The following is a 56,380-nucleotide window of genomic DNA, read 5'->3' as shown; positions in this document are numbered from 1 at the left end:
AATGATGAGCGCAGGCTTGCATTCGAAGCGCGCCGTCTCACAATTGAAATAACAGTCAAAGTATATTTGGAGCAAGTTTCAGCCTCTAGAGACTTGGTGACCGCACACCTTCGCTTGATGTTCACATTGTCGCTGGGCACACTCGCAGGCGTGGTTACCCTCTACGGCGCAATGCTTCGCTTCAGCTCCAATGCCGGTATCAACATGATAACGACAACGGCCGCGGTGACCGCCATCTTTGCCTTGATCACACTTGTAATATCAGCGCTACTTTCTGCCCGCGCACTACAGCGGAGCGCATTTGATGCCGCTCCACGTTTGCATGATCCATTTCCCAATGCCGGCGCTGTCATCGATTCGATATTTGAACTCGACGATCTTGATGAAAAGAATATTCTTGACAAACTATACTTTGCACTTGGCAAGACCGTTGAGCACCAACCAGCTCTCAGGGTCAGCGCCCGCTTGACAACAGGCTTGCTGATAGCAGGGCTGCTCTTAACGGGGATATCATTGCTCTTGTAAACACCTCTCCCCCCTTTCGCTGTCGTCATGCGCGTCGCCCTCGATCGATCCTGATACGGATCAACCCTGGGACCGGGATTCGATTTACTTTTTCCGACACCCGAATTAGAGAAAACATGATCACGATCAAAGAGCTCAATGACTTCACCAGCGCTCCGGAACTGACCAACAGCGTCAACCAGGTCTGGAGCATGATCGGCACGTATTTCGAGCAGGCCCAGGCCAGCTTGCCAGCGGAGCTGGCCATGCAGCGTCGCGAGTTGTCATTCCACGACGATGTGCGCCTGCTCGGTTACCTGTCCCTGCTGATTGCCGATCTGCCTGGAGACGTGGTGGAAATCGGCGTGTGGAAAGGCAAGTCGCTGATGCTGATGAACGAGGTGTGCAACCACGAGCGTCGCGTCATTGGCATCGACCCGTTCGCCCTGGAAAAGCAGTTCGAGGAGTTCAGTCACTACCAGGAACAGTTGCTGCCCAACGCAGTGATCATCCGCGGTTTCTCGGAACTGATGGCCGAGCGTTTCTACAGCCTCGCGCCCAAGGTCGCGCTGCTGCACATCGACGGTGGTCACTTCAGCCGCAACGTGTTGCTGGACTTCCTGCTCTATTCGCCGAGCGTGGTGCCGGGCGGCTTCATCGTGTTCGACGACTACCGCGATTTCCTGCACTCGCCCGAAGTGGGGCCGGCGGTCGATCTGCTCAGGGCCGCGGGCTTCTTCAAGGGCTTCAACATCCTGGGTGGCGTGCATGGCTTCGAGAGCAGTTACGTTCTGCAGCGTCTGTAAACGATAAGCGCCGACTCGCTCAACCCGCGAGTCGCAGCACGTCATGAATCGCGCAAGCCACCTGCATCGTCGCCGCTTCGAGCGTCCCTTCGTTGCGGCAGAGCAGCCAGCCCTGCTCCGCCGCCGCCCGCTCGAACGCCAGGGTGCTCGCCACCTGTTCTTCCAGGCGGTGCATCACGGTACTGCTCAGCCCGCGCGAACGTGCCGCCGCCCTCGCCCATGAAATCTCCGGATCGGTCACCACGCCGACATGCAGGTCCGGCACCCGTACCTCGCGCTCCAGGTTCAGGCGCAGAATCTCGTTGAACGGCACCATCCGCCGAAACGCGGCATCCGAGGGGTACCAGCGATCGATCAGGATGATGCTGTCGGCGGGCTGCCTGGGCAGCACATGCCGGGAAATCCAGGTGCGGCTGTCGGCCAGGCGCTCGCAGACGCCCAGCTCCAGCTCGCGACTGGGATTTCTCACCAGATGGTTGACCAGGGCCATGGTTTGCGCCCGAGAGGGATCGCTCTTCTTCTCGCACAGGCGGATCACCTTTTTGCCGTCGGCGCGCAGCACCTGGGTGACGGCCTCCAGCAAGGTGGTCTTGCCGGTGCCCTTGGGCCCGTCCAGTGACACGAACAGCGGTCGATTCATGCTTCACATAACGCTTTGATTGAACACAAGGCGTGCACTCTACCCGGATTTCCGGCAACAGGCGCCCCGGGTTAGACGACTGGGCTGGCGATGTGCTATTCAGTACCCCGCTCCATTCCCCGTTCCGTTCCCACTCACTGAAGCGTCCAGCCATGTTGACGATCCGCCAGGCACAACTCGACGTCTTGTCGCAAGCGCGCATGGCGCGTTTCGAGGAACGCCTGCAAACACTCCTGAGCACGCTCGCGCCACGCTTGAGCGCGACCGAAGTCAGTGCCGTCAGCACCCGGATCCTGCGCGATGCCCCGGCGTTCGGGCTGCACAGCGAAGCCGACATCGCCCGTTTCGGCGAGATTTCCCTGGCCGCCTTCGATCCGTTCCCGGACGAGCGCTTGCCGGTCCCGGCGCTGGCCATTCTGATGAGCCACGGCCTGGCGCCGCAACGCAAGCTCGAACGCTACGCCGCCTGGGCCGCGTCGCTCCGCGAAACCTCCGGGAGGGCTGGCGGTGCCGTTCAGTGATCAGCCTCCCGGTGCGACTGTCCAGCCTTGCCCGCTGGCGTCGCCCGTGCCGGTGTACTGGGTCGAGATCGAGCTGATCGGCGAGGACGACTCGCCCATCCCCTGGGAAGCCTACGAACTGCGCCTGCCGGACGGTCAGTGCGTGCCGGGCTTTCTCGATGACCAGGGCTTCGCCCGCTTCGACAACCTGGCGTCCGCGCAGCCCTGCGAAGTGCGCTTCCCCAATCTCGACAAGGACGCCTGGGAAAAGCTGGAAACCCGCGCGGCCAAGGCATCGTCATGAACCCGATGGGAGCTGCCTGAATGGCCCTGCGCCACGAAATCGTCCAGGGCGACAGCGTCGCCAGGCTGGCGGCGGAACACGGATTCTTCCCGGAAACCCTCTGGGACCATCCGGAAAATGCCGAGCTCAAGGCCTTGCGCGCGTCGATGAACGTGCTCGCGCCAGGGGATGTGCTGTATATCCCCGACAAGCGTGAGTCCCACGCCAGTTGTGCGACCGGACAGCGTCACGTGTTTCGCCGGCGCGCCGTGCCGATGCTGTTCAGCATTCAGTTGCTCGACGGCCGCTCGCCACGGGCGAACCTGCCCTATCGACTCGAACTCGAGGAGCTCACCCTCGAAGGCCAGACCAGCGCCGACGGGTGTATCGAGCGCTACATCCCCAACGCCACCCGGCGTGGCCGGCTGCGGGTCGGTGACGGGCTGGTGGATGCGATCCTCGACTTCGGTCACATGGACCCGGCGGATCTCGCCGATGGCCTGCGCAAACGCCTGAGCAACCTGGGCTACCGGCCACGGGACGCCGCCGAGGATCCGGACGGCCTGTTCCTGCGTGCCGCGCTGCGCCTGTTCCAGGCCAACACTGGCCTGCCCGTGAGCGGCGAGGACGACGCCGATACCCGCGCGGCCCTGGCGCGCAGTCACGACGAAGCGGGGGTCTACCAGAAGGCCACCGCCCCTCACGCACCCACCCCGGACACGCCCTGATGCCGAGCATTTTCAACCTGCGCGCGGCGGATATCGACGCCACGGACTGCCCCGCGTTCGACCAGGCGCAGATGCAGCAGGCCTGTCAGGCCCGCACCAACACCTTGCAGTACCAGCGGGCCGAGCTGGGCAAGCGCTGGGCCAACGATCTGCAACAACTGGAGTGGGACGCGGATGGCTACAAACACCAATTGTTCGCGGACCCGCCCGCGCTGCTGGAGCCGCAGGACGTCACCAACCTGCGCGGCGCGTTGCCCGGCGAGTTTCTGCAGCCGATCAACGACAGCGGGCTGACCCTGACCGGACAGCGGCAGATGGCCCAGGCCCTGCTCGACGCGCTGCCGGCCTACCAGCAGTACCTCCAGCGCCTCGGCATACCCCAGGGGCAGCAGCGCCTGGCCGACGCCGAGCAACTGACGACGCAGCACGGCTACCCACCGAGCCGCCAGCCGGACAACAGCGGCCAGCCGGTATTCAGCGTGATTCCCAACGGCGCCAGCAACACCCTGAGCAGCCAGCCGCGCTACTTCCGCATGCTCGCCTGGAACCTCGAGAACTTCACCCGCGATCGCCGCCCGCGCGGCAGCGCACCGATCGACTCGCTGAGGAACCAGGCCCGCGTCGCCCTCGTCACCGAGGCCATGCGCGCCTTCGATGTCGACCTGTTGCTGGTCATGGAAACCGGCTACGACGTCGGTCCGGCGATGAGCGCCATCGCCAGACGCTACGAAGCCAACTGCGGCGCGCCCGCCTACGGCATGCACCCGCTGGTCAGTCCGCCCACCGGCGCCCTGCCCCGCGTGGCCAACGTCTATGCCAACCACAACCTGAACAAGCGCACCCCGGCCAAGGTGCTGGCGCTGCGCACGCTGTTCGAGGTCTATCGGGTCTCGGCGCGTGACAGCCAGCGGCCGTTGACCAGCGAACAGATGGTCAACGGCTGGAGCCTGCTGCGCCAGTGCAGCTCGGCCGCCGTCGCCACATTGCCCGAGTGGACGGCCGAAGAACTCGTCACCAGCACCACTTCGCAACGCGCCTGTCCCCATCCGCGGATGTTCGCCTGGATCAACGCCCAGATAGGCACCATCCCGTTCCTCATGGGCACCAGAAGCGATCTGCCAGACCTGCTCTATGGTCTCGGCTCGGACCTGAGCGCGCTGGCCGGACAGTGGTGCGCGGGGCAGATCGATCCGTCGTCGCAGGCCTTCCTCAACCTGTACGAAGACCTCTGCTTCGGCATCCAGGATCTGCGCGTGCTGATGGACACCGCCGACGAGCACCTGCCCAACGCCTTTCAGCGAACCCCGCTGCTGGCCTACGCGCAGGCCCTGGAACTGCTGATGCTGTTCTTCTCCCAGTCGCTGTGGAACGGCATACCGTCGGGGTCCACCGGGCTGGTGTTCCAGTCCGACCAGGCCGAAGGCGACCGCATCGTGCTGGCGGTCTACCTGGCGGCGGTGTCGTCTGCCCTCGATTTCGTCACCCCCGATCCCGATATCGGCCCCCTGGACGGCGAGGTCGACAACGATGTGGTGCTCGATGCCCTGCAACGCGTGGGGCTGATCAAGCGGCATATCGAGACCTACGGCATGGTCTATCGACCACCGTGCGCGGATGCGCTGCAACGCCTGTTCGACATCGGCGTGATGGAGCATGGCTATCGCGACCGCGGCGATAACCAGGCCGCCAACTACGACATCGTCCGCGGCTCGCTGGGCAGCAGCGAATTCTCCATCCAGGCCGAGGACGGGCTGCTCAACTGGCGCTCGGCGTTGCAGATCACCGTGCCGGTCAGCGAAACCCTGAACGTGCCCCTGGCGCTGTTCCATACCCGCTACAGCGGCACCGAGGCCATCGCCGATCATTACACCGGCCTGACCAGGAAGCAGCGCAGCAGCAAGGCGGGCAAAGGGGACAAGAAACGCCTGACGGTGGAGGAAGCCGAAGTCAACGCACGTACCGACACCCTCGCCCAGATGGCCCACGCCCTGTTGCCGGGCCATAGCCTGTACGGCATGCCGCTGATCATCGGCGACTTCAACATTCCCGAGGAGTACCTGGAGCCTTCGGCGGACGACGTGGACGCGACCCTGCGCAAGCAGCGCGTACGCCAGCAGTTGCTGGACAACATGCAGAGCGCCGGTTACCTGCGCCACACCCGCAACGGCGTGCTCGGCAGCGGTCATCCGTTGACCACCCTCAAGTCGTTCCACTCCCTGGCGTCCCTGGCGGCGCCGGGCAGTCAGCCTTACGACGGGGTGTACCAGCCGTTCGACTTCGCTCAGCGCCGGGCCGTGGTGCGCAGTGGCGTGATCAGCCTCCACGGGGTGGTCACGCCGCAGGCGCTGCAGGAGAAGATCCAGGGCCTGGTGGTCGCGCCCAGCGTCGAGGTCGACCTCGACGATGCGCAGAGCAACGTGATGAAGGACGAGGTCGACAGCGACGACGATGAGCCCGTCGTCGCGCAGCAGCAGGAAATGACCGTGTATGCCGCGGTCGGCCTTGAAGTGGCGCGCGTCTATATCGCCTGCGTGCGGCGGCTGAAGGGACGCATCGAGCAGATGAAACCGTGGAGGAAGCACCTGTACGACATAGCCCAATACGATTACGACCCGAACGGACGCTATGCCAACCGCACCCCCTCGGCCAACCTGCTGGTCGCGCTCGACGCGCTGGTCACGCTGGGCGAGACGGACCTGCCCCAGCACATCCAGGCGCGCGAAGCCTGGTTCGTCGAGCGCTTCGTCAACGATGAACTCGTCGAGTACCGCACGCACATGAACGCCGACCCGCTGGACCACTGGGTCACCCTGTTCGACAACGCACGCCACGAGGCGGCCGGCTGCAACCTGAGCCATTCCTCGTTGAGTGATTCGGACACCGCGCTGGCGGCCATACAGACCCTGCTGCGCAACTTCGAGCTGGAGCCCGATGTGCGCAAGGCAGTCGCCTACCGCGCGGTGGTCAGCGACCACCTGCCGCAGATCATCGAACTGGATCTGCAGCCGGGTCCGTAGCCTCGTCGGCGCAGACCTCCCGCAGCAAGTTGCGCAGCCAGCGATGGGCCGGGTCGGCGGCGAACCGCGGGTGCCACAGCAGCGACACGGTAAAGCCCGGCGTGGGCACCGGCAGGGCGAAACTGTGCATGCCCTGGCGCAGGTTCCGCGTATGCCGCTCGGGCACGCTGGCGATCAGGTCGGAGACCCGGGCCAGGCCCACCGCGGTCGAGAAGCCGGCAACGCTGGTGACCACCTCGCGCGTCAGCCCCAGCGGCAGTAGCGCGTCGTCGATGGTTCCGCGCTGTTCCCCCGTGCGCGAGACCAGGATATGCCGGCCCCCGGCATAGCGCGCCGCTGTCATCCTGCCCTTGGCCAGGGGATGTCCCGCGCGCACCACACCGACGTAGTGGTCGCGGAACAGCGCCTGGGTATACAGCTCGGGGGCTGTCGACGCTTCCACCACACCGGTTTCCAGATCGACCGCGCCTTCGCGCAGGGCCTTGCTGTCCTTGTCCGGTTTCTGCAGGAAGCACAGACGCACGCCGGCGGCCTGCTCGCCGATTCGCGCGAGCAGCGCGGGGCCGAAACACTCGACGAAACCCTCGCTGGTCCTCAGCGTGAAGGTCCTGGCCAGGCGTTGCAGGTCGAGCCCCTGCGCGGGGCGCAGGACGGCCTGGGCTTCGCTCAGCAGATGGCCGACCCGCTCGCGCAGTTCGATCGCCCGCGGCGTGGGCACCAGAGCGCGACCGGCGCGGACCAGCAGCGGATCGCCGGTGGTCTCGCGCAGCCGGGCGAGCGCGCGGCTCATGGCCGAAGGGCTGAGGTGCAGGCGCTTGGCGGCGCGGGCCACGCTGCCCTCGGCGAGGACCGCATCGAGGGTGACGAGGAGGTTCAGATCGGGCGTGGTCATGGTCGTGGCTCGGACGGGGTGGGGAGACATGGCGTCTGGTGCATCAGTAAAGTGCAAACCGTGCGTCTTCCGCCAGCCCTGGCGGCTCACTAGAGTCGACTCCATCGGTACATCGGTACCGCGATCGCTCGGGAGAACCGCTATGAACACGCTGGAAAAAATCATCGACGAGGTGCGCGACGCCTGGGGCCCATTGAGCTCGGAAGTGGTCGCCGACTGCCAGCGCCAGCTGGATGCGCTGGTCAATGCCCCGGTATCGGAACCCTGGCTGGAAACCCTGCATCTGGAGGCCGCGGCGCAGCGCGAGCTGTACCGGGACCCGGAACACGGCTTCGTCCTGCTCGCCCACAGCGAAGCCGAGGGCTTGTACCGGCCGCCCCATGACCACGGCAGGGGCTGGGTCATCTATGCCGTGCAGCAAGGGGCGATCGAAATGGGCACCTATGCGCGGATCGAGGACGAGGACGGCAACGCCAGGCTGGTGAAGCGCGGGGCCACGGTGGTCTGCGCCGGGCAGACCCAGCTGTACCTGCCCGGCGACATCCACGATACCCGCTGCGTGGCCGGTCCGGCGCTGCTGTTCCGCTTCACCGAGCGGGACCTGAAGAAAGAGGACAAGCAAGCACGGCACCTGACCCGCTACATCGAACAGGCCGGCACCTGGGTGCCAGAGACCCGCGCGTGAGCAGGCGCCCCGCGCTGGCGATCGGTGCCGTGCTGGCGGCCATGGTGCTGGTGGTCCTCAATACCGCCATGATCGCCGTCGCCCTGCCGACGCTGGCCACGGCGCTGCGAGTCGCGCCAGCCAGCGTCACCTGGATCCTGACCGCGCACCAGGCCGCGCTGCTGATGGCGCTGCTGCCCTGTGCCGCGCTCGGCGAAAGCCTGGGCTATCGCCGGGTGTTCACCTGGGGTGTCTGGCTGTTCGCCGGCGGCAGCCTGCTCTGCGTCGTCTCGCCCTCCCTCGCCTGGCTCGTCGCCGCCCGCGTCGTGCAGGGATTCGGCGCGGCGGCCGTCATGGCGCTGGGGGTCGCCCTGCTGCGCCAGGTGCTGGAGCCCCGGCGACTGGGTGCGGCGATCGCCTGGAATGCACTGGCCGTCGCCCTGTCATCCGCGGCCAGCCCGGTCATCGGCGCGGCACTCCTCTCGGTGGCTGCCTGGCCCGGGCTGTTCGCCCTGCACCTGCCCCTGGCCGCGGGGGTACTGCTGGCCGCCAGGGCACTGCCGGCGTCAGCCGCCAGCGCGCGGCGTCCGGCGCTGATCAGCATCCTGCTCAACGCCGGGGCGTTCGCCGCGCTGACCGGCGCCGCCGCGCTGGTCATCACCGTTCCGCCAGCCGCGGGCCTGCTGCTGGCCTGTGCTGCCCTGCAACTGTGGCTGCTGGTCCGCCGGGAACGGAGCAAACGCACGCCCCTCATCCCGCTGGACCTGCTGGCCAGCCGGTCCCTGCGTCTGTCGGTGATTGCTTCGGTGCTCTGCTTCGCCGGTCAGACGGCAGGCACGATCGCCTTGCCGTTCCTCCTGCAGCACAACCTCGGCCTGGGTACCTGGATGACCGGCCTGCTCCTGCTGCCCTGGCCGCTGAGTGTGGCCATCACCGCCCCCTTCGCCGGCCGCCTGGCCGAGCGGATCGCCACGGCCCGTCTGTGTTGCCTGGGCGGGACCTGCCTGGCCACGGGGCTGTGCCTCTGTTCGCTGCCGCGGGCCGCTGACCCGGTCCTGCAACTCATCCCGCCGACCCTGCTGTGCGGCTTCGGTTTCGCGCTGTTCAACGTGGCCAACAACCGCAACCTGTTCCTCGCCGCCCCCGTGCAGCGCAGCGGCGCCATCGGCGGCCTGCAGGGCACCGCCCGGCTGCTCGGGCAGACGGCTGGCGGCGTGCTCATGGCGCTGCTGTTCGAACGCTTCGGCGCCGCATCCGCACCGCGCCTCGGCCTTGGCGTGGCGGCGTGCCTGGTGGTGTTCTCGGCATGGGTGAGCCTGCTGCAGGGAGGAACGAGCACGGATCGATCAGTGGCATGAACGGCACTGGGCCGCTGGATGGCAATTTGATGCCTAGGTAGACTGGTTTGGCACCTGGCCTGGAAGGAAACTTCGACCGCCAGAAAAATAGATGGATGCACCCACTGGAAGCGTCATGCAGCAGAAAACCAGAAACCTCAACGAACAGAACATCCACTTGATCAAGGAAGACTTCGAACGCAGCCTCAGCGACCTTGGCGCCTCGGTTCAAGGCAAGAGCGGTGTCGCGCTGCTGACCTCGATGAAAAGGGACAAGGTTGGCGTCGGTCCCTACCCGGACGTCACGCTTTTCGAAGCCGCCAACAGGATCATGTCCGATCTGGTCATCCTCAACGGTATCGCTGGCCTGCTGCGGGAAAAGAGCTTTCCCTTCACTGAGTACACCGTCGAATTCGGCAATGAAGACAAGAACGGCTTTGACATCAGGGCCTCTTCGCCAACCCAGACCTTGATTGGTGAAGCCTTCAATGTCGCCCCTTCGTTTTTCCAGGGCAAAAAGAGCAGCGCGTTGAAAAAGCTGCGCGCCGGCGCGGCGGACAGCAGCTACAAGATCCTCATGTTCAACGCCGATGCACCCCCGAAAGGTTATTCGGCAAGGCATGAAGCGGATACCTATCACGTCTCGGTAGACATCTCCAACGGCGCGATAGCCATCCATCATCAGACGCCCATCCTGTAGAAGCGAGCTTGCTCGCTCCTATGGGCAGAGGTATCTACACATCTTTGACGGCTTGGCGGGGAACCGTATCAAGGCCGCCAGGTGCCCGTCTTGAGTCTTGCAGCGCCCTCCAGATCGAGCGCCGCCCGCGCGGCGCTTCGCGAGCAAGCTCGCTCCCACATCGATTGCAACGTGCCATGGCCTGTTGGATTTGAGTTGTCAGCCTTTGTTTTTTCGACGATGCATCGCGGGGAGGTTGTTGGGCTCGACTCGGTATCGAGTCGAGCCAACAAGGCGGTCAACCATGGCCTGTCAGGCATAGGCGCGTTGCAACAAACTGTGGGAGCGAGCTTGCTCGCGAAGCGCCGCGCGGGCGGCGCTCGATCTGGAGGGCGCTGCAAGACTCAAGACGGGCACCTGACGGCCTTGATACGGTTCCCCGCCAAGCCGTCAAAGATGTGTAGATACCCATGCCCATGAGTGAGCAGCCCCCACGAGAACACCGCCCCCTGCCCCGATGACGCGGCACACTCTCGGCCGTTTTGACGTTTTTTTGCCATCCGCTTGGCTACCGTGACGGCCCGACCCTGCAGGAAGCCGCCCATGAAGCCGTATTTCCCCTATCCGCTGTGCGACGAAATCCTTACCCAGGCGGCCGAGTGGTGCCTGCGCCTGCAGGAAGGCAACGCCAGCGTCGCCGAGCGCGAGGCGTTCGCCGAGTGGGTCCAGGCCGATCCGCAGCACGCCTTCGAATACGCCCGGGTCCTGGAAACCTGGGAGCTGAGCAACGCCCTGCCCAAGGCGCCGGTGTCGGCGAAACCGGGCTGAACCCGGCACCGGCGACGGCAAATCCCGCCCACGCCCTTCCGGTGTCTGCCAGCGGATGTCATCATTCCGCCATCTCGGGCTCCGCGCCCGTGCTTCCCGACACCTGAAAGCGGCTTCCATGTCCTCTCACGAAAGCTTTGACTCCAGCGTCCGTACCGTCCTCGTCGTCGATGACGAACTGCGCTCCCGCGAGGCGCTGTCGCGGGTGCTCGCCGACGAGTTCCAGGTGCTCCTGGCCGACTCCGCCGAGCAGGCCCGCGACCTGCTCGAGCGTCACCCGGTCACGGTGATCCTCTGCGACCAGCGCATGCCCGGCATGCAGGGCATCGAGTTTCTCAAGGAGGCGCGCGAGCGCTGGCCGGAGGTGGTGCGCATCGTGCTGTCCGGCTACACCGATTCCGAAGACATCATCGCCGGGGTCAACCAGGCCGGCATCTACCAGTACCTGCTCAAGCCCTGGCTGCCCGAGCACCTGCTCAACACCGTGCGCAATGCCGCCGAAAGCCACGCCCTGCACAGCCACATGCAGCGACTCGACGTCGAACTGCGCACCGCCACGCCGGTGCTGCGCCGGCGCAACCAGCAGGCGCTGGACAAGGTCCGCGAGGCCTTCGACTTCAGCCGCATCGTGCGTGCCCCGGGCAGCCCGCTGGACGCACTGTGCGAGCTGGCCGCGCGGGTCGCGCGCTTCGACCTGTCGGTGTTGCTGCTGGGTGAGTCCGGCACCGGCAAGGAACTGCTGGCGCGGGCCATCCACTACGCCAGCCCGCGCGCCGGCAGTGCCTTCGTCATGGAAAACTGCGCGGCGCTACCGGATACCCTGCTGGAATCCGAGCTGTTCGGACACAAACGCGGCGCCTTCACCGGCGCGCACCAGGACCATGTCGGGCTGATCCAGCGCGCCCATGGCGGCACGCTGTTCCTCGACGAGATCGGCGACACCTCGCCGGCGTTCCAGGTCAAGCTGCTGCGCGTCCTGCAGGAAGGCGAACTGCGCCCGGTGGGCGCGACCACACCGGTGCGGGTCGATGTGCGCATCGTCGCCGCCACCCACCGCGACCTGGAGACCGAAGTCCAGGCCGGACGTTTTCGCAGCGACCTGTATTACCGTCTGGCCGGGGTATCGCTGGCCCTGCCGCCGCTACGCGAACGCAGCGGCGATCTGCTCGCCATCGCCGACAAGCTGCTCGCCGACGCCCGCCAGGAACTCGACCTGCCCCACCTGAGCTTCGCCGCCGACGCCCTCGGCAGCCTGATCGGCTATCCGTGGCCGGGCAATATCCGCGAACTGCGCAACGAGATCTACCGCGCCGCCGCGCTGTGCGACGGGTCCCAGGTGAATGCACGGAGCTTTTCCCGCAAAGTCCTGCAGGGACAGGCCCAGACCGCCCAGGCCAGTCTGCCGGCCAACACCGGCCTGGCCGGCACCCTGCAGGAACAGCTCGACGCCATCGAGGCCAGCCTGCTCAAGGAAGCCCTGCTGCGCCACCGCTGGAACAAGACCCACACCGCCCGCGAACTGGGCCTGTCGCGGGTCGGCCTGCGGCACAAACTGCGCCGTTTCGGCCTGGAGGAAGCGCCATGACCACCCCGTTTCGCGTGCTCTGGCTGCAATCCGGCGGCTGTGGCGGCTGCAACATGTCGCTGCTGTGCGCCGACACCCAGGACTTCGCCGGACTCTGGCGCGGCGCCGGGATCGAGCTGCTGTGGCATCCGTCGCTGTCGCTGGAAAGCGGCGACGAAGTGCTGGCCATCCTCGACGACTGCCTGAGCGGTCGCACCCACCTGGATGCGCTGTGCATCGAAGGCTCGCTGTTGCGCGGCCCCAACGGCACCGGGCGGTTCCATATGCTCGCCGGCACCGGGGTGGCGATGATCGACTGGGTCCGGCGCCTGGCGGCGGTGGCCGACTACACCCTGGGCATCGGCACCTGCGCGGCCTACGGCGGCATCACCGCGGCGGGCAACAACCCCACCGATGCCTGTGGCCTGCAATACGACGGCGAACGCCGGGGCGGCCTGCTGGGCGGCGACTACCGCTCGCGCCAGGGCCTGCCGGTGATCAATGTCGCCGGCTGCCCGACCCACCCCGGCTGGGTCACCGACACCCTGATGGCCCTGGCCGCCGGGCTGTTCGCCGAACAGGACCTGGACAGCCTCGGCCGACCGCGCTTCTATGCCGACCAACTGGTCCACCATGGCTGTACGCGCAACGAGTTCTACGAATACAAGGCCAGCGCGGTGAAACCGTCGGATCTCGGCTGCATGATGGAAAACCTCGGCTGCAAGGGCACCCAGGCCCATGGCGACTGCAACAATCGCCTGTGGAATGGCGAAGGCTCCTGCACCCGTGGCGGCTATGCCTGCATCAACTGCACGGCGCCGGGCTTCGAGGAACCAGGTCACGGCTTCCACCTGACGCCGAAGCGCGCCGGGATTCCCATCGGCCTGCCCACGGACATGCCCAAGGCCTGGTTCGTCGCCCTCGCCGCGCTGTCGAAATCGGCGACGCCCGAGCGTGTCCGGCTGAACGCCACGGCCGACCATGCGCTGATCGCCCCCGCCATCCGCCCGACTCGCCGCTGAGGACTCCACCATGACCCGTCTGCTGGTCGGCCCGTTCAACCGGGTCGAAGGCGATCTCGAAGTGCAACTGGACATCGATGACGGCCGGGTGCGCAGCGCCCAGGTCAACGCCACCCTGTACCGCGGCTTCGAACAGATCCTGCGCGACCATCCGCCGCTCGACGCGCTGGTCTACGCGCCACGGGTCTGCGGCATCTGCTCGGTGTCGCAGTCGGTGGCGGCGTCTCGCGCCCTGGCCGCGCTGGCCGGGGTGCAGGCACCGCACAACGGCCTGGTGGCGACCAACCTGATGGCGGCGACGGAAAACCTCGCCGATCACCTCAGCCACTTCTACCTGTTCTTCATGCCCGACTTCGTCCGCCCGCTGTATGCCGAGCGGCCCTGGTACGCCGCCGCGGTGGCGCGCTACACACCGCACAGCGGCAGCCAGCAGCGCCTGGCCCTGGCGGCGCGCAAGCGCTGGCTGGACCTGATCGGCACCCTCGGCGGCAAGTGGCCGCATACCGGCTCGGTGCATCCGGGCGGTTCGACCCGGGCCATCGACCCGGCCGAACGCCTGCGCCTGCTGACCCGCGTCCGCGAGTTTCGCCAGTTCCTCGAAACCGAGCTGTTCGCCGCGCCGCTGCAGCGCATCGCCGACCTGGGCAGCGAGGACGAGCTCTGGGCCTGGTACGCCGAAGCGCCGGAACACGGCGACCTGCGCCATTTCCTGCGCATCGTCCTGGATGCCGGACTGGAGCACCTCGGCCAGGGGCCGGGGTTGTACCTGTCTTACGGCGCCTATCCGCAGGAAGACGGTGCGCTGACGTTCGCCCGCGGCCTCTGGGACAGCGTGCTGGACCAGGCGCTGCCACTCGAACTCGACAGCATCCGCGAAGACGCCTGTCACGCCTGGCTCGACGATCGCGGCGGGCCGCTGCATCCGGCCCAGGGCATCACCGAGCCGGACCCGGACAAACCCGCCGCCTACACCTGGAACAAGGCCCCGCGCCTGGGTGGCCGGGTTCTGGAAACCGGGGCCATCGCCCGACAACTGATCAGCGCCCAGCCGTTGCTGCGCCAGGCCGTGGCGCGCTGTGGCGGCAGCGTCTACACCCGCCTGCTGGCGCGCCTGCTGGAACTGGCGCGGGTCGTGCCGCTGATGGAAAGCTGGCTGCTCGCCCTGCGTCCCGCGGAACCCTACTACGTCGCCTGCGAACTGCCCGACGAAGGCAGCGCGGTCGGCCTGACCGAAGCCGCGCGCGGCGCACTCGGCCACTGGTTGCGCGTCGAACAGGGCCGCATCGCCAGTTACCAGATCATCGCGCCGACCACCTGGAACTTCTCGCCACGGGATGCCCAGGGCATTCCCGGCGCCCTGGAACAGGCCCTGGAAGGTGCGCCGGTGCGCCCCGGCGAGCGCACCCCGGTGGCCGTGCAGCATATCGTGCGTTCGTTCGACCCCTGCATGGTCTGCACCGTGCACTGACCCGGAGACAAGCATGCAACGCCTGACCATATCCCTCGATGACGCGCTCGCCGCCGACCTCGACCGGTTGATCCACGCCCAGGGCTACAGCAACCGCTCCGAGGCCCTGCGCGACATCCTTCGCGGGCATATCGAGGAAGCGCGCCTGCGCGAGCAGGCCGAGTCGCTGCACTGCGTGGCCAACCTGAGTTTCGTCTACGACCACCATGCCCGGACCCTGGCCGAGCGGGTCATGACCCTGCAGCACGACCACCATGACCTGACCATCGCCAGCCAGCATGTCCACCTGGATCACGACCACTGTCTGGAAAGCCTGATGCTCAAGGGTCCGGTGCAACGGGTGCGGGCCTTCGCCGAACGCCTGAGCGCGGAACGCGGCGTGCGCCATGGCCAGCTCAACCTGATCCCGGTGGACGCGGCCGACAGCGCCCACAGCCACCTGCACCCGACGAGCTGACCCGCCATGGCCCGCAAACCACCACCGCCGCATGTCGATGAAGATGCCTGGCTCGAAGTCATCGGCAAGATGGACGAGGTGTATTCGCAACTGGTCCAGGACGAGATCGAGCTGGAGCAGAAGAATGCCGAGCTGGAGCAGTCGCAGCAGTTCATCGCCGGGCTGCTCGGGTCGATGTCCGACATCCTGCTGGCCTGCGATCCACAGGGGTTGATCGAGGAGTCCAACCATTCGCTGCGCGAGATGGTCGGCCGCGACGAACAACGCCTGCCCGGCAGCCCGGTGTACGACCTGCTCGGCGACGAAACCAGCGTCGAGCAGTTGCGCAAGGTCCTCGGCGGGCTGCGCCAGGCCAACGCCAGCGCCAACCTGGAGGTGAACTTTCGCGGCGCCGATGGCGCCCTGCTGCCGGTGGACCTCAGTTGCACGGTGCGCAGCGGCGTGCATGGGCGCTGCCTAGGCCATGTCCTGGTCGGGCGGCCGCTGGGCGAACTGAAGCACGCCTACCGGCAGTTGCACGAAGCCCACGAAGCGCTCAAGCGCACCCAGCAGCAACTGCTGCACGCCGAGAAGATGGCGGCACTGGGGCGGCTGGTGGCGGGCGTGGCCCATGAGCTGAACAATCCGATCAGCTTCGTCCTGGCCAACGCCCATGTGCTTGGCGGCTATGGCCAGCGCCTGCAGGACTACCTGGCGGCGGTGCATCGCGAGGTGCCGGTGGCGGAGCGCGAGGCCCTGCGCCGGCAACTGCGCATCGACCCGCTGCTGGCCGACCTGCCCTCGCTGATCGACGGTACCCTGGAGGGCGCCCAGCGCACCGCCGATATCGTCAGCGCGCTGAAGCGCTTCTCGGCGATGGATCGCGGGCAGCCGGGCGAGGTGTCGCTGAACGAACTGGTCGAGCGGGCCATTCACTGGATCACCCGCGGTACCGCACCGGACCTGCAGGTGCACTGGCAGCCAGGCGCCGACATACGGGTGCATGGCAATAGCGGGCAACTGCTGCAGGTCCTCATGAACCTGATGCAGAACGCCTACGACGCGGCCAGTGCGCCGCCGCGGATCTGGATCGAGCTGGTCGCCGAGCCGGGCTGGGCCAGCCTGTCCCTGCGCGACAACGGGCCGGGGATCGCCGCGGAGCACCTGGGGCAGATCTTCGAGCCGTTCTTCAGTACCAAGCCGGTCGGCAAAGGGACCGGCCTGGGCCTGTCGATCAGCTACGGGATCGTCGAGCGGGCTGGCGGCACCCTGGAGGCCGGCAACCATGCCGAAGGCGGGGCGGTGTTCCGCTTGCGCCTGCCGGCGCTGGATTGAAGGTTTCCGCTTTGCGGGGCTGAGTGCAAACCAGGTTTCCAGGCCAATGGCCCGGGTCTCTACACACATGGCCGAGATCAATGTTGCGGGAGCGAGCCTGGCAGACCTGGGACTCAGGTTTTACGACGGCTGCGCCGCCGTTCGCGAGCAAGCTCGCTCCCACAAGGTTTACCTCGCAGCTCGTGACTGCCAGGCTGGCACAGGCCTTGTATGACGATTTTCATAATTCTCATACAACATGCCTGCCTCCGGAGTCCGCATGCCTCGCACGTCCCCCGTCACCACCCTGTTCATCGGCCTGATCACGGTCAACTGCCTGGCCTGGCTGTGGGCCCTGCTGGCCTTTCGCGACTACCCCCTGCTGCTCGGCACCGCGGTGCTGGCCTACAGCTTCGGGCTGCGCCACGCGATGGACGCCGACCATATCGCCGCCATCGACAACGCCACCCGCAAGCTGATCCAGGAAGGCCAGCCCACCGCCAGCGTCGGTCTGTTCTTCTCCCTCGGTCACAGCAGTGTGGTGATCATCGCCTCGGCACTGATCGCCCTCAGTGCCGCCAGCCTGCAGGACGAGCTGGAAGCCTTCCACGGCATCGGCGCGGTGATCGGCACCTCGGTCTCGGCGGGCTTCCTGCTGCTGGTCGCGCTGATCAACCTGGTGATCCTGCGCTCGGTCTACCGCGCCTTCCGCCGCGTGCGCCAGGGCGAGCGCCTCGGCGAAGCCGAACTGCACGGCATGCTTGCCGGCGGCGGCCTGCTCGCCCGCCTGGCGCGTCCGCTGTTTCGCCTGGTGCGACGCAGCTGGCACCTCTATCCGTTGGGTTTTCTGTTCGGCCTGGGCTTCGACACCGCCACCGAGATCGGCCTGCTCGGCATTGCCGCGAGCCAGGCGGTGCAGCACCTGCCGATGCTCTCGATCATGGTCTTCCCGGCCCTGTTCACCGCCGGCATGGCCCTGGTGGACAGCGCCGACAGCGTGCTGATGACCGGCGCCTACCGCTGGGCCGAAGTGCGCCCGGCACGCAAGCTCTACTACAACATGACCATCACCGCGGCCTCGATCCTCGTCGCCCTGCTGGTCGGCGGCATGGAGGCCCTCGACCTGCTCGCCGAACAGTTCGGCCTGGAAGGCGCCGCCTGGGCGTTCGTCGCCCGGGTCAACGAGAACTTCGGCCTGCTCGGCTACCTGATCGTCGGCCTGTTCGTCGCGACCTGGGCGCTGTCCTGGGCCTTCTACCGCTACAAGGGCTACGACCGCCTCGACCTGACGCCCGCCTGATCACGGCCTTTCCACCCGCGCCACCAAAGCGGTAACCCGCTTTCCACCCGTGCCCCGCCCCGCGCGCCAGTCTCCCGCCTGGCCCGGGGCGAAGTCCCGCAAATGCGGGGGCGGCGAGTCTAGACCAAGGTCGTGAATCCGCCTGCGACCGAATGGCACAGGTCTTGTAATGCCTTCCCGGCCACTGAAAAGCAAAAAAGACTGCCTGGCCGAGGAAAACCAATTGATCGAAACCTTTTATGACGTGATGCGCCGGCAAGGCATCTCGCGGCGCAGCTTCGTCAAGTTCTGTTCACTGACCGCCACGTCGCTGGGTCTGGGCCCGGCGTTCATGCCGCAAATCGCCTGGGCCATGGAGAACAAGCCGCGCACGCCGGTGCTGTGGCTGCATGGCCTGGAATGCACCTGCTGCTCGGAGTCCTTCATCCGTTCGGCGCACCCGCTGGCCAAGGACGTGGTGCTGTCGATGATCTCCCTGGACTACGACGACACCCTGATGGCCTCCGCCGGCCACCAGGCCGAAGCGATCCTCGAAGAGGTGATGACCCGCTACAAGGGCAACTACATCCTCGCCGTCGAGGGCAACCCGCCGCTGAACCAGGACGGCATGAGCTGCATCATCGGCGGCAAGCCGTTCATCGAGCAGCTCAAGCGCATCTCCCGCGATGCCAAGGCCATCATCTCCTGGGGCTCCTGCGCCAGTTGGGGCTGCGTCCAGGCGGCCAAGCCCAATCCGACCCAGGCGGTGCCGATCCACAAGGTGATCACCGACAAACCGATCATCAAAGTGCCCGGATGCCCGCCGATCGCCGAAGTCATGACCGGGGTGATCACCTACATGCTGACCTTCGACCGCATCCCCGAACTGGACCGCCAGGGTCGGCCGAAGATGTTCTACAGCCAGCGCATCCACGACAAATGCTATCGCCGCCCGCACTTCGACGCCGGGCAGTTCGTCGAGGCCTGGGACGACGACTCCGCGCGCAAGGGCTACTGCCTGTACAAGGTCGGCTGCAAGGGCCCGACCACCTACAACGCCTGCTCCACCGTGCGCTGGAACGGCGGCACCAGCTTCCCGATCCAGTCCGGCCACGGCTGCATCGGCTGTTCCGAGGAAGGCTTCTGGGACAAGGGCTCGTTCTACCAGCACCAGAGCGGAATCAACGCCTTCGGCGTAGAAGCCAACGCCGACCGCATCGGCCTGGCCGCCGCCGGCACGGTGGGCGCGGCCATCGCCGCGCATGCCGCGGTCACCGCCCTCAAGCGCGCCAGCAACGGCAAGGCGCACACCACCACGCACGACGCCTGAATGCAGTACAGGGAACCTGATCGATGAGCAATTACTCCACCCAGGGCTTCGACCTGGACAACAGCGGCCGGCGCATCGTCGTCGACCCGGTGACCCGCATCGAGGGCCACATGCGGGTCGAGGTCAACCTCGACGCCAACAACGTGATCCGCAATGCGGTCTCCACCGGGACCATGTGGCGCGGCCTCGAAGTCATTCTCAAGGGCCGCGACCCGCGCGATGCCTGGGCCTTCGTCGAACGCATCTGCGGCGTCTGCACCGGCTGCCACGCCCTGGCCTCGGTGCGCGCGGTGGAAGACGCGCTGGACATCCGCATTCCGCCCAACGCCCACCTGATCCGCGAGATGATGGCCAAGACCCTGCAGGTGCACGACCACGCCGTGCACTTCTACCACCTGCACGCGCTGGACTGGGTCGATGTGGTCTCGGCGCTCAAGGCCGACCCCAAGGCCACCTCGGCCCTGCAGCAGATGGTCTCGCCGGCCCATCCGAAGTCCTCGCCCGGCTACTTCCGCGACGTGCAGAACCGCCTGAAGAAGTTCGTCGAAAGCGGTCAGCTCGGCCCGTTCATGAACGGCTACTGGGGCAACCCGGCCTACCAGTTGCCGCCCGAAGCCAACCTGATGGCGGTGACCCACTACCTCGAAGCCCTCGACCTGCAGAAGGAGTGGGTGAAGATCCACACCATCTTCGGCGGCAAGAACCCGCACCCCAACTACCTGGTCGGTGGCGTGCCCTGCGCGATCAACATCGACGGCGACCTGGCCGCCGGCGCACCGTTGAACATGGAGCGCCTGAACTTCGTCCGGGCGCGCATCGACGAGGCCCTGGAGTTCTGCCGCAACGTCTACGTGCCCGACGTGCTGGCCATCGGCACCCTGTACAAGGACAAGGGCTGGCTGCACGGCGGCGGCCTGGCGGCGAGCAACGTCATGGACTACGGCACCTACGCCAAGGTCAATTACGACGACAGCACCAACCAGCTGCCCGGCGGCGCCATCCTCAACGGCAACTGGAACGAGATCCACCCGGTGGACGTGCGCGACCCGGAGCAGGTGCAGGAGTTCGTCACCCACTCCTGGTACCAGTACCCGGACAACGACAAGGGCCTGCACCCCTGGGACGGCATCACCGAGCCGCACTACGAACTGGGCGCGCGGACCAAGGGCACGCGCACCGCCATCGAGGAAGTGGACGAAAGCGCCAAGTATTCCTGGGTCAAGTCGCCGCGCTGGCGTGGCCACGCCATGGAGGTCGGCCCGCTGGCCCGCTACATCCTCGGTTATGCCCATGCGCTACAGGGCAACCCGCACTGCCAGCGAGTCAAGACGCAACTGGAAAGCTCGCTGCAGGCGGTCAACCACGATCTGCCCAAGGCCCTCGGCCTGAAGGTGACCGACTACGACGCCCGGCAGTTGCTGCCCAGCACCATCGGCCGCACCCTGACCCGCGCCCTGGAAGCCGAGTACTGCGCCGAGATGATGCTCGACGACTGGCACGAGTTGATGGGCAACATCCGCAACGGCGACCGCGCCACCGCCAACGTCGACAAGTGGGACCCGAAGACCTGGCCCGCCGAGGCCAAGGGCGTCGGCAGCGTCGCCGCGCCGCGGGGTGCCCTCGGTCACTGGATCCGCATCAAGGACGGCAGGATCGAGAACTACCAGTGCGTGGTCCCCAGTACCTGGAACGGCAGCCCGCGGGACAGCAAGGGCCAGATCGGCGCCTTCGAGGCGGCGCTGCTCAACACCCCGGTGGCGGTCGCCGACCAGCCGGTGGAAATCCTCCGCACCCTGCACTCCTTCGACCCCTGCATGGCCTGCGCCACCCACGTGATGAGCGAGGATGGCGCCGAGCTGAGCACGGTCACCGTGCGTTGAACGGGCCCGTGGCCAATCGCCGGGTGCCCGCGCGCCCGGCGCCTTCGAGGTGACGACATGTCAGAGCATCACGCCCCGCTCAGTGGGCACAGCGAGTATGTGTACGAGGCGCCCGTGCGCCTGTGGCACTGGATCAACGCCGCCTGCATCGTGGTGCTGGCGGTCACCGGCTACTTCATCGGCGAGCCGCCGCCGACCCAGCCTGGCGAAGCCAGCGCCAGCTTCCTGATGGGCTATATCCGCTTCGCCCATTTCGCCGCGGGCTATGTGTTCGCCATCGGCCTGGTCGGACGCGCCTACTGGGCCCTGGTGGGCAACCACCACGCCCGCGAACTGTTCTGGATACCGCTGGGCAACAGGGAATACTGGCGCGACTTCGCCGCCTGGCTGCGCTACTACCTGTTCATCGGCCCGATACCGGCGCCGGTGTTCGGGCACAACCCGCTGTCGCGCCTGGCCATGGTCCTGGTGTTCATGCTGACCTCGCTGTTCATGCTGGTCAGCGGCTTCGCCCTGTACGGCGAAGGGGCGCAGGTCGGCTCCTGGCAGGAACGCCTGTTCGGCTGGGCCCTGCCGCTGCTGGGCCAGTCGAACAATGTCCACGTCCTGCATCGCCTGGGCATGTGGCTGATGATCCTGTTCATCATGCTTCACGTGTACGCCGCCCTGCGCGAGGAAATCTGCGGTCGCCTGAACCTGATCGGCGGCATCCTGTCCGGCTACAAGAGCTTCAAGAAATGACCGACACCACTCCCCTGCCACGCATCACCGTGCTCGGCATCGGCAACCTGCTGTGGGCCGACGAAGGCTTCGGCGTGCGCTGCGTCGAAGCCCTGCAACAGCGTTACGAATTCGCCGCCAACGTCACCCTGATCGACGGCGGCACCCAGGGCCTGTACCTGATCCAGCATGTGCAGCAGGCCGACTACCTGCTGATCTTCGACGCGGTGGACTACAACATGGCCCCCGGCACCCTGAAGTTCGTCGCCGACGACGAAGTGCCGCGCTTTCTCGGGGTGAAGAAGCTCAGCCTGCACCAGACCGGTTTCCAGGAAGTGCTGATGCTCGCCCAGCTCACCGGCCACTATCCGCGCAAGGTCCTGCTGATGGGCTGCCAGCCCGAGCGCCTGGACGACTACGGCGGCAGCCTGCGGCCCTGCGTCAAGGACGCGCTGGAGCTGACCCTGGAGGCGGCCGTCGAGGTCCTCGCGGACTGGGGCGCGGCGCCGCGGCCACGGACCGCCGACCTGTCCGGCGACGACGCCGTGACCCTGCGGCACCTCGACCTGCAGCGCTACGAGCACGAACGGCCCAGCGCGCAGGACGCCTGCCGGGTCGGCGACGAACGCATCCTCGCGCGGCGCCACTGAGATGTGCATCGGCTTGCCCATGCGGGTACTCGACAGCCGTCCCGGCGCCGCGCTGGGCCTCGACCGCCACGGCCGGCAACGCTGGATCGACACCGCGCTGATCGGCGAGTGCCGCGTCGGCGACTGGCTGCTGGCGTTCCTCGATGCCGCACGGGAACGCCTGAGCGCCGAACGCGCCGCGGAAATCGACGCCACTCTGGCCCTGTTGGACGCCGCCCTGCTCGGCGACGCGAGCAGCCAGGACGCCGCCTTCACCCTGCCCTCGGCGATGAGCGCCGAGGACCTGGCCGGCCTGCTCGGCCAGCCCCTTGCCAAGGAACAACCATGAGCGAATCCCCTGTTCCACCGCCATTGGTGCAGCGCCTGGTCGACGAGTTCGCCGCCAGCTGGATCGACCTGGACAGCGTCGACGCCTGGCTCGCCCAGCCCGGCGAAGCCCTGTTGCTGCTCTGCGGCGATCCAGTGCGCTACCCGGAATGCCTGGATGTCGCGGTGGTCCTGCCGGAGCTGTGCCAGGTCCTGACCCTGCGCCATGGCTGCCACCTGCGCATCGGCGTCGGCCGCCGCGCCGATGAAGAGGCCCTGGCCGAACGCTTCGCCCTGCGTCGCTGGCCGAGCATCATCTGGCTGCGCGATGGCGGCTATGTGACCCAGATCGACGGCATGCGCGACTGGGACGTGTACCTGCGCCTGGCGGAAAACGCCTTGCAGCAGAGCAACGCGCTGATCCCGCTGCGCAGCGAAGCCAGCCACCCCGCCGCCGGAGGTTGCCAGTGAACGGTGCCCAGAGTTTCGACCCGCTGAACTACATCCCGTTGCTGGATATCGGTCCCGGCTCCCAGCCGGAGGACGATGCCAGCCTGGAATACATCGCCATGCCCCAGGGCATGGCCACCCATGTCGCGCCGCAACTGCCACGGGCGGAGGCGCTGCAGGCCGCGCCCGGCGCGCGCCAGGCACTGGACGAGATCCTCGAACGGTTGCGCGGCGCGGCCACCCCCGTGCTCGATCTGCGTGGCTACAGCGACCAGGACCGGCAACTGCTGGACCAGTTGCTCGGCGAGGGCGAGGTCAGCGCGCGGATCGGCGGACCGGCCGGCGTGCGCATCCAGGAGTCGATCTTCGCCGGCGTCTGGCGCGTGTTCGGGGCCGGTCGCGACCATGTCGAGGTGGCCCCGGCGCCGTCGCTGCTCAAGCATGCGGCGCGCATCGACACTTCGCTGCAGGCCTTCAGCGCCGTGCTGCCCCTGCCCGCCGGGGTGATGAACGCCCCGGCGATCCTCACCGAACTGCAGGACCGTACACAGCACTGGCAGCCGGACCAGCCCGCGCATGTGATCAACCTGACCCTGCTGCCGCTGTCCGAACAGGACGTACCCTTCCTCGACAGCCGCCTCGGCGAAGGCGAGGTACTGGCCCTGGCCCGTGGCTACGGCAACTGCCGGATCAGCAACACCCGGGTCGCCAACTGCTGGCGGGTGCGCTACTTCAACTCCCAGGACGCGCTGATCCTCGACACCATCGAAATCACCGACCTGCCGCAAGTGCTGCTCGCCGCCCCGGAAGACCTGGCCGACTCGCTGGAGCGCTTCGCCGACGTGATCCAGTGGTTCCGCGAGGAATGCCAGGAGTCCGGCCAATGAGTTTCGAAGGCAGCTACCTGGGCGACACCAGCCGCCTGGCCGACGACGCACGCCTGGAGTGCAAGATCTGCTGGTGGGTCTACGACCCCGCCGAAGGCGACACGGTCTGGCAGATTCCTCCCGGCACGCCGTTTTCCCGCTTGCCCACGCACTGGCGCTGCCCGATCTGCGACGGCGCCGCCGAACAGTTCATGGTGATCGATGACTGAGCCGAACCTGCAGATCGCCGGCCTGGCCGCGCGCTTTCGCCAGATCGCCGAGACCCGCATGCGCGGCTTGCCGTTGCTGCACCCGGGGCTGGCGGTGGAGACGCTTGGCTTCGCCTGGCAGAAGATCGGCCCGGATGCCCAGGCCGGATGGCTCGGCATCCTCATCACGCCCTGGTGCATGAACCTGGTCTGGCTGCCCGGCGACGACCAGCCACGCCCCGCCGAAGGCTGCGTGCGTGAATACCGGATCGGCGAGGAGCGCCTGGATTTCGCCAGCTTCGACGACGAAGTATGCGGCCACTACCAGAGCTGCTCGCTGTTCTCGCCGATGTTCGATTTCATCGATGCCCAGGCCGCGCGGGACACGGCCACGCAGGTGCTGTCGCTGCTGCGCCGGCCTCCCGCCGCGGCGCCGGCCGATCCGGGGCGCCGGCGCCTGCTGTTCGGGCTGCTGGAGAACCGCGCATGAACCTTGCGCACCTGGCCGGTTCGCTACGGGTCCGCCCGGGGCAACGACCGGCGCTGGTCGGCGGGCGGACGCCGCTGGCCGGTAGACTGCTGCGCGGCCAGCCACCCGAAGCCGCGGCGCAGCGCCTGCCGTTGCTCTACAGCCTGTGCGGGCGAGCCCACCGCATCGCCGCGGAACTGGCGGTGCGCGCCGCCCTGCACGGCGGCGCCGAGCCCGACGCGGCGGCCCGCCAGGCCCTGCGCGAGGAAAACCGTCGCGAGCATCTGCGCCTGTTCCTGCTCGACTGGCCACGCTTGCTGAGCGAGACACCCGCGTCGCCACCCGGCCTGGACATGCCACTGGACGCCTGGTTCGAGGGCTCGGCGCGGGACTGGCTGCGCCACTGGCAGGCCGACCCGCGCCAGGCCCTGGTGGACTGGAGCGGTCGCGGGCGGCACGCGCTCGCCCGCCTGCTGCATGAATGTCGCGAGCAGGCCGAGGCCCTGCCGATGCCCGTTCAGGCACTGCCGGTCGATCGCCGGACCCTGCTCGACATCGGCCTGCGGCTCGGCGCCGAGGAGCATTTCGTCCTGGCGCCGCACGTGCATGGCGAACCCCGCGAGACCGGTGCCTGGAGCCGCCTGCGCGACGCCGCGCCGGTGCGCTACGACAGCGCCTGGCTGCGCCTGGGCGCGCGCCTGGCGGATTTCGTCGCGCTGAGCCAGCCCGAGGCCGCCGCGCTGGCCTGCGGCGCCTTGTCCCTCGGCGCGGGCCAGGCCATCGCCTGGTGCGAGACCGCCCGGGGCCTGCTGCTGCACCGTGTACGCCTGGAAGGTGAAACGATCCACGACTATCAGGTACTGGCGCCCACCGAATGGAATCTGCATCCTCGCGGCACCCTGGCCCGCGCGCTGGAAGCCCTGCCTCTCGACGGTACGGCGGCGCGCCGGGCCGCACTGCTGCTGGCGGTGTTCGACCCCTGCCTGGCCTGTGAACTGGACACCACCGCGATTGCCCCTGGAGCACCGTGTCATGCATGAAGTCAGTCTGGCCGGCGGCATTCTCGCCGCCGTCGAAGCCGCCGCGCGCCAGGATCCGTTCGCCCGGGTCAGCCGCCTGCGCCTGGAGGCCGGCAAGCTGGCCGGCGTGGAAGTCGAGGCGCTGCGCTTCGCCCTCGAAGCCCTGGCCCCCGGCAGCCTGCTGGCCGGCGCGACGATCGATATCGAACAACCCGACGGCCAGGCCTGGTGCCTGGACTGCTCGGTCAATGTGCCGCTGCTCCAGCGCGGCGCGCCCTGCCCCCATTGCGGCGGTTTCTGGCTGCAACCCAATGGCGGTACCGAACTTCGCATTCTCGACCTGCAGGTCGAGGATCACTGACAGGAGAACACGCCATGTGCGTCGTCTGCGGCTGCTCCAGCGGCCATTCCCATGCCACCGAGGCTGTCGGTGGCGACCTGCATTACGGCCAGGGCGCCGCCGGGGTGTCGCTGCCCGGCGTCAGCCAGTCGCGTACCATCCGCCTCGAACAGGACGTGCTCGGCGAGAACGACCGGCATGCCGCGCGCAACCGCCAGGCCTTCGACAGTCACGACGTGCTGGCGCTGAACCTGGTATCCAGCCCCGGCTCGGGCAAGACCACCCTGCTCTGCGCCACCCTCGATGCCCTGCGCCAGCGTCGGCCGCAACTGCCGCTGGCAGTGATCGAAGGCGACCAGCAGACCAGCAACGATGCCGAGCGCATTCGCGCCACCGGTGTGCCGGCGATCCAGGTCAATACCGGCAAGGGCTGCCACCTGGACGCCCGGATGGTCGCCGAGGCCTATGCGCGGCTGCCGTTGCACGCCGCCATGCATGCGCAAGGGCATGGCCCCTCTCCCCTGGCCCCGCGCAGTGCCGCCACCGTGACCGGCACCCTGCGCCCGCTCGCCCCTCGCGGCCCCGCCGGCCTGCTGTTCATCGAGAACGTCGGCAACCTGGTCTGCCCGGCCCTGTGGGACCTGGGCGAAGCGGCCAAGGTGGCGATCCTCTCGGTGACCGAGGGCGAGGACAAGCCGCTGAAGTACCCGGACATGTTCGCCGCCGCCAGGCTGATGGTGCTGACCAAGACCGACCTGCTGCCGCACCTGGACTTCGATGTCGAGCGCTGCCTGGAATACGCGCACCGGGTCAACCCGGGGCTGCCCGTGATCCAGCTCAGCGCCCGCGATGGCAGCGGCATGCAGGCCTGGCTGGACTGGCTGCTCGATGGCCAGGACAAGACCACGCACAGGCAGGTTCACCATGACTGAACTGCGCGTGCAGCCCCTGCCGAACGCCGAGGTCTGGCCCCCCGTGCTGGCCTGTGGCGCCTGGCTGAAGAACAGCGCCTGCCTGCTGCAGGGCGACCAGGTGATCTGGTCGCCGGTGCATGGCGACCTCGGCGAGGCGGACAATTGCCTGGCGCTGGAAGCCTCCGTGCAGCGCTTGCTCGATTGCGCCGAAGCGCCGCCGCGGGCCGTCGCTCACGATCTGCACCCGGACTTCCACAGCACCCGCGTGGCCCTCGCAACCGCCGCGCGCCTGGGCGTTGCCGCGCTTGGCGTGCAGCATCACCACGCGCATATCGCCGCCTTGCGCGCCGAGCATGGCCTGCGGGGCCCGGTGCTGGGACTGGCGCTGGATGGCGTCGGCCTGGGCAGCGACGGCCAGGCCTGGGGCGGTGAACTGCTGTGGGTCGATGACAGCGCCTGGCGGCGCCTTGGCGCGCTGCTGCCGTTGCCGCTGCCTGGCGGCGACAGCGCCGCGCGGGAGCCATGGCGGCTGGTGGCGGCGGCCTTGCACCTGCTGGGGCGCGCCGACGAAATCAGCGCGCGCCTGGAACCGCTGGTGGGCACCAGCGCCGCCAGCACCGTGGCCCGCATGCTCGAACGCCGTCTCAATTGTCCGCTCAGCAGCGGCGCCGGGCGCTGGTTCGACGTGGCCGCCGGGATTCTCGGCCTGAGCGTGCGCCAGGCATTCGAAGCCGAGGCGGCGATTGCCCTGGAGCGCCAGGCCAGCGATTACCTGGCGCACGCGCCCGCGCCTGGTATCGATGGCCTCTGGCATCTGCGCAGCGATGGCCGCCTGGACCTGCTGCCTCTGCTGAGTCGTCTGTTCGAGCTGGCCGATCAGGGCCAGGCCGGGCAAGGCGCCGCGCTGTTTCACCTGACCCTCGCCGCGGCCCTGGCCGACTGGGTCGCCGCGCACTCCTCCGATCTGCCGGTGTTGCTGGGCGGTGGCTGCTTCGTCAATCGGCTGCTCACCCAGCACCTGGAACAGCACCTGCTCGCCCAGGGCCGCCGGGTGTACTGCGCGCGCAGCGTGTCCTGCGGCGATGCCGGCCTGGCCCTGGGCCAGGCCTGGGTCGCGGCCCGGCTCGGCGCGGCGGACCGCCCGAGCGTCGAACCACTGGAGGACCTCACCGCATGTGCCTAGCCATTCCCGCCCGCGTGGTGGAGCTGCGCGACGACGACCAGGCACTGGTCGACCTCGGCGGCATCCGCAAGGAAATCTCCCTGGCCCTGGTCAGCGGCGTGCAGCTCGGCGACTACGTGATCGTCCATGTCGGCTACGCCCTCGGCCTGATCGACCCGGAAGAAGCGCAGCGCACCCTGGACATCTTCAAGCAACTCGAACAGGCGCCGCAGCCATGAAGTACATCGACGAATACCGTGACGGCGAGCTGGCCCGGCAGATCGCCGCACGCATCCAGCAGACGGCCGATCCCCAGCGGGAATACCGCTTCATGGAGTTCTGCGGCGGTCATACCCACGCCATCTCGCGCTACGGCGTCAGCGACCTGCTGCCGGACAACCTGCGCATGATCCACGGCCCCGGCTGCCCGGTGTGCGTGCTGCCGATCGGGCGCATCGACCTGGCCATCCGCCTGGCCCTGGAGCAGCGGGTGATTCTCTGCAGCTACGGCGACACCCTGCGGGTGCCCGCGTCCGACGGTCTGTCGCTGCTGCGGGCCAAGGCCCGGGGCGCGGATATCCGCATGATCTACTCGCCGCAGGACGCCTTGAAGATCGCCGAGGCCAATCCGCAGCGCGAAGTGGTGTTCTTCGCCGTCGGCTTCGAGACCACCACGCCGCCCACCGCCCTGGTGATCCGCGACGCGGCGCGGCGCGGGCTGGACAACTTCAGCGTGCTCTGCTGCCACGTCCTCACTCCCCCGGCCATCGCCCATATTCTCGACACCCCAGCCGAGCAGGCGGTGCCGCTGGACGGCTTCGTCGGCCCGGCGCATGTCAGCGTGGTCATCGGCGCCGCGCCCTATGGCGAGTTCGCCCGGCGCTACCGCAAGCCGGTGGTGATCGCCGGCTTCGAGCCGCTGGACGTGCTGCAAGCCATCCTGATGCTGGTGCAGCAGGTCAACGATGGCCGCGCCGAAGTGGAAAACCAGTTCATCCGCGCCGTCAGCGACGCCGGCAGCCGGCCGATGCAGGCATTGATGGAGGACGTCTTCGAACTGCGCGACAGTTTCGAATGGCGCGGTCTTGGTGAAATGCCGGCCAGCGCCCGGCGCATTCGTCCGGCGTTCGCCCGTCACGACGCCGAAGTCCGCTTCGCCCTGGACTACCGCTCTGTGCCCGACCACAAGGCCTGCGCCTGCGGTCCGATCCTGCGCGGGCAGAAGCGGCCGATCGACTGCCGGCTGTTCGGCACGGTGTGCACCCCGGAGAACCCCGTGGGTTCCTGCATGGTCTCCAATGAAGGCGCCTGCGCCGCGCATTACGCCTACGGGCGCTACAAGGACATCGAGGTACAGCCAGCATGAACGCCCGTTCTCCCGTCAAGCGCGGCTATGTCCGCCCCCTCGACCTGCGTCGCGGCCAGGTGGAAATGGCCCACGGCGCCGGCGGCCGCGCTTCGGCGCAGTTGATCGAGGAAATCTTCCTCGGCGCCTTCGACAACCCCTGGCTGCGCCAGGGCAACGACGGCGCCGTGCTGACCCCGGTGCTGACGCCGGGTGAGCGGCTGGTCATGGCCACCGATGCCCACGTCATTTCGCCGCTGTTCTTCCCCGGTGGCGATATCGGCAGCCTGGCCGTGCATGGCACCCTCAACGACGTCGCCATGAGCGGCGCGCGGCCGTTGTACCTGGCGGCCAGTTTCATCCTCGAAGAAGGCTTTGCCCTGGCCGATCTCAAGCGCATCGCCGACTCAATGGGCCAGGCCGCCCGCGAGGCCCGGGTGGCGATCGTCACCGGCGACACCAAGGTGGTCGAGCGCGACAAGGGTGATGGCGTGTTCATCAGCACGACCGGGATTGGCGTGGTACCGGCCGGGATCGACACCGGCGGCGCGCGTGCGCGTGCGGGGGATGTGATCCTGCTGTCCGGGAGCATTGGCGAGCATGGCGTGGCGATTCTGTCGCAGCGTGAATCGCTGGAATTCGAAACGCAGATTCTCTCGGACAGCGCCGCGTTGCATGAACTGGTGGCCGCGATGCTGGCGGTGGTCCCGGGACTGCGGGTGCTGCGGGATCCCACCCGGGGCGGGTTGGCGACCACGCTCAACGAGATCGCCGGGCAGTCCGGGGTCGGAATGCTCCTGGAAGAAGCCGCGATTCCGCTGCAGCCACAGGTGGAGGCGGCCTGTGAATTGCTCGGACTGGACCCGTTGTATGTGGCCAATGAAGGGAAGCTGGTGGCGATCTGTGCGGCGGCGGATGCCGAGGCACTGCTGGAGGTGATGCGTGCGCATCCATTGGCCCGCGACGCGGCGCAGATCGGCCGGGTGGTCGAGGATGGGCACGGCTTCGTGCAGATGCAGACACGGTTTGGTGGACGACGGGTGGTGGACTGGCTGGTGGGGGAGCAGTTGCCGCGGATTTGTTAGACTGCCCGAAAAACATATATTGGCCATTCGGAAGACCATATTTTGCATGTAAAGATTTTTTCGCTAATGGCTCTTCGTCGCCTCCATCTCAACGAATGTTTGGTCGATGGCGCTTTCGACCCCAGTTCAATCACACAGTACAGCGCCTCTGCAATAAACATCTTCGTCGGGCCGAACGGCGGCGGAAAGTCAACAGTCCTTGACATGGTGCGAGCGATCAAGGACTTCGAGGTTTTGAAAACGCTATCACGGGAAAATACAACTGACCCTACCCTCGCGCTGGCCTACCTCGATTTTGCTGACTGCAAAACTGAAATACACTTCAGACCAAAGGGCGGTGGCGAGTCTCTTATAAATTTCTCTGTCCATGCCGGCGACAGTATCGCCACCTACAGTGGCTGGATGCTGCAAACCGCTTCAACGCCTCCAGAAAAACTGGAAGCGCTCATGCAAAGCATCCCCGCCAGGATAAGTTGGCGAACCGCTCATGATGAGACAGGCGTCCCACTGCAGGACTTCATTGATGTATTGAATGACAATGCAAGTCACCTGAACGGATTGGCATCCTTCCCGCTTCAAAGCGGCCAGGCCTTCTATACAATTCCGCAGCCGGACCGGCTGGACAAGCGCGTGCTGAGAATCGAGACGAACGGGGAACTCAGCATCGACCTCAATGATGACAGCATGAGCAACCGTATCTCGATCAAGACGTTGCCCTCCGGTTGGAGAGCGTTCGGCGGGTTACTGGCCTGGCTTAAAGGTAAGCACGATGAAATATGTGTAATTGAAGAGCCCGAAACTCATCTGCATCCGACCTTGCAGCGGCTGCTGATACAGAGGATTTCGGAAATTGCGGAAGAGAACAACCTCCAGTTGTTCTTGTCCACGCACTCCAGCGTACTCATCGACATAGGAATCTGGCCGACACCGAAAATTCGTCTTTTCGAAGCGAATGGACACGCCTTGTCCGAACTTACCAATCCCGCCCTGGCCATGCGCGGACTGGGTATTCGACCAAGTGACATATTCCAGGCCAATGGCATCGTCTGGGTGGAGGGCGCCTCAGACAGAATCTATCTGCTGCATTGGCTAAAGCTGTGGTGCGAAGAAAACAACAGGGAGATGCCTGTCGAGAACATGCACTTCAGTTTTTCTTTCTACGGAGGCTCAATGCTCGGTCACTATTCAGCAAGCGGAGCACCCGGCCTGATCGACATGTTCAGCGTCAACAACAACTCGATTGTCGTGATGGATCGAGATCTTGATTTCGTTCGAGAAAACGACGTCGAGCGCTGCCTGAATCAATCCTGTGTGAAGTATCGGGTATGGAGCGACTTTCCGAGCGAAGAAAGACCCAATAGCTTTTGCTGGATTACCGAAGACTACACAATAGAAAATTACTTGCCCCGCGAATTTTCAGAAGACTATTTCACATCAAAAAACGGCAGGTTCCGCAAGGACTCGGGCTATTCGAAGGTAGCCATCGCGGAACGATTCACACACAGATACGACCAGTTCCAGAACAGCCACCGAAAAGACGGTGACCTTCAACAGAACATTGAGAAGATTTTCAATGCCGTTTTCGCCTGGAACAATTGAGGGCTCATGCCCGCGTTAGCCGAATTCATTGAGAACCACGTACAAATTCGATGAACGCCCGCAGCGCCCCCGGCACCTGCCGCCGACTCGGGTAATACAGGTGAAACCCCGAGTAGTAGTGACACCAATCCCCCAGCACCTGGCGCAGCTCCCCCCGCGCCAGGTGCTCCTTGACCATGTCCTCGAACACATACGCCAGGCCCAGCCCTTGCAATGCCGGCTCCAGCATCAGACTGACATCGCTGAGCACCAGGGCACCCTGCACTTCCACGTCAAGCTGGATCCCGCCGCGCTCGAATTCCCAGCGATACAAGGCGCCGCTGGGGAACCGATGGCCGATACAGGGCAAGCCCCGGAGGTCTTGCGGATGCTGCGGCACTGGATGGCGCTCGAAGAACGCCGGTGAGCCCACCACCAGCGAGCGCAGGTTCGGCCCGATCGGCAGCGACACCATGTCCGCCTGCAGGCGTTCGCCCAGGCGCACCCCGGCATCGAAGCCGGCACCGACCATATCCACCAGCGCATCGTCGGCGACGATCTCCACGCGCACATCCGGACAGGCCCTCAGAAAGCCCGGCAGCACTGGCAACAGCACCAACTGCGCCGCCGCGCGCCCGGCCGTGATGCGCAGGTTGCCCGACGGCGTATCGCGAAAGCTGTTGAGGTCTTCCAGGGCATCGGCGATATCGCGGAACGCCGGTTGCAGGCGCCGATACAGGCGCTCGCCGGCCTCGGTCAGGGCCACGCTGCGGGTGGTGCGATTGAACAGGCGCACCGCCAGGCGGGTTTCCAGCAGGCGCAGGGCATGACTCAGCGCCGAGGGGGTCAAGCCCAGTTCCACGGCGGCGCGGCTGAGGTTGAGATGGCGGGCGATGCACAGGAACAGCGAAAGGTCGGACGTGCTGATCGGCTTCATTGCTGAATTTTCCTCACAAGCCAATGCAAGATTCCTGGGATTATCACAGCAATCCGCCGGATTTACAGTTGGCTCCACGTATCGAGAAGGCCCCGCAACGGGTGGGGTCGGATGCAGGAGAAGTTGAAATGCGTACTTGGCTCATTACTGGCGCTTCCCGTGGTTTCGGCACCCTCATCGCGCAACAGGCGCTCGCCGCCGGCGACGCGGTCATCGCCACCGCGCGCAACCCCGAGGATATCGAGGCGCGCCTCGGGCAACACCCGAACCTGCTGGCGGTGCGTCTGGATGTCACCCGCGAGGCGCAGGCCCACGAAGCCGTCGCCGCCGGCATCAAGCGCTTCGGACGGATCGATGTGCTGGTCAACAACGCCGGTTTCGGCGTGCTCGGCGCGGTCGAGGAAACCAGCGCCAGCGAAACCGAGCGACTGTTCGCCACCAACGTGTTCGGACTGCTCAATGTCAGCCGTGCCGTGCTGCCGCACATGCGTCGGCAGCGCAGTGGTCATGTCATCAATATTTCGTCGCTGGGCGGCTACCAGGCCTATGTCGGCTGGGGCGTGTACGGCGCGACCAAGTTCGCGGTCGAGGGCATCAGCGAAGCCATGCACCAGGAGCTGGCGCCGCTGGGGATCAAGGTGACCGTGGTCGAGCCCGGTTTCTTCCGCACCGACTTCCTCGATGAGCAGTCGCTGCTGAAGACCGCCCTTGAGCTGCCGGACTACGCCGCTACGGTGGGTGTGATGCGCAACTTCGCCGAGGCGGCCAACCATGCCCAGCCGGGTGATCCGGCGAAGCTGGCAGAGGCGCTGCTGACCCTGGCCAATGCCGCCAACCCGCCGCAGCGCCTGGCGCTGGGCAGTGATGCACTGGCACGGATCGAGACGAAGCATCGGGCGGTCGAGCAGGAACTGGTGGAATGGAAGGCGCTGTCGTTGTCGACCGATTTCGCACAATAAAGACGTTTCCGATGCTTGAATCAGCCGTGGAGTACATCTGTACTCCACGACTGAAAAGCCCATTACAGGGAAAGAATGGGCTTGCAGCCGTCGCATATCGCTACGAAATTTCCCCTGCTTCCGACTTTCTCGTAGGCAATTTCCCAATCATACTTCTGCGCCCTTTAACTCGTTGCGCTCATGGAATGCGGGTCCTAGTCTTCGCCGGTCGCTGCAAATTCAGCGACCGGGTCTGGTCCCCCGCAAGATACAGGAGCGCATCAGCGCCCCAACCGATTGGCGGGCGCTTTTTCATGCCTGCCGATTCGAGTCATGGCGGCTGTGCGCGGGGCACCTTCGGGTGCGCCGGGTTCCTGGATCTCCGGTTGACCAGCCTGCGTACAGTCGCCTCCCTTTGTCTGGCCACAATGGCTGGCGGCTCCACTGATCCAGGAGTCTCGCAATGAAAAAGATCGTCCCCGATCCACCCGCATCAAGCCCCTCCCCGAAAACCGCGCATACCGATTTCGCCACCTGCCGTGGCACCCACAGTCCGCTGCTCGCGATCAATCCGGGCACGTCCCTGGAGCATGTGCTGGTGCACCTGTCCACCTCGCTGACCGCCGCCATGGAGACCAACCGCCAGGTGTGCGAAATGGCGTCCAGGCCGATGACCCGCTTGGCCTGGGCGACGCAACACTCGCTGGAAATCTGCGAGGCAATGCTGGAGGCGCTGATGCGCAAGCCCGAGCCTCCGCGGCCCGCCTAATCCAGGCCGCCACTGCCTGGGGCCGCGGATGCGGCCCTTGAGCATCGCGCTTGCACCCGCCCCTCGATATTCACTATCGTTCGCACCATTGATGGCTCTTGGCTATCAGTATGGGTTCCACGGATGGCTCGATCTCCCAAAGGACTGAATTGCATGTTTCGCCTTGCCCTTCTCGCGACAAGCCTATCGCTGCTGACTGCCTGTGCCGGCATTGCCCATGACACACCAGAGGCACGCCAGCAGCTCAAGCGCGACCTGCATCTGGAGGACATCGTCGCGACATCGACCATGAGCTATTGCGTGATGGCGCTGGGCGGCGGCGCGTCCTGCAAGCCTACGCCAGGCATTGGTGTACTTACCGCCGACAGCCTGTTGATGGTCGACTTCAGCAACGGCACCTACCGAACCGATGCGCTCCTCACTACGAAAGATGTGCGCTGCATTGCCGAGAGTGACGGACACCGTTTCAACGTTTTCACCAAACGCACCTCGGTGATGGTGTTCCCCTACCTTGAGGGCACGGACATGAACGCGCCCTTCAGAAAGCAGGCCATCGCCCTGCTCCTGAAAAATGGCCAGTCGTACCTGACCGGAACCGCAGGGCATTTCGCGCGAGACACAGGCCAGGACAAGTACAGCGTCACCTCGGTCATCGTGAACGGCAACCTGATGTTGATCCCCGTGCCCACCAGAATCTGGGAACTCTACAGTCCCTGCGTGACGCAGAACCGTTGAGGTGTTGGGCCCCCGGGTGCCTGGCTGGAGATTAAGATTCCTTCACCCACCCCGCCCTGCCACTCATCTACGCTGACCAGACCTCCCGTCTGGAACCCCGCCCATGGAAATGGACTGGCACCAAGCCCTGCAGGACAGCCTGATCTGGCTGGCCGGCGCCTGCCTCATCACCTTCTTCACACTCGCCCTCTGCGCGAAACTGGCCATCCGCTGCACCCGCTGGGGTCAGCAGTTCTGGCAGATCGCCGGCCCTTACCTGAGCCCGAAACACAGTTGGCGACCGTTGCTGACCTACAGCCTGCTGATCGTCCTGGCGCTGTTCGCGGTGCGCCTGAACGTGCTGTTTTCGTTCTGGTACAACGGTTTCTACAGTGCCCTGCAGGGCCTGGACCAGACCGCCTTCTGGTACCTGCTCGGGGTGTTCGCGGTGCTGGCGAGCATCCATGTGCTGCGCGCGCTGTTCACCTACTACGTGACCCAGGCCTTCAATATCCGCTGGCGCACCTGGCTCACCGACCGCCTGGCCCGCGACTGGATGGACGGCGACGCCTACTACCGCGGGCAGTTCCTGGAACAGCCGGTGGACAACCCGGACCAGCGTATCGAACTGGACGTGACCACCTTCGTCGCCGGTTCAGTCAGCCTGTCGCTGGGGGCGATCAGCGCGCTGGTGTCGCTGGTGGCCTTCACCGGGATTCTCTGGGGGCTGTCGGCGCCGCTGAGCGTGGCCGGGGTCGAGGTGCCGCGGGCGATGGTGTTCGCGGTGTACGTGTATGTGCTGGTCGCGACGTGGATCGCCTTCAAGCTGGGTAAGCCGCTGATCCGCCTGAACTTCCTCAACGAAAAACTCACGGCGAACTTCCGCTACGCCCTGATGCGCCTGCGCGAGTACGCGGAAAACGTGGCGTTCTATCAAGGCGCGGCCATCGAGCGCGATACCCTGCTGGGGCGCTTCATGGCGTTGATCCGCAATGTCTGGGCCCTGGTCTACCGGAATCTGAAGTTCGACGGCTTCAACCTCGCGGTCAGCCAGGTGGCGGTGGTATTCCCCTTCATTCTCCAGGCGCCGCGCTTCTTCAGTGGGGCGATCAAGCTGGGCGACGTGATGCAGACCTCGCAGGCCTTCGGCCAGGTGCAGGATTCGCTGTCGTTCTTCCGCGAGTCCTACGACACCTTCGCCCAGTACCGCGCGACTCTCGATCGTCTGACCGGTTTTCTCGACGCCAACGCCGAGGCCCGCGCCCTGCCCCATGTACAGCGGGTGAATGAGGCCGACGCCCTGGAGATCCGCGGGATGCAGGTGCTGCGCCCGGACGGGCATGCCTTGCTGAAGGATTTCGACCTGCGCCTGCAGGCGGGTGATGCACTGCTGATCAAGGGGCCTTCCGGGTGTGGCAAGACCACCCTGCTGCGCGCCGTGGCCGGGCTGTGGCCGTATGCCGAGGGCGAGGTGCGCTGCCCGGGCGGGACCGAGGCGCTGTTCCTGTCGCAGCGGCCGTACCTGCCGCTGGGGATGCTGCGCACGGCGGTGGCCTATCCCGCGACGGGGTCGCCGGAAGATGACCCACGCCTGGCCCAGGCCCTGCGCGAGGTCAATCTCGGGCACCTGGTGGACAAGCTCGACGACAGCAACGACTGGGCGCGAATCCTCTCCGTCGGCGAGCAACAGCGCCTGGCCTTTGCCCGGGTGCTGTTCAACAAACCGCGGATCGTGTTCCTCGACGAATCCACCTCAGCCATGGATGAAGGGCTGGAACACGCGCTGTACGGCCTGCTGCGCGAGCGCATGGCCGACAGCATGCTGGTGAGCGTCGGCCATCGGGCGACCCTGGCGGGGTTTCACAGTCATCATCTGGAGCTGGATGGGCTGGGTGGCTGGCGGATCGCCTGAGCGGGCCTCGGGGCCCTGGTCACGGGCGGGCGGGTTTCCATCCTGTCTGGCGCAGCGCGTCCAGCAGGCGTTCCCCGGTCAGCCCCGGCACCCGCGTGCCACTTGCCGTGCGCATGTCCACCCCGGCCAGCAGCGCATTGACGATCGCCTCCTCCACCGCCTCCGCCGCGGCGCGGAACAGCGGGCTGATATGGTCGTTGTTGACCATCGCCACCGCCTGGGAGAACGCCACGCCCGTGCGCCCGTACCCCACCGGCGGCAGTTGCTGGTCGGCGGTGGAGAAAGCCAGGAACAGGTCGCCGCTGGAGTCTTCGGTACCGCCACCGGTGCGGGCGATGCCGATGGAGGCCCGCTGCGCCAGGCGCTGGCATTGATGCGGCAACAACGGCGCATCGGTGGCGAGCACCACCACGATCGAGCCCATGCCCGGCTCGCCGCGTTCGGCAAAGGGTGACGGCAGATCGTCCAGTACCCGCCCGACCGGATAGCCATCGACCCGCAACTCCCGCCGTTGCCCATGGTTGGCCTGGACCAGCGCGCCCACCGTCCAGCCGCCCTGCTCCGCCGGCAGCTTACGCGAGGCGGTGCCGATGCCGCCCTTGAATTCATGGCAGATCATCCCGGTACCGCCGCCGACCGCGCCTTCGCTGACAGGGCCCGGTCTGGCATCAGCCAGCGCGGCGAGGACATGCTCGGAGCGCACATGCTGCCCCCAGATGTCGTTGAGTACGCCGTCGTAGGTTTCCATCACCACCGGCATGCACCAGTAGGTAGATGGATCGGCCAGGCTTGCGCGTTCGGCGGCGATCAAGGCATCGCGCACCACGCCGACGCTGTGGGTATTGGTGATGCCGATCGGGGTGGTCAGCAGGCCTGCTTCGCGAATCCACTCCAGGCCGGTGGCATCGCCGTTGCCGTTGAGGACATGGACCCCGGCGAAGCATGGCTGCAGACGCGCTTCGCCGGCGCGGGGCTGGATGATGGTGACGCCGGTGCGGATCTGTTCGCCGTCGATCAGCGTGCAATGGCCGACGCGGACGCCGGGGACGTCGGTGATGGCGTTGAATTCGCCGGGGGTGCCGAGACCGGTGGTGATGCCGAGTTGACGGGGGCGCATGGGGGCTCCTTGGGGTGGTGGTGCCGGGTGTTTGCCACGAAGTTTATAGGGCTCTCAGGATCTAGCAGCGCTTCGCGGTGCATGTCGATGCTCTTCTGGCGCTCTTGAGATCGAGCGCCGTCCGCACGGCGCTTCGCGAGCAAGCTCGCTCCCACAGTCCGTTGCAACGCGCCATGGTCTGTGGGATTGGGGTTGTCAGCCTTGGTGCATGGCAGGTGTCGGCGTAGAGGACATTTGGATCGACTTGATGTCTCGTCGTGCTAACGAGGCGGTCAACCATGGCCTGTCAGACATAGGCGCGTTGCAACAAACTGTGGGAGCGAGCTTGCTCGCGAAGCGCCGTGCGGACGGCGCTCGATCTCAAGAGCGCTGCAAGCCCCAATACAGGCACCTGCCAGCCCCACCGCGATCCTCTGCCAAACCTTAGCCCTACCCCTGCCGCAACCACTCGATAAAACACGCAAACAACTCCGACTGCGAATTGATCTCCAACTTCAAATACAGATTCTTGCGATGCATACGCACCGTCTCCGGCGAAATCCCCAGCTCGATAGCCGTGGACTTCACCGAATGCCCACGCAGAATCATCTGCGCGACCTCCCGCTCACGGTCGGTCAGCACCTGGCAGCCGAAACTGTCGAACGCCGCCTGCAAGCCACCGCGCTCGACGCCACCACCGGCTTCGACCAGGCAGTGCAGGCCATGCCGGCGCAGCACCTCGCGGACCATCGGCTCCACCGCACGCAGCAGGTCCAGTTGCGCAGTGCTCAGGCGCGTGCCGCTGCAGCCCTGGAACAGGCTCAGGGACAGCTTGCGGTCCTCGCCGAGGTCGGCGATGAAGTAGCTGTCCTCGCTGCAACCGGTGGCCAGGTAGTAGGTCTTGTAGTAGTCGCTGTCGAAGAAATGGTCCGGGGCGATCTCCGCCAGGTGGTAGAACCCCTCGGCCAGGCCGTTTTCCACCGCCAGGCAGAACGGATCGAGCAGGTAGCCAGCGGCGAAATAGCGCTTGAGCACGGCGTCGCGGTAGCGCTCGGGAATGCCCTGCTGATACAGCAGCTGCGGCGCGCGGCCACGGCATTCGAGGCTGATCATCATCGACTCCACCGACACCAGCTCGCCGATGGCCGCGGCCAGGTGGCCCAGGGCGTCGGGCCGCTCGCAGTGGATCAAGGCGGTCTGCAGCGCGGCATGCCAGCGCTGCAGGGTGGCGAAGGTCAAGGGGACGGGGGTATCGGGAGTGGCCTGGGTCATGCCCGGCAGTCTAGCCTTCCGGGCATGCTGGCGCACAGGGCGGCGCGGGCTGTTCATAGGCCGTGGTACAGGCCTTCGGCGCGCAGCTCGGCGGCGCTGTCGAGGATGCACTGGCGCAGGATCTCGACGATCTCGTCGACCTGGGCATGGGTGATCACCAGCGGCGGCGACATCACGTTCAGGTGCATGATCGGCCGTACCAGCAGGCCCTTGGCCTGAGCCTTGCGATGAATCCGCTCGCCGATGTTCACCGCGTCGGCGAACAGTGCCTTGCTGGTCTTGTCGGCGACGAACTCGACACAGGCCATCAACTTCATGCAGCGCACATCGCCCACCAGCGGCAGCTCGCGCAGGGTCGCCAGGCGTTGTTCCAGGTAGCCGCCGACGTCGTTGACATGGGCCAGCAGGTTCTCCCGCTCGATGATCTCGATGTTCTTCAAGGCCGCGGTGCAGCACACCGGATGACCGCTGTAGGTGAAACCGTGGGTGAAGCAGCGGCCCTTGCCCGGCTCGGCGATGACCTTCCAGATGCGCTCGGAGAAGATGCACGCCCCCAGCGGCAGGTAGGCCGAGGTCAGGCCCTTGGCAGTGGTGATGATGTCCGGCTGCACACCGAACAGTTCTTCGCTGGCGAAGAAGGTGCCGAGGCGGCCGAAGGAGGTCACCACTTCGTCGGCGACGAACAGGATGTCGTAGGTCTGGCACAGCTCCCACATGCGCTGGAAGTAACCCTTGGGCGGGATGATCACGCCGCCGGAACCCATGATCGGCTCGGCGAAGAACGCCGCGACCTTGTCCGAGCCGAGGGAATGGATCCTGTCCTCGAACTCGGCCACCAGGAAGTCGAGGAACTCCGCCTCGTCCATGTCGTCCGGCGCCCGGTACGGGTTGGGGTTGGAGACGTGGTGGATCAGCTCGTTGGCGTAGTCGAACTCCGGCACCCGGTCGGCGGCCTTGTTGCCGATCGACATGGTCAGGGTGGTGGAGCCGTGGTAGGCGTTGTAGCGGGCGATGATGTGCTTCTTCTCCGGCTTGCCACGGCAGTTCTGGTAGTACTGGATCAGGCGGTAGGCAGTATCCACCGCGGTGGAGCCGCCGGTGGTGAGGAACACGTGGTTCAGGTCGCCCGGGGCCAGTTGCGCAAGCTTCTGGCAGAGCTGGATGGCGACATCGTTGGCCATGTCGGAAAACGGGTTGGAATAGGCCAGGCGGCGCACCTGGTCGGCGATGGCCAGGGCCATTTCCTCGCGGCCCAGGCCGATGTTGGTGCACCACATGCCGCCGACGGCGTCGAGGAAGCGGTTGCCCTCGGTGTCGCGGATGTACGCGCCCTCCCCGGCGACGATGTTCAGCGCCCCCTGTTCGCGGTGCTCGTCGAACATGTGGTAGCCGTGCATGTAGTGAGCCTTGTCGGCTTCCACCAGGGGATCGACGACGAAGCTCGGGTCCAGCGCTGTGTTGGGCATGCTCATGGGCAGCTCCTTGCGGTAGGCGATGAAGGAAGGCAATCAGTAACCGGTCTTGACCGTGTTCCACACCCGGGTGATGGCGCGCATGTCCCGCGCCGACTGGGTCTTCTGGGCGAACAGGCGCTGGCGGGTGGCGTCATCGGGGTAGATGGTCGGGTCGTCGCGAATCTCGGCCTTGACCAGCGCGGTCGCCGCCGCATTGCTGTTGGCGTAGTGGATGAGGTTGGTCACCCCGGCCATGTTCTGCGGCTGCAGGAGGAACTCGATGAACCTGTGCGCGTTGGCGACGTGGGGCGCGTCCTTGGGCAGGTACAGGTTGTCGAACCAGATCAGCGAGCCTTCGCCGGGGATGAAGAACTTCAGGTGGATGTCCTTCTTCGCCTCCTCGGCACGAGCCTGGGCGGTGGCGTAGTCGCCGGACCAGGTCAGGGCCAGGCAGACATCGCCGTTGGGCAGGCTGGTGAGGTAGTTCACCGAGTCGAACTTGCGGATGTACGGGCGGATATCCAGGAGCAGCTTCTGCGCGGCGTCGAGGTCGGCCGGGGTGGCGCTGTGCGGGTCCTTGCCGAGGTACTGCAGGGCCAGCGGGATGACCTCGCTGGGCGCGTCCATCAGGGTCACGCCGCAGTCGGCGAAGCGCGCGACGATCTTCGGATCGAAGAGCATGGCCAGCGAGCCGATGGGCGCGTCGGGCATACGGGCCTTGATCTTGTCGACGTTGTAGGTGACACCGGAGCTGCCCCAGGTGTAGGGCGCGGAAAACTTCAGGCCGGGGTCGTAGCCCTGGAGGCTGGCCAGCACCTTGGGATCGAGGTTGTTCCAGCTTGGCAGCAGCTGCTTGTCCAGGGCCTGGAACACCCCGGCCTTGATCAGCGGCGGCACCAGGGAGGCGTTGAGCATCACCAGGTCGTAGCCGGAGCGACCGGTGAGCAGTTTGGTCTGCACGGTCTCGTAGCCGTCGAAGGTGTCGTAGATCACCTTGATGCCGGTGGCCTTCTCGAAATCGGCCAGGGTGGTTTCGCCGATGTAGTCGGTCCAGTTGTACAGCCTGAGCGTATTGCCGGTGTCCGCTTCACCGGCCAGGGCGAGCGTTGCCGCGCCTGCCAGGAGAAGACTGCCGATCACCTTTGGTGCCTTGCCCATAGCAACTCCATCGTGTGACTGCTCGGAATGAGCCGGTGGAATCACTATCGGGGGTTTGCCGGGAGGGGGACATAACCCGAATGGGTGGGGGGTCGTTTTTGGGTATGTCGCCGGCCTGGGACGACGTGGGCCTTCTTTCATTCTGTAGGAGCGGGCTCGCCCGCGAAAGGACCGCGCAGCGGTCCCCGATAGCGGTGAGTTCCGGGACCGCTTTGCGGTCCTTTCGCAGCGGTTCGGCGCCCCGACAAGCCAGCTCCTACAGAGTCGGCGCTGCAGGTTATTTCAGGGGGTACAGCGCCTCATCGAACTGCGACAGCCTGGGGAATTCCAGCGGCAGATCATCCGACAGCCGCTCCAGCCGCACCCGGTAATCCTCCAGGAAGCCCTTGCGCGCTTCGTCGCTGATATAGGGCACGTGCCAGGCCACGAACGGCGGCAGCACATCGAAGCCGACATAGGCCAGGGTGCCGCGCAGGATCGGCCGCAGCATGTCCTCCAGCGGCCCGTGGATCGCCCCTTCGCCGAACATGTGCTCGCGCCCGCCAAGGGTCACGGTGACCAGCGCGCGCTTGCCGGCCAGGCCACCCTGGTCGTAGAAACGCTTGCCGCCATAGCACACCCCCGACACCAGCACGCGGTCGATCCAGCCCTTGAGCATGGCCGGCGCCGAGAACCAGAAGATCGGGAAGTTGAGCACCAGCAGGTCGGCCCACAGCAGCTTGTCCAGTTCCTCCTGGATATCCGCGGCGATGGCGCCGCTCTTCACCCCCAGGCGCTGTTCCAGGGCATACACCAGGTACTCGGGGTTCTCCCGGCTGGCGAAGTCGGCGGCGCTGGCCACCGGGTTCCAGCCCATGGCATAGAGGTCGCTGACCCGGACTTCGTGACCCTGGCCACGAAAGGTTTCGACAGCCTGGTCCCGCAGGGCGGCGGTAAAGGATTGCGGCTCGGGATGAGCATGCACGATCAGTACGTTCATGAAGCGGTCCTTGTTGGAGTCAGTCAGACCTGCACGGCCTTGATTTCGACGAATTCGCCCAGCCCTTCCTCGCCCCACTCGCGGCCGTTGCCGGACTGCTTGTAGCCGCCGAAGGGCGCACAGTAGTTGAAGCCCGCGCCATTGACAAAGCACTGCCCGGCGCGGATCCGCCGCGCCAGTTCCAGCCCCCGCTCGGAAGTGCCGGCCCAGACGGCGCTGGACAGGCCAAATGGCGAATCATTCGCCAGATCGATGGCCTCGTTTTCGTCACGGTAGGGAATCAGGCACAGCACCGGACCGAAGATTTCCTCCTGGGCGATGCGCATGCGGTTGTCGACCCCGGCGAAGATCGTCGGCGCCAGATAGAAGCCGCGTTCGGGCACGGGTTCGTCGCCACAGACCAGGCGCGCGCCCTCCGCCTGGCCAATACCGATGTACTCGCGCACGGTTTGCCGCTGCGCGGCCGAACACATCGGTCCAAGGAAGCTGGCGGGATCCCGCGGATCGCCCATGACCAGCGCCCGCGCTTCGGCCGCGGCGATCTCCACCGCCTCGGCGTAATGCTCGGCCGGCAGCAGCATGCGGGTCAGCGCGGTGCAGGTCTGCCCCGAGTTGATCATCACGTCCTGCACGCCATGGCGTACCGCCGCGCCCAGGTCGGCGTCGGCGGTGATCAGCAGCGGCGACTTGCCGCCCAGTTCCAGGCACACGCGCTTGACCGTCGGCGCCGCGGCCTGGGCCACACGCACGCCGGCGCCGGTGGAGCCGGTGAACGAAACCATGTCCACCAGCGGATGCCGGGCCAGCGCCTCGCCGACTTTCGAGCCCGGCCCGCTGACCAGGTTGAACACCCCCGGCGGCAGGCCGATGGCATCGATCATCTCGGCGAGCAGGAAGGCATGCAGCGGGGTTTCCTGGCTCGGCTTGACCACCACGGTGCAACCGGCGGCCAGGGCCGGGGCCAGCTTGCCGAGCAACTGGTGCAACGGGTAGTTCCACGGGTTGATGAAGGCGCAGACGCCCACGGCCTCGCGGTACACCCGCGAGTTGCCGACTTCATGCACACGGTCCATCAGCCCGGCCAGTTCGACGTACTGCGCGAGGCCGGTGATGGGGCCCTCGACCTGCACGCTGCGGCACCACTGCACCGGCATGCCCAGCTCGGCGGTGATGACATCGGCCATGTCCGCGGCGCGGGTGCGCAACTGTTCGACCAGGGCGCGGATATAGCCGGCGCGCACGCTGGACGGCGTCCGCGACCAGTCGCCGAAGGCCCGGTGCGCCGCCTGCACGGCGCGCTCGACATCGGCCTGGTCGCCCAGCGGGACCCGGCCGATGGCGCTTTCGCTGGCCGGGTCGATCACCTCGGCCATGCCCTGCCCGCTCGGTGTACGCCAGGCACCGTCGATGTACAGCCGCGAATACTCACGCATGGGCCTTGCTCTCCAGCAGCGCGGCGGCGCAACGGGCGATCCGCGTGCAGGCCTCCCGCAGCCCGGCGCTGTCCAGTACCAGGCCGAGGCGGATGTGCCCCGCCGCGCTCGGCCCGAAGGCCTCGCCGGCAAGCACGGAAACCCCCTCGGTCTCCAGCAGGCGGGAAGAAAACGCCTGGGCGCTGAGGCCGGTGGCGCGGATATCGACCATCACGAACATGCCGCCATCGGGCCTCACCACCTTGAGCCCGGGACTGGCCTCCAACTGCGCGCAGACCAGCTCGCAGCGCTGGCGGTAGGTCTCGCGCATGCTTTCCACCTCCGGCAGTTCGTGCGACAGGGCCACCACGGCGGCGTCCTGAATGAAATCCGGCAAGCCATAGAGCATGCACAGCGCAAGGTTTTCCAGGTGCGCGGCCAGCTCGCGGGAGCCGATCACCCAGCCGACCCGCCAGCCGGTCATGGCATGGGACTTGGACAGGCTGTTGATGGTCGCGGTGCGCTCGGCCATGCCCGGCAGGCTGGCCGGGCTGATGTGCTGGCCGTGGTACAGCAGCTCGCTGTAGACCTCGTCGGAGATCAGCCACAGGTCATGGGCCACGCACAGTTCGGCCAGGGCCTCCCAGGTGGCGCGCGGCAGGCTGGCGCCGGTGGGGTTGTGCGGGCTGTTCAGGGCCAGGGCGCGGGTGCGCGGGGTGATGCGCGCGGCGACATCCGCCGGGTCGACGCGAAAGCCGTTCTCCGGGCGCGCCGGGACGGTGACGATCCGCGCGCCGCAGGCACCGAACACCGCCTCGTAGGTGACGTACATCGGCTCCGGAACGATCACCTCGTCCCCCGCTTCCAGCACGCACTGGGCCACGCAGAACAGCGCGCACTGGGCGCCGGCCAGCACCGTGACCTGGTCGGCATCCACCGCCTGGCCGCCGCGCTGCCGGTAACGCCGGGCGATCGCTTCGCGCAGCGGTTGCTTGCCGCGGATATCGGAGTAATGGGTATGACCGCCGCGCAGGCTGTCGACAGCCGCCTCGACGATGGGTTGCGGCGTGTCGAAATCCGGATCGCCCACCGACAGCAACAGCACGTCCCGGCCCTCGGCCCGCATGGCCAGGGCGCGGTAGTGAATCTCCCAGGCGGCGGCACCGTCACCGGCGATACGCTGGGTCAGACTGGAAAAACGCATGGCAAAGCTCCTATTTCAGCGGGCACAGGCGTGCTTGAGTTCGATCAGGGTCACGCCGTTGCGGGCGAAGCCGCCGCGCAGTTCCCTTTGCAGCTCGTCGAGGCTGGCCGGTTGCGCCACATGGCAACCGAACGCGCGGCCAAGGCCGGCGAAATCCGGGTTGCGCGGCAGCACGCCGATCGGCTCGATATCCAGGCCGAGCATGTCATCGCGGATCTGCCCAAGGGCATCGTTGTTCCACAACAGCACCACCAGCGGGCGGTCCAGTTCCTCCACCGCGGTGGCCAGTTCCTGGGCGGTGTAGAGAAACCCGCCATCACCGACCAGCACCAGGCCCGGACGCCCGTCGCCGCCAAACATCGCGCCGATTCCCGCCGGCAGCCCGTAGCCCAGGGTTCCGTAACCGGTCGGATGCAGCCAACTGCGCGGCGCGCGGCTGGCGAAAGCATAGTTGCCGGTGTAGGCCAGCTGGGTCATGTCGGTGCTGATGAAGGCGTTTTCCGGCAGTTCCGCGGCCACCCGGTCGAGAATCGCCTGGTGAATGCCCTGCAGCGGCCCGTGCCCGGCGCGGATGGCCCGGCGCAAGCCGGCGACCGCCGCGATGGCGGCCGCGGCCTCGCGGCGGGTGTCCGGCAGATAGTCGAGAATCCCCGCCAGGGTCTGCCGGGCATCGCCGTGCAGGGCCAGGGCGCAGGGATAGAAATCATTGAACTTGCGCGGATCGATATCCACCCGCAGCAACTCGCCACTCAGCGGCAGGCGCTCGCGCCAGAAATCGGTGTCGGCCATCTCGGTGCCCACCGCCAGGACCACATCGGCCTCGGCGATCAGTTGCCAGCCCGGTTCGACGCACAGGCTGGCTCCGGCATTCAGCGGTGCCTCCGGTGCCAGCAGGCCCTTGCCGGCGACGCTGGTGAAGACCGGCGCGGCCAGGCGGGTGCTCAGGCATTGCAGCTCCGCCGAAGCATCGATGGCGCCGCCACCGGCAATGATCATCGGCCTTTTCGCCGCGGCCAGACGTGCGGCGGCCTGCTCCAACCGCTCAGACGACGGCACGCCACGGCCCGGGCGGCGCACCACCTCGTTGCTCCAGTCGTGGGCCACCGGCGCCGCCAGCACATCCAGCGGCACGGAAATGTGCACCGGCCGCGGACGCTCGCTGTCGAACACCGCCCAGGCCCGGGCGATCAGTTGCGGCAGGTCCGCGGCGCTCAGGGCCACGGCGGAAAACGCGGTGATCGGCGCGGTCATGGCGCGCTGGTCCTGGGTTTCGTGCAGGCAGCCCCAGCCTTTGCCGAGGCTGGCGGTGTGGTTGACGCTGGAAATCACCAGCAGCGGCACCGAGTCGGCATAGGCCTGGCCGATGGCGGTGGCGGCATTGGTCACCCCGGGGCCGGTGATGACGAAGCACACCCCCGGCTTGCCGCTGACCCGCGCATAGCCGTCGGCCATGAAGCCGGCGCCCTGCTCGTGGCGGGTCAGGACATGGCGGATACCGCTGCCGGGCAGGCCGCGATACAGCTCCAGGGTGTGCACGCCGGGGATGCCGAACACCGTGTCGACGCCGTAGTTGGCCAGCAGGCGCACCAGGGCCTGGCCGCCGGTCAGGGTGGATTCATGCATGTTCGTCTCCTTGTACCTGGCCGAGGCGGATCAACGCATCGACCGCGGTGGTGCCGTGGGCACCGACCATCAGTGGGTTCACATCCAGCTCCAGCAGGCGCCCGGCGTTTTCGCAGGCGTAGTCGGCCACGGCGCGGATTGCCGCGACCACGGCGTCCAGATCGGCCTCGGGACGCCCCCGGAAACCCTGCAGCAAGGCAGCGCTGCGCAGGCCGAGCACGGCCTGGCGGATGGCGCCGTCGGTGGTCGGCAGCAGCAGGCTGACGCTGTCCTTGAGCAGCTCCACCAGCACGCCGCCGGCGCCGATCACCAGGGCCAGGGCGAAATCGTTCTCGCGCTTGATGCCGACGATCAGTTCCGCCAGCGGCGCTGCGGCCATGGATTCCAGCAGCACCTTGTCGAACGGCACGTCCGGGGCGTAGGCGGCGATGCGCTCGCGCATGGTCGCCAGCGCGCTGTCCACGGCCTGGGCATCCTTGAGGTTCAGGGCCACGGCACCGGCTTCGGTCTTGTGCGGCAGTTGTGCGCTGACGGCTTTGAGTACCAGCGGGAAGCCGACGCCGGCAGCGTCCTGGGCGGCCCGTTGCGGCGTACTCAGCACGCCAGCGGGGACGTCGAGACCGAAGGCGCGCAGGGCCTGTTTCGACTGCCATTCGTCCAGCAGATCGGCCTCGCCCGGCAGTGCACGGGGGCACAGCGGCACCAGCGCCGACTCGCCCAGGGCCAGCAGACGCCGACGCTCCCGCTGCCAGGCGACGATCCGGCCCCACGCGGCCAGGCCGTCCTCGACGCCCTGCAGGGCAGCGATGCCCTGGGCATGCAGGCGCTCGCGGGCCTTGGCCGGCAGCAGCTCGGGCAAGGCCGAGGTGACGAAGCCGGTCTTGCCATGGCGCCGCAGCGCCGCGCAGAACAATTCCAGGAGCAGGTCGCATTCCTTGCGCTCGCCGGTGAACTCGGCGGGATAGTCCAGCACCAGCATGGCCGCGTCGGCATCGCTGGTCAGGGCGGCGTCGAGCATCGTGCGCAGCGCCGCCTCGTCGCCCCAGATCGCCGTGGTGAAGTCCAGTGGGTTGACCAGGTTGGCGTAGGCCGGGAGCACGCCGGCCAGTTGCTGCACCTGTCCGTCGTTCAGCTTCGGCAGGTTCAGGTGATTGCGCTCGGCGTAGTCGGCGATCAGCCCGGCATCGCCGCCGGAACAGGCCAGCGCGACCAGGCGTTCGCCCGTCGGCAGTTGGCCGCATGCCGCGGCCTTGAGGGTTTCGATAAAGCTCACCGGGCCGCTGACGCGGATCACCCCGAGGCGACGGAACAGGCTGTCGTACAGGGCATCGGAGCCCGACAGCGAGCTGGTATGACTGAGCGCCAGTTCGGCGCCGATCTGCGATACGCCGGTCTTCAGCGCAACGATCGGGATGCCCTTCTCCAGCGCCTTGTGCGCGGCGCGGGCAAAGCCCGGTACGTTCTTCAGGCCTTCCAGGTGCAGGCCGATGGCGGTCACCCGCGGATCGTCGAGCAGCACGTCCATCAGCTCGGCGACGCCCAGTTGCGCCTGGTTGCCCACCGAGGCCATGTAGGCCACCGGCAGCGAACGGTCGCTCATGGACAGGTTGTAGGCGAAGTTGCCGCTCTGGGTCAGCACCGCCACGCCCTGCTCCACCTTGCGTCCGCCATGGGCCACCGGCCACAGGGCGGCGCACTGCAGGTAGTCGAGCAGGCCGTAGCAGTTGGGGCCGAGCAAGGCCATATGGCCCGCGGCGTCCAGCAGTTGCCGTTGCAGGCGCAGGCCTTCTTCGCCGGTCTCGGCGAAGCCCGAGGCGTAGCAGATGGCGCCGCCGGCGCCGATGGCGGCCAGTTCGCCGACGCATTGCAGGGTCAGCTCGCGGTTGGTGGCGATGAACACCGCGTCCGGCCCGCAGGGCAGCTCGGCGACACTGGCCACGCACGGCACGCCGTCGATGCTCTCGTGTTGCGGGTTGACCAGCCACATCTGCCCGGCGAAGCCGCCGTCGGCGCAGCGCCGCAGGGCCCGGGCCATGCTCCGGCCGCCGATGAAGGCCAGGTGCCGCGGGGCCAGCAGGCGCTTGAGGTTGTCACGAATGGATGGCGACATGGGCGTCTCCTCAGCGCAGCAAAGGCCGCAGCAGTTCGCGGGAAATGATGTGGCGCTGGATTTCCGAGGTGCCTTCCCAGATCCGCTCGATCCGCGCGTTGCGCCAGATGCGCTCCACCGGGCCCTCGTCCATCAGGCCCATGCCGCCGAAGATCTGCACCGCCTCGTCGGCCACCTTGCCCAGCACTTCACTGGCGAACAGCTTGGCCATGCCGGCCTCGCCATCGCTCATGCTGCCCTGGTCCATCTTCCACGCGGTGTGCAGGGTCAGCAGTTCGGCGGCGCGGATCTGCGTGGCCATGTCGGCCAGCTTGAACGACACCCCCTGGTAGCTGCCGATGGCCTGGCCGAACTGCTTGCGGTCCGCCGCCCATTGCAGCGCCAGGTCCATGGCGCGCTGGGCCTGGCCGACGCAGTTGGCGGCGACCATCACACGCCCGGCGGTGAGCCAGGCATTGGCCACTTCCCAGCCCTTGTCCACTTCGCCGAGGACCTTGCTCGCCGGCACCCGGCAGTCATCGAAGAACAGCTCGTAGGTGTGGTAGCCGCGGTTGCTCACGCATTTCGGCCCGCGGCGCACGGTCATGCCCGGGGTGCCGCGGTCGACCAGGAAGGCGGTCACGGCATTGCGCTTGCGGCCGTTGTGTTCGTAGGTGTCGGTGACGGCGAAGACAATGGCGAAATCGGCGTGGCCGGCATGGCTGATGAAGTGCTTGCTGCCATTGATGACGAAGTCGTCGCCCTCGCGCACCGCGCGGGTCTTGATCGCGTTGGCGTCGGAGCCGGCGCCCGGCTCGGTGAGGGCGAAGCAGTCGGTCTTCTCGCCCTGCACGCAGGGAATCAGGTAGTCGTCGATCTGCCGGTCCTTGCAGGCCATGAGGATCTTCGACGGGCGGGCGACGAACACATGCAGGGCCCAGGAGACCCTGGACAGCTCGCGCTCGACCAGGGCCTGGGACAGGTAGTCGAGACCGCCGCCGCCGACTTCCTCGGGCATGTTGAAGGCGTAGAACCCTGCGGCGATGGCCTTGCCGCGGATCTGCGCGGCCAGTTCCGGCGACACCGCGTCGGCGCGATCGACCTCTTCCTCATGGGGCAACAGTTCACGGGTGACGAAGCTGCGGACCGCTTCCACCAACATTTCTTGTTCTTGGGTCAGTTGGAAATTCATTGCGAAACGTCCTCAAGAAGTTCTTGTAAGTTATTCATTTACCAACGAATACAGGCGCACGACGCTCCACCGAGGCGCGCAACGCCTCGGCGCCGTCGGCGCTGCGGCCGCAGAGCAGGCCGGCGGCGAGTTCCTCGCGCAGTTGCTCGGCCAGGGTGCGCTGGGCGCCGTCGCGGATCAGGCGCTTGGTCTGGGCGTAGGCGAAGGTCGGGCCCTGGGCCAGGCGCGCGGCCAGTTCGGCGACATGGCCGAGCAGTTGCTCATCGGCCACCACCTCGCCCACCAGGCCGCTGGCCAGGGCGCGTTCGGCACCCCAGAGTTCGTCGAGGAACAGCAGGCGCTTGGCCTGCTCCTCGCCGATCAGCCGTGGCAGGTGCCAACTGGCACCGGCGTCGGGGCTGTAGGCCATGCTGGTGTAGCCGGCCTTGAAGCGCGCCGAAGCGCCGGCCACGCGCAGGTCGCAGCACAGCGCCAGGTCCATGCCGCCGCCCACCGCGGTGCCGTTGACCGCGGCGATGGTTGGCTTGTCCAGGCTGTGCAGGCGTTGCATCAGGGCGTGGGCGGTTTCCGTCCAGCCGTAGCTTTCGAGGATGCCGCGGGCTTCGGCATCGGCCCATTCGGCGAGGTCGGCACCGGCGCAGAAGCTGCGGCCGCTGCCGGTGAGCACCACGACGCGCACGGCCGGGTCGGCGTTGAAGTCATCGAGCAGCGCGTGCAGGTGCTTGAGGGTGGGGATGTCCAGCGCGTTGCGCTGATCCGGACGGTTGAGGGTGATCCAGGCTACGCCGGCTTCGACTTTGTTCGACAGGGGCGACAGGTTGGTCATGGCAGGCCTCGGTGTTGTTGTGGTTTGGGTGAGGAATGAGGGAGATACTAAACGAGCGTTCAACAAGGCGGCAATCGAGCGCCTGATGTGATGTAACAGGTGCAAAAACGCCTTTAACTATCTGTTTTTAATTGGTTTTTATCAGACATCATGAGGGTGTCGGATCGTGCCTGTTACAACTTTGCACAACTCATGGCAGGTGGGATTTGCCGTGTTTTCAAGAACCAATCGCTGGCAAGCCAGCTCCCACAGGCTCACCGCTGCTCTCAAGCGCGATGGGATACCTGTGGGAGCTGGCTTGCCAGCGATTCAGGTTTAGGAAATGCAGCAGGAAAGTCACATAACTATTTGTTTTATATAGTCAAATACCCGACGCATCAGGCAGGAGTTGCCCCTGCCGCTTGCGGTTCACCATGAAATACGCCGCATAGCACAGCGCAATGAACCCGAAGCCCCAGTACAACGAAGGCCGCTGCGTCTCATCCATCGCCAGGAACACGAACAGCGAGCTGCACAAGGTGATGCACAACAGCGGCACCAGCGGGTACAGCGGCGCGCGGTACTTGAGCTCTTCGAGCTTGCCGCCCTCGCTCAGGAAGGCCTTGCGGAAGCGGTACTGGGCCAGGGCAATGACGATCCAGGTCACGGTGCCGGACATCCCGCTCACCGCCATCAGCACCATGAACAGGGTGTCCGCGGCGACGAAGCTGGTCATCAGCGAGATCAGGGCGAAGCACAGGGTGATGCACAACGCCCGCAGCGGTACGCCGCGGCTGCTCAACGGCGTCAGGCTGCGCGGGGCCATGCCGGTCCTGGACATGGCCCAGAGGATCCGCGTCGAGGCATACAGCCCGGAGTTGCCCACCGAGAGGATCGCGGTGAGGATCACGAAGTTCATCACGTCGGCGGCGAACGGAATGCCGACCATGTCGAACACCTGCACGAACGGGCTTTCCATCAGCCCGGCCTGCTGCCACGGGACGATGGCCGAGAGCACCAGGATCGCCAGCACATAGAAGATCAGCACGCGGAACACCACGTTGCGCACGGCACGGGGAATGCTCTTCTCCGGCTGATCGGTCTCGCCGGCAGCCACGCCCATGATCTCGCAGCCCTGGAAGGCGTAGACCACGGTCATCATCACCGCGAACACCGCCGAGATGCCGTTGGGGAACAGCGAATCGCCGATCAGGTTGTCGAACTTCGGCGCCGGCGCGCCGCTGGACAGCGGGATGCCGCCGAACATCACCAGCACGCCGATGACGATGAACGCGAGGATGGTCGCCACCTTGATCCCGGAGAACCAGTATTCCGCCTCGCCGAAGGCGCGGGTGGCCAGGGCGTTGAGGCCGAACAGGACCACCACGAACAGCGCCGACCAGTACCAGATCGGCACCTCGGGGAACCAGCGGGTCATGAGCATGCCGGCAGCGGTGAATTCCAGGCCCACGGTGGTGGCCCAGCTCATCCAGTACACCCAGCCGATCATGAAACCGGTGGCCGGCCCGATATAGCGCGTGGCATGGGCCTGGAACGAGCCCGAAACCGGCATCTGCACCGACAGCTCGCCGAGGCAGACCATCACCAGGTACATCAGCAGCCCGGCCACCAGGTACGCCAGCACGGCGCCCATCGGCCCGCCCTGGTTGATGGTCACCCCGGAGCCCATGAACAGCCCGGTGCCGATCACCCCGCCCAGGGACAGCATGAAGATGTGCCGGCTCTTCAGGGCGCGGGTCAGGTGGATGCCCTGGCGCTCGTTGGTATCAGTCATCGCGGCCACCTCGCGGCAAGGTGGCGAAGGAATCAGCTCTGCGGCATTTCATTATTGTTATCTCCAATAAGCCTGACGGACCGCGTCCAGCACGGTTGCCGTCGATTATTGGAAAGGGATGTAAGGTGCCGTTGTCCGCCAGGATCGAAGATGTAAAAAGTCGTAACGTTTCTGTACGTCAGCGCTGGATCAGGCCCTGCAGGGTGTCGCGCGCCTGCTCGACCTGGGCCCGCAGCGGCTCGCGCAAGCGCTGCAGGGCGTCCTGGTCATGCGCCCGCGCGGCGTTTTCCAGCGCACCGAGCACCGCGGCCAGGCCGCGAAAACCCAGGGAATCGCTGCTGCCCGCGAGACGATGGGCCTGATGGGCGATTTCCCCATGGTCGCCGGCCTGCAGGGCTTCGCTGAGGATCGGGTAGTGCTGCTCCAGCGACTGGCCCAGCACCGCCAGCAAACCCTGGACTTTCCGCTCGCCAAGCAAGGTGCGGTGGGTCTGCAGCAGTGCCCAGTCCATTTCCGCGGTGGTTTCCCGCTGCTCGAACGGCGTTTGCGCCAGGGCCTGGCGCAACGCCTCCAGGCGCAGCGGCTTGGCCAGCACGCCCTGCATCCCCGCGGCCAGGTAGCCCGGCACCTGGGCCGGCTGCACGCCGGCGGTCAGCGCCAGGATGCGCACCTCGCGGTTGGGCCCCGGCGTGGCGCGAATCCAGCGACACAGTTCGACCCCGCTCATGCCCGGCAGATGCACATCGAGCAGGATCAGGTCGAAGCACCGTCGGGCGCAGATCGCCATGGCCTGTCCGGCATCCTCGGCGAAACGCACCTGATGGCCGTCGCGCTGCAGCAGGCCGGCGGCCACCTCGCGATTGAGCGCCATGTCCTCGAGCACCAGGATGTCCAGGCTCGCCGAGGGCGCAGGCAGGGGCAGCGTGGTGCTCGTCGCGCCATCGCGCAGTTCCAGCTCGAACCAGAAGCAACTGCCCTGCCCCTCGACGCTGTCGACGCCGATCCGCCCGCCCAGCCGTTCCACCAGATGCTTGCAGATCGCCAAGCCCAGGCCGGTGCCGCCATAGCGCCGCGCCACCGCCTCACTGGCCTGGGTGAAGCGCTCGAAGATCTTCGCCTGCACCTCCGGGGCAATGCCGATCCCGTCGTCGCTGACCGTTACCCGCAAGCGCTGGCCGCCGGGCAGCTCGGCCAGGACCAGGACCTCCAGGGTAACCTCGCCGTGCTCGGTGAACTTGATCGCATTGGCCAGCAGGTTGCTCAGGACCTGGCGCAGATACTGCCCGGCGCCCCGCTGCCATTCGGCCAGGCGCGGGTCGAGATGACAGACCAGGCGGTCGTGATTGCTGGCCGCGAGCGGCTCCAGCAGGGTGATGACCTCCGCGCACAGGCGGCGCAGGGAGAAATCAATCGGCTCGGGATGGCTTTCGCCCTCCTCCAGCCGGGCGAAATACAGCACCTCGTCGAGAATCGCCAGCAAACCCTCGCCAGCCTTGTGCAAGGCGTCCAGGCGTTGCTGGTCGCGGCCACCGAGCCCGGCGTCATGGAGCAATTCGGCCATGCCAAGGATGCCGTTGAGCGGGGTGCGCAGTTCGTGGCTCATGGTCGCGAGAAAGCGCGACTTGGCCAGGTTGGCCGCTTCCGCCTCGTCCTTGGCCCGGGCCAGGCTGGCGGTGCGCCGCTCGACCATGGCCTGCAGTTCGTCGCGCTTGTCCTGCAGGGCCAGGCGGTCCAGCTCGCGGCGTTCGATATCGCGCAGGATCGCCCGGCGCATATCGTCCAGGGCATGGGCCACCGTGTCGATCTCGTCGCCGTTGGCGGCAGGCCGGCGATCCAGGCGCAACGGCTCCTGCCATGCGCCGCCGCCGACCCGCCGGGCGAATTCGGCCAGGACCCGCAGATGGCGGGTCACCAGACGATAGAACAGCCCCGACAGGACCACCGCCAGGCCGCAGAGAAACACGCCCATCCACAGCAGACTGGTCAGCCCGGTGGCGAACAGGCGGCGATGCACGGCGCCGAGGTCGATGCTCACTTCCAGTTCGCCCAGGTGCCGCGGCGGCCCCGACGGCGGCTGGTAATCCAGGGCGAAGCGCTCGATCCGCAGCGGCCCCCTCGGCTCGGCCTCGCCGCGCAGCAGATTGAAATCGTCGCTGCTCAGGCGCACCCGGGCGACATCGGAAAAGTCCACCAGCCCGCGCAACTGGGTATTCAGTTGCGCTTCGTCCAGATCCCACAGGCTGCGCTCCAGGCTGGCCAGGTAGCCGACGCGGATCAGCGCCATGCGCGACTCGATATCGCGCATCTCCCGGCGGTACTCGAAATACAGCTGCACGGAACTCGCCAGCACGGTGAAGCACAGGCTGAACAGGAGGATGTACAGCAGCAGCCGGCGCAGCAGGCCGTCGACGCGCCAGCGGATCATGGCGCGTCCACCGGCAGGCGGATCATGTCGCGGTAGGTCACTTCGCTCTGCTCCAGCCAGCGCTCGATTTCTCCGGCGGCGGCCATGCGCCTGAGCTGCTCGTCGATCTGCGCCATGCGCGCGCTCAGCGGCGAGCGCTTCGACACCGCGACCCGCAGGTAATCGACGCTCAGCGCCCGGGGCAGCGCGACGATATCGCCGGCGCCGGGCAGGTTCTCGACGAACAGCTCGCCGGTGCGCCGCTCCTGGACCACGAAGTCGATCCGCCCGCGAATCAACTTGCCGAAGTTCTGCCGGCTGGAAGACACCCATTCGATGTTCT

General features: G+C 66.6%; 54 protein-coding genes (2 of these 54 only partly in view). 37 read left to right on the top strand and 17 right to left on the bottom strand.

Translation table 11 applies throughout. The annotated features are described in order from the left end of the window. A protein-coding gene (locus CHB99_RS06325) for a hypothetical protein (protein ID WP_042126185.1) crosses the window boundary here: on the top strand, nt 1-525 show its 3' portion. 18 nt of this gene lie to the left of the window's left edge; 525 of the gene's 543 nt are visible here — the last part of the coding sequence; its start codon lies beyond the left edge, outside the window; the stop codon is at nt 523-525. 116 nt (nt 526-641) lie between these two features. Continuing rightward, nucleotides 642-1,310 (top strand): class I SAM-dependent methyltransferase, encoded by a 669-nt coding sequence (locus CHB99_RS06320; protein WP_042126187.1) that lies wholly within the window; start codon nt 642-644, stop codon nt 1,308-1,310. 19 nt (nt 1,311-1,329) lie between these two features. On the opposite strand, the gene CHB99_RS06315 is transcribed toward CHB99_RS06320, so the two are convergent. After that, nucleotides 1,330-1,950, bottom strand: coding sequence for a dTMP kinase (locus CHB99_RS06315; RefSeq protein WP_042126189.1), 621 nt, complete (start codon nt 1,948-1,950; stop codon nt 1,330-1,332). A gap of 152 nt (nt 1,951-2,102) precedes the next feature. Between CHB99_RS06315 and CHB99_RS06310 the strand changes: the two genes are divergently transcribed. From CHB99_RS06310 to CHB99_RS06295, 4 genes are read left to right on the top strand one after another with little or no spacing between them, the layout of a single operon-like run. Next, nucleotides 2,103-2,471, top strand: a complete 369-nt coding sequence (locus tag CHB99_RS06310; RefSeq protein WP_042126190.1) for a hypothetical protein — start codon at nt 2,103-2,105, stop codon at nt 2,469-2,471. Beyond that, a complete protein-coding gene (locus tag CHB99_RS06305; RefSeq protein ID WP_141137255.1) occupies nt 2,458-2,754 on the top strand; it encodes a hypothetical protein in 297 nt (98 codons plus the stop codon). The genes CHB99_RS06310 and CHB99_RS06305 overlap by 14 nt, the downstream gene beginning before the upstream one ends. A 20-nt stretch (nt 2,755-2,774) precedes the next feature. Next, the gene (locus tag CHB99_RS06300; protein ID WP_042126192.1) at nt 2,775-3,461 is read left to right on the top strand and encodes a peptidoglycan-binding domain-containing protein; all 687 of its coding nucleotides are present in this window, start codon (nt 2,775-2,777) and stop codon (nt 3,459-3,461) included. Continuing rightward, entirely contained in the window at nt 3,461-6,478 is a 3,018-nt protein-coding gene (locus tag CHB99_RS06295; RefSeq protein ID WP_042126194.1) for a hypothetical protein, read from the top strand. The genes CHB99_RS06300 and CHB99_RS06295 overlap by 1 nt, the downstream gene beginning before the upstream one ends. Here CHB99_RS06295 and CHB99_RS06290 read toward each other — a convergent pair. Then, nucleotides 6,447-7,370 carry a LysR family transcriptional regulator gene (locus tag CHB99_RS06290; protein ID WP_042126196.1) on the bottom strand — a complete coding sequence of 308 codons (924 nt, stop codon included), beginning with the start codon at nt 7,368-7,370 and terminating at the stop codon, nt 6,447-6,449. The genes CHB99_RS06295 and CHB99_RS06290 overlap by 32 nt on opposite strands. Nucleotides 7,371-7,512: 142 nt before the next feature. Between CHB99_RS06290 and CHB99_RS06285 the strand changes: the two genes are divergently transcribed. The 27 genes from CHB99_RS06285 to CHB99_RS06150 all read left to right on the top strand — a co-directional run bounded on the left by CHB99_RS06285 (nt 7,513) and on the right by CHB99_RS06150 (nt 32,305). Next, nucleotides 7,513-8,055, top strand: coding sequence for a cupin domain-containing protein (locus CHB99_RS06285; RefSeq protein WP_042126199.1), 543 nt, complete (start codon nt 7,513-7,515; stop codon nt 8,053-8,055). Next, the gene (locus CHB99_RS06280) at nt 8,052-9,392 is read left to right on the top strand and encodes an MFS transporter (RefSeq protein WP_212555904.1); all 1,341 of its coding nucleotides are present in this window, start codon (nt 8,052-8,054) and stop codon (nt 9,390-9,392) included. Before CHB99_RS06285 ends, CHB99_RS06280 begins: the two co-directional genes overlap by 4 nt. 115 nt (nt 9,393-9,507) lie before the next feature. Further along, nucleotides 9,508-10,071 carry a hypothetical protein gene (locus tag CHB99_RS06275; protein ID WP_042126203.1) on the top strand — a complete coding sequence of 188 codons (564 nt, stop codon included), beginning with the start codon at nt 9,508-9,510 and terminating at the stop codon, nt 10,069-10,071. A 582-nt stretch (nt 10,072-10,653) separates the two neighbouring features. Beyond that, on the top strand, nt 10,654-10,878 hold the full coding sequence (locus tag CHB99_RS06265) for a FecR/PupR family sigma factor regulator (protein ID WP_042126917.1): 225 nt from the start codon (nt 10,654-10,656) through the stop codon (nt 10,876-10,878). A gap of 118 nt (nt 10,879-10,996) precedes the next feature. Then, the gene (locus CHB99_RS06260) at nt 10,997-12,463 is read left to right on the top strand and encodes a sigma-54-dependent transcriptional regulator (RefSeq protein ID WP_042126918.1); all 1,467 of its coding nucleotides are present in this window, start codon (nt 10,997-10,999) and stop codon (nt 12,461-12,463) included. Next, a complete protein-coding gene (locus tag CHB99_RS06255; protein WP_042126920.1) occupies nt 12,460-13,464 on the top strand; it encodes an NADH-quinone oxidoreductase subunit B family protein in 1,005 nt (334 codons plus the stop codon). The genes CHB99_RS06260 and CHB99_RS06255 overlap by 4 nt, the downstream gene beginning before the upstream one ends. A 10-nt stretch (nt 13,465-13,474) precedes the next feature. Further along, a complete protein-coding gene (locus tag CHB99_RS06250) occupies nt 13,475-14,932 on the top strand; it encodes a nickel-dependent hydrogenase large subunit (protein WP_042126922.1) in 1,458 nt (485 codons plus the stop codon). 13 nt (nt 14,933-14,945) lie between these two features. After that, a complete protein-coding gene (gene nikR, locus CHB99_RS06245) occupies nt 14,946-15,389 on the top strand; it encodes a nickel-responsive transcriptional regulator NikR (RefSeq protein ID WP_042126924.1) in 444 nt (147 codons plus the stop codon). A gap of 6 nt (nt 15,390-15,395) precedes the next feature. Continuing rightward, nucleotides 15,396-16,703, top strand: a complete 1,308-nt coding sequence (locus CHB99_RS06240; protein ID WP_042126926.1) for a PAS domain-containing sensor histidine kinase — start codon at nt 15,396-15,398, stop codon at nt 16,701-16,703. Nucleotides 16,704-16,962: 259 nt separating this feature from the next. Continuing rightward, nucleotides 16,963-17,982 (top strand): HoxN/HupN/NixA family nickel/cobalt transporter, encoded by a 1,020-nt coding sequence (locus tag CHB99_RS06235; protein WP_245655632.1) that lies wholly within the window; start codon nt 16,963-16,965, stop codon nt 17,980-17,982. 226 nt (nt 17,983-18,208) lie between these two features. Then, the gene (locus CHB99_RS06230) at nt 18,209-19,291 is read left to right on the top strand and encodes a hydrogenase small subunit (protein WP_042126971.1); all 1,083 of its coding nucleotides are present in this window, start codon (nt 18,209-18,211) and stop codon (nt 19,289-19,291) included. Nucleotides 19,292-19,314: 23 nt separating this feature from the next. After that, a complete protein-coding gene (locus tag CHB99_RS06225) occupies nt 19,315-21,171 on the top strand; it encodes a nickel-dependent hydrogenase large subunit (protein WP_042126930.1) in 1,857 nt (618 codons plus the stop codon). Nucleotides 21,172-21,228: 57 nt separating this feature from the next. Further along, complete coding sequence (gene cybH, locus CHB99_RS06220; protein ID WP_042126932.1) at nt 21,229-21,912, top strand: Ni/Fe-hydrogenase, b-type cytochrome subunit; 684 nt, start codon at nt 21,229-21,231, stop codon at nt 21,910-21,912. After that, on the top strand, nt 21,909-22,541 hold the full coding sequence (locus CHB99_RS06215; protein WP_042126934.1) for a HyaD/HybD family hydrogenase maturation endopeptidase: 633 nt from the start codon (nt 21,909-21,911) through the stop codon (nt 22,539-22,541). The genes cybH and CHB99_RS06215 overlap by 4 nt, the downstream gene beginning before the upstream one ends. Before the next feature lies 1 nt (nt 22,542). Further along, nucleotides 22,543-22,869: a HypC/HybG/HupF family hydrogenase formation chaperone gene (locus tag CHB99_RS06210; protein WP_042126936.1), complete on the top strand. Its 327-nt coding sequence runs from the start codon at nt 22,543-22,545 to the stop codon at nt 22,867-22,869. Continuing rightward, nucleotides 22,866-23,318: a thioredoxin domain-containing protein gene (locus tag CHB99_RS06205; RefSeq protein WP_042126938.1), complete on the top strand. Its 453-nt coding sequence runs from the start codon at nt 22,866-22,868 to the stop codon at nt 23,316-23,318. The genes CHB99_RS06210 and CHB99_RS06205 overlap by 4 nt, the downstream gene beginning before the upstream one ends. Then, complete coding sequence (locus tag CHB99_RS06200) at nt 23,315-24,184, top strand: hydrogenase expression/formation protein (protein ID WP_245655634.1); 870 nt, start codon at nt 23,315-23,317, stop codon at nt 24,182-24,184. The genes CHB99_RS06205 and CHB99_RS06200 overlap by 4 nt, the downstream gene beginning before the upstream one ends. Next, nucleotides 24,181-24,393, top strand: coding sequence for a rubredoxin (locus CHB99_RS06195; RefSeq protein ID WP_042126940.1), 213 nt, complete (start codon nt 24,181-24,183; stop codon nt 24,391-24,393). The genes CHB99_RS06200 and CHB99_RS06195 overlap by 4 nt, the downstream gene beginning before the upstream one ends. After that, a complete protein-coding gene (gene hybE / locus CHB99_RS06190) occupies nt 24,386-24,862 on the top strand; it encodes a [NiFe]-hydrogenase assembly chaperone HybE (RefSeq protein ID WP_042126942.1) in 477 nt (158 codons plus the stop codon). Before CHB99_RS06195 ends, hybE begins: the two co-directional genes overlap by 8 nt. Next, a complete protein-coding gene (locus CHB99_RS06185; RefSeq protein ID WP_042126944.1) occupies nt 24,859-25,881 on the top strand; it encodes a nickel-dependent hydrogenase large subunit in 1,023 nt (340 codons plus the stop codon). Before hybE ends, CHB99_RS06185 begins: the two co-directional genes overlap by 4 nt. Beyond that, nucleotides 25,874-26,221 (top strand): hydrogenase maturation nickel metallochaperone HypA/HybF, encoded by a 348-nt coding sequence (locus CHB99_RS06180; protein ID WP_042126946.1) that lies wholly within the window; start codon nt 25,874-25,876, stop codon nt 26,219-26,221. The genes CHB99_RS06185 and CHB99_RS06180 overlap by 8 nt, the downstream gene beginning before the upstream one ends. Nucleotides 26,222-26,235: 14 nt before the next feature. Then, nucleotides 26,236-27,132, top strand: a complete 897-nt coding sequence (gene hypB / locus CHB99_RS06175; RefSeq protein WP_042126948.1) for a hydrogenase nickel incorporation protein HypB — start codon at nt 26,236-26,238, stop codon at nt 27,130-27,132. Next, nucleotides 27,125-28,297, top strand: coding sequence for a Kae1-like domain-containing protein (locus CHB99_RS06170; RefSeq protein WP_042126949.1), 1,173 nt, complete (start codon nt 27,125-27,127; stop codon nt 28,295-28,297). Before hypB ends, CHB99_RS06170 begins: the two co-directional genes overlap by 8 nt. After that, nucleotides 28,288-28,515, top strand: coding sequence for a HypC/HybG/HupF family hydrogenase formation chaperone (locus CHB99_RS06165; RefSeq protein WP_042126952.1), 228 nt, complete (start codon nt 28,288-28,290; stop codon nt 28,513-28,515). Before CHB99_RS06170 ends, CHB99_RS06165 begins: the two co-directional genes overlap by 10 nt. Next, nucleotides 28,512-29,642 (top strand): hydrogenase formation protein HypD, encoded by a 1,131-nt coding sequence (hypD, locus tag CHB99_RS06160; RefSeq protein ID WP_042126954.1) that lies wholly within the window; start codon nt 28,512-28,514, stop codon nt 29,640-29,642. The genes CHB99_RS06165 and hypD overlap by 4 nt, the downstream gene beginning before the upstream one ends. Further along, nucleotides 29,639-30,706, top strand: coding sequence for a hydrogenase expression/formation protein HypE (hypE, locus tag CHB99_RS06155; protein ID WP_042126956.1), 1,068 nt, complete (start codon nt 29,639-29,641; stop codon nt 30,704-30,706). The genes hypD and hypE overlap by 4 nt, the downstream gene beginning before the upstream one ends. Nucleotides 30,707-30,772: 66 nt before the next feature. After that, nucleotides 30,773-32,305, top strand: coding sequence for an ATP-dependent nuclease (locus CHB99_RS06150; protein WP_245655635.1), 1,533 nt, complete (start codon nt 30,773-30,775; stop codon nt 32,303-32,305). Nucleotides 32,306-32,330: 25 nt separating this feature from the next. Here the strand turns inward: CHB99_RS06150 and CHB99_RS06145 are convergent, their stop codons facing one another. Then, nucleotides 32,331-33,221: a LysR family transcriptional regulator gene (locus CHB99_RS06145; RefSeq protein WP_042126961.1), complete on the bottom strand. Its 891-nt coding sequence runs from the start codon at nt 33,219-33,221 to the stop codon at nt 32,331-32,333. Nucleotides 33,222-33,349: 128 nt separating this feature from the next. Here CHB99_RS06145 and CHB99_RS06140 point away from each other — a divergent pair, with 128 nt between their 5' ends. From CHB99_RS06140 to CHB99_RS06125, 4 genes are all read left to right on the top strand, one after another. Beyond that, the gene (locus CHB99_RS06140; RefSeq protein WP_042126963.1) at nt 33,350-34,180 is read left to right on the top strand and encodes an oxidoreductase; all 831 of its coding nucleotides are present in this window, start codon (nt 33,350-33,352) and stop codon (nt 34,178-34,180) included. Between the two features lie 442 nt (nt 34,181-34,622). Beyond that, on the top strand, nt 34,623-34,928 hold the full coding sequence (locus CHB99_RS06135) for a hypothetical protein (RefSeq protein ID WP_052419497.1): 306 nt from the start codon (nt 34,623-34,625) through the stop codon (nt 34,926-34,928). A gap of 153 nt (nt 34,929-35,081) precedes the next feature. After that, entirely contained in the window at nt 35,082-35,663 is a 582-nt protein-coding gene (locus CHB99_RS06130) for a hypothetical protein (protein ID WP_042126965.1), read from the top strand. A 103-nt stretch (nt 35,664-35,766) separates the two neighbouring features. After that, nucleotides 35,767-37,554, top strand: coding sequence for an ABC transporter ATP-binding protein/permease (locus CHB99_RS06125; RefSeq protein ID WP_042126967.1), 1,788 nt, complete (start codon nt 35,767-35,769; stop codon nt 37,552-37,554). 19 nt (nt 37,555-37,573) lie between these two features. On the opposite strand, the gene CHB99_RS06120 is transcribed toward CHB99_RS06125, so the two are convergent. The 14 genes from CHB99_RS06120 to CHB99_RS06055 all read right to left on the bottom strand — a co-directional run. Further along, nucleotides 37,574-38,671 carry a DmpA family aminopeptidase gene (locus CHB99_RS06120; protein ID WP_042126969.1) on the bottom strand — a complete coding sequence of 366 codons (1,098 nt, stop codon included), beginning with the start codon at nt 38,669-38,671 and terminating at the stop codon, nt 37,574-37,576. A 429-nt stretch (nt 38,672-39,100) separates the two neighbouring features. After that, on the bottom strand, nt 39,101-39,922 hold the full coding sequence (locus tag CHB99_RS06115; RefSeq protein ID WP_042126978.1) for a helix-turn-helix transcriptional regulator: 822 nt from the start codon (nt 39,920-39,922) through the stop codon (nt 39,101-39,103). Nucleotides 39,923-39,975: 53 nt separating this feature from the next. Then, nucleotides 39,976-41,388: an aminotransferase gene (locus CHB99_RS06110; protein WP_089266448.1), complete on the bottom strand. Its 1,413-nt coding sequence runs from the start codon at nt 41,386-41,388 to the stop codon at nt 39,976-39,978. A 42-nt stretch (nt 41,389-41,430) separates the two neighbouring features. After that, nucleotides 41,431-42,534: a polyamine ABC transporter substrate-binding protein gene (locus CHB99_RS06105; RefSeq protein WP_042126980.1), complete on the bottom strand. Its 1,104-nt coding sequence runs from the start codon at nt 42,532-42,534 to the stop codon at nt 41,431-41,433. A 277-nt stretch (nt 42,535-42,811) separates the two neighbouring features. Further along, nucleotides 42,812-43,513: an NAD(P)H-dependent oxidoreductase gene (locus CHB99_RS06100; protein WP_042126983.1), complete on the bottom strand. Its 702-nt coding sequence runs from the start codon at nt 43,511-43,513 to the stop codon at nt 42,812-42,814. 23 nt (nt 43,514-43,536) lie between these two features. Next, complete coding sequence (locus tag CHB99_RS06095; RefSeq protein ID WP_042126985.1) at nt 43,537-44,946, bottom strand: aldehyde dehydrogenase family protein; 1,410 nt, start codon at nt 44,944-44,946, stop codon at nt 43,537-43,539. Continuing rightward, entirely contained in the window at nt 44,939-46,129 is a 1,191-nt protein-coding gene (locus CHB99_RS06090) for a pyridoxal phosphate-dependent aminotransferase (protein WP_042126987.1), read from the bottom strand. The genes CHB99_RS06095 and CHB99_RS06090 overlap by 8 nt, the downstream gene beginning before the upstream one ends. 15 nt (nt 46,130-46,144) lie before the next feature. Further along, entirely contained in the window at nt 46,145-47,752 is a 1,608-nt protein-coding gene (locus CHB99_RS06085; protein WP_042126989.1) for a 5-guanidino-2-oxopentanoate decarboxylase, read from the bottom strand. Then, entirely contained in the window at nt 47,745-49,862 is a 2,118-nt protein-coding gene (locus CHB99_RS06080; RefSeq protein WP_042126990.1) for an acetate--CoA ligase family protein, read from the bottom strand. Before CHB99_RS06080 ends, CHB99_RS06085 begins: the two co-directional genes overlap by 8 nt. A 10-nt stretch (nt 49,863-49,872) precedes the next feature. Further along, nucleotides 49,873-51,033: an acyl-CoA dehydrogenase family protein gene (locus CHB99_RS06075; protein ID WP_042126992.1), complete on the bottom strand. Its 1,161-nt coding sequence runs from the start codon at nt 51,031-51,033 to the stop codon at nt 49,873-49,875. A gap of 34 nt (nt 51,034-51,067) precedes the next feature. Next, nucleotides 51,068-51,859 carry an enoyl-CoA hydratase/isomerase family protein gene (locus tag CHB99_RS06070; RefSeq protein ID WP_042126994.1) on the bottom strand — a complete coding sequence of 264 codons (792 nt, stop codon included), beginning with the start codon at nt 51,857-51,859 and terminating at the stop codon, nt 51,068-51,070. Nucleotides 51,860-52,220: 361 nt separating this feature from the next. Next, entirely contained in the window at nt 52,221-53,633 is a 1,413-nt protein-coding gene (locus CHB99_RS06065; RefSeq protein ID WP_042126996.1) for an amino acid permease, read from the bottom strand. Between the two features lie 178 nt (nt 53,634-53,811). Further along, nucleotides 53,812-56,058 (bottom strand): hybrid sensor histidine kinase/response regulator, encoded by a 2,247-nt coding sequence (locus tag CHB99_RS06060; protein ID WP_042126998.1) that lies wholly within the window; start codon nt 56,056-56,058, stop codon nt 53,812-53,814. Next, nucleotides 56,055-56,380, bottom strand: the end of a protein-coding gene (locus tag CHB99_RS06055) for a substrate-binding periplasmic protein (RefSeq protein WP_042127000.1). Its footprint extends 448 nt past the window's final position; 326 of the gene's 774 nt are visible here — the last part of the coding sequence; the start codon falls outside the window, past its right edge; the stop codon is at nt 56,055-56,057. Before CHB99_RS06055 ends, CHB99_RS06060 begins: the two co-directional genes overlap by 4 nt.

The organism is Pseudomonas japonica (genome assembly GCF_900188455.1).
GTDB lineage: Bacteria > Pseudomonadota > Gammaproteobacteria > Pseudomonadales > Pseudomonadaceae > Aquipseudomonas > Aquipseudomonas japonica.
This window is presented reverse-complemented; position numbering and strand designations above follow the sequence as displayed.

Excerpts from the sequence above, each read along its gene's own strand:
- CHB99_RS06320 (WP_042126187.1), top strand. The coding sequence starts at position 642 with ATGATCACGATCAAAGAGCTCAATGACTTCACCAGCGCTCCGGAACTG.
- CHB99_RS06315 (WP_042126189.1), bottom strand. The coding sequence starts at position 1,950 with ATGAATCGACCGCTGTTCGTGTCACTGGACGGGCCCAAGGGCACCGGC.
- CHB99_RS06310 (WP_042126190.1), top strand. The coding sequence starts at position 2,103 with ATGTTGACGATCCGCCAGGCACAACTCGACGTCTTGTCGCAAGCGCGC.
- CHB99_RS06300 (WP_042126192.1), top strand. The coding sequence starts at position 2,775 with ATGGCCCTGCGCCACGAAATCGTCCAGGGCGACAGCGTCGCCAGGCTG.
- CHB99_RS06295 (WP_042126194.1), top strand. The coding sequence starts at position 3,461 with ATGCCGAGCATTTTCAACCTGCGCGCGGCGGATATCGACGCCACGGAC.
- CHB99_RS06290 (WP_042126196.1), bottom strand. The coding sequence starts at position 7,370 with ATGACCACGCCCGATCTGAACCTCCTCGTCACCCTCGATGCGGTCCTC.
- CHB99_RS06285 (WP_042126199.1), top strand. The coding sequence starts at position 7,513 with ATGAACACGCTGGAAAAAATCATCGACGAGGTGCGCGACGCCTGGGGC.
- CHB99_RS06275 (WP_042126203.1), top strand. The coding sequence starts at position 9,508 with ATGCAGCAGAAAACCAGAAACCTCAACGAACAGAACATCCACTTGATC.
- CHB99_RS06265 (WP_042126917.1), top strand. The coding sequence starts at position 10,654 with ATGAAGCCGTATTTCCCCTATCCGCTGTGCGACGAAATCCTTACCCAG.
- CHB99_RS06260 (WP_042126918.1), top strand. The coding sequence starts at position 10,997 with ATGTCCTCTCACGAAAGCTTTGACTCCAGCGTCCGTACCGTCCTCGTC.
- CHB99_RS06255 (WP_042126920.1), top strand. The coding sequence starts at position 12,460 with ATGACCACCCCGTTTCGCGTGCTCTGGCTGCAATCCGGCGGCTGTGGC.
- CHB99_RS06250 (WP_042126922.1), top strand. The coding sequence starts at position 13,475 with ATGACCCGTCTGCTGGTCGGCCCGTTCAACCGGGTCGAAGGCGATCTC.
- nikR (WP_042126924.1), top strand. The coding sequence starts at position 14,946 with ATGCAACGCCTGACCATATCCCTCGATGACGCGCTCGCCGCCGACCTC.
- CHB99_RS06240 (WP_042126926.1), top strand. The coding sequence starts at position 15,396 with ATGGCCCGCAAACCACCACCGCCGCATGTCGATGAAGATGCCTGGCTC.
- CHB99_RS06235 (WP_245655632.1), top strand. The coding sequence starts at position 16,963 with ATGCCTCGCACGTCCCCCGTCACCACCCTGTTCATCGGCCTGATCACG.
- CHB99_RS06225 (WP_042126930.1), top strand. The coding sequence starts at position 19,315 with ATGAGCAATTACTCCACCCAGGGCTTCGACCTGGACAACAGCGGCCGG.
- cybH (WP_042126932.1), top strand. The coding sequence starts at position 21,229 with ATGTCAGAGCATCACGCCCCGCTCAGTGGGCACAGCGAGTATGTGTAC.
- CHB99_RS06215 (WP_042126934.1), top strand. The coding sequence starts at position 21,909 with ATGACCGACACCACTCCCCTGCCACGCATCACCGTGCTCGGCATCGGC.
- CHB99_RS06210 (WP_042126936.1), top strand. The coding sequence starts at position 22,543 with ATGTGCATCGGCTTGCCCATGCGGGTACTCGACAGCCGTCCCGGCGCC.
- CHB99_RS06205 (WP_042126938.1), top strand. The coding sequence starts at position 22,866 with ATGAGCGAATCCCCTGTTCCACCGCCATTGGTGCAGCGCCTGGTCGAC.
- CHB99_RS06195 (WP_042126940.1), top strand. The coding sequence starts at position 24,181 with ATGAGTTTCGAAGGCAGCTACCTGGGCGACACCAGCCGCCTGGCCGAC.
- hybE (WP_042126942.1), top strand. The coding sequence starts at position 24,386 with ATGACTGAGCCGAACCTGCAGATCGCCGGCCTGGCCGCGCGCTTTCGC.
- CHB99_RS06185 (WP_042126944.1), top strand. The coding sequence starts at position 24,859 with ATGAACCTTGCGCACCTGGCCGGTTCGCTACGGGTCCGCCCGGGGCAA.
- CHB99_RS06180 (WP_042126946.1), top strand. The coding sequence starts at position 25,874 with ATGCATGAAGTCAGTCTGGCCGGCGGCATTCTCGCCGCCGTCGAAGCC.
- hypB (WP_042126948.1), top strand. The coding sequence starts at position 26,236 with ATGTGCGTCGTCTGCGGCTGCTCCAGCGGCCATTCCCATGCCACCGAG.
- CHB99_RS06170 (WP_042126949.1), top strand. The coding sequence starts at position 27,125 with ATGACTGAACTGCGCGTGCAGCCCCTGCCGAACGCCGAGGTCTGGCCC.
- CHB99_RS06165 (WP_042126952.1), top strand. The coding sequence starts at position 28,288 with ATGTGCCTAGCCATTCCCGCCCGCGTGGTGGAGCTGCGCGACGACGAC.
- hypD (WP_042126954.1), top strand. The coding sequence starts at position 28,512 with ATGAAGTACATCGACGAATACCGTGACGGCGAGCTGGCCCGGCAGATC.
- hypE (WP_042126956.1), top strand. The coding sequence starts at position 29,639 with ATGAACGCCCGTTCTCCCGTCAAGCGCGGCTATGTCCGCCCCCTCGAC.
- CHB99_RS06150 (WP_245655635.1), top strand. The coding sequence starts at position 30,773 with ATGGCTCTTCGTCGCCTCCATCTCAACGAATGTTTGGTCGATGGCGCT.
- CHB99_RS06145 (WP_042126961.1), bottom strand. The coding sequence starts at position 33,221 with ATGAAGCCGATCAGCACGTCCGACCTTTCGCTGTTCCTGTGCATCGCC.
- CHB99_RS06140 (WP_042126963.1), top strand. The coding sequence starts at position 33,350 with ATGCGTACTTGGCTCATTACTGGCGCTTCCCGTGGTTTCGGCACCCTC.
- CHB99_RS06135 (WP_052419497.1), top strand. The coding sequence starts at position 34,623 with ATGAAAAAGATCGTCCCCGATCCACCCGCATCAAGCCCCTCCCCGAAA.
- CHB99_RS06130 (WP_042126965.1), top strand. The coding sequence starts at position 35,082 with ATGTTTCGCCTTGCCCTTCTCGCGACAAGCCTATCGCTGCTGACTGCC.
- CHB99_RS06125 (WP_042126967.1), top strand. The coding sequence starts at position 35,767 with ATGGAAATGGACTGGCACCAAGCCCTGCAGGACAGCCTGATCTGGCTG.
- CHB99_RS06120 (WP_042126969.1), bottom strand. The coding sequence starts at position 38,671 with ATGCGCCCCCGTCAACTCGGCATCACCACCGGTCTCGGCACCCCCGGC.
- CHB99_RS06115 (WP_042126978.1), bottom strand. The coding sequence starts at position 39,922 with ATGACCCAGGCCACTCCCGATACCCCCGTCCCCTTGACCTTCGCCACC.
- CHB99_RS06110 (WP_089266448.1), bottom strand. The coding sequence starts at position 41,388 with ATGCCCAACACAGCGCTGGACCCGAGCTTCGTCGTCGATCCCCTGGTG.
- CHB99_RS06105 (WP_042126980.1), bottom strand. The coding sequence starts at position 42,534 with ATGGGCAAGGCACCAAAGGTGATCGGCAGTCTTCTCCTGGCAGGCGCG.
- CHB99_RS06100 (WP_042126983.1), bottom strand. The coding sequence starts at position 43,513 with ATGAACGTACTGATCGTGCATGCTCATCCCGAGCCGCAATCCTTTACC.
- CHB99_RS06095 (WP_042126985.1), bottom strand. The coding sequence starts at position 44,946 with ATGCGTGAGTATTCGCGGCTGTACATCGACGGTGCCTGGCGTACACCG.
- CHB99_RS06090 (WP_042126987.1), bottom strand. The coding sequence starts at position 46,129 with ATGCGTTTTTCCAGTCTGACCCAGCGTATCGCCGGTGACGGTGCCGCC.
- CHB99_RS06085 (WP_042126989.1), bottom strand. The coding sequence starts at position 47,752 with ATGCATGAATCCACCCTGACCGGCGGCCAGGCCCTGGTGCGCCTGCTG.
- CHB99_RS06080 (WP_042126990.1), bottom strand. The coding sequence starts at position 49,862 with ATGTCGCCATCCATTCGTGACAACCTCAAGCGCCTGCTGGCCCCGCGG.
- CHB99_RS06075 (WP_042126992.1), bottom strand. The coding sequence starts at position 51,033 with ATGAATTTCCAACTGACCCAAGAACAAGAAATGTTGGTGGAAGCGGTC.
- CHB99_RS06070 (WP_042126994.1), bottom strand. The coding sequence starts at position 51,859 with ATGACCAACCTGTCGCCCCTGTCGAACAAAGTCGAAGCCGGCGTAGCC.
- CHB99_RS06065 (WP_042126996.1), bottom strand. The coding sequence starts at position 53,633 with ATGACTGATACCAACGAGCGCCAGGGCATCCACCTGACCCGCGCCCTG.
- CHB99_RS06060 (WP_042126998.1), bottom strand. The coding sequence starts at position 56,058 with ATGATCCGCTGGCGCGTCGACGGCCTGCTGCGCCGGCTGCTGCTGTAC.